Source organism: Actinospongiicola halichondriae, from assembly GCF_049103745.1.
In the GTDB taxonomy this organism is placed as follows: Bacteria; Actinomycetota; Acidimicrobiia; order Acidimicrobiales; family Salinilacustritrichaceae; genus Salinilacustrithrix; species Salinilacustrithrix halichondriae.
In genome coordinates, this window is record NZ_CP171622.1 from 1,584,970 (window position 1) to 1,642,640 (window position 57,671).

The following is a 57,671-nucleotide window of genomic DNA, read 5'->3' on the forward strand; positions in this document are numbered from 1 at the left end:
TCGCCGACCTCGCCGGCTGGTGGCCAGACCTGTCGATGGAGCGGAAGGTCGAACTGCTCGAGACCGTCGATGTCGAGGCCCGGGCCGAGTTGGTCCTCGAGTGGGTCAAGGACGCGCTGGCCGAGGCCGAGGTGGCCAACACGATCAGTCGAGAGGTGAACGAAGGAATCGAGGAGCGCCAACGCGAGTTCCTCCTGCGCGAGCAACTCGCCGCCATCCGCAAGGAGCTGGGTGAAGGCGACGCGGAAGAGGACCTCGCTGCGCAGTTCCGCGACGCGATCGCTGCACTCGAACTCACCGACGAAGCACGGAGCCACATCGAGCGGGAGATCGACCGTCTCGAGCGGATGAGCCCCCAGAACGCCGAGTACGGCTGGGTCCGGACCTGGCTCGAGACCGTGACCGAACTGCCGTGGGGAAAGCGGACCGACGACGACCTCGACCTGGACGGAGCGCGGGCACATCTCGATGCCGACCACACCGGCCTCGACGACGTGAAGGACCGCATCGTCGAGTTCCTCGCCGTACGCAAGCTCAAGGTGGAGCGCGGCTCGGACGAGACCCCGGCCTCCGGTCGCCGCGGCGACGGCGCCATCGTGAGCCTCGTCGGCCCCCCGGGTGTCGGGAAGACCTCGCTCGGTGAGTCGATCGCTTCGGCGTTGGGTCGGTCGTTCGTCCGTGTGGCCCTCGGTGGCGTGCGCGACGAGTCCGAGATCCGAGGGCATCGGCGCACCTACGTCGGTGCCCAGCCAGGTCGGCTGGTGCGAGCAATCGCCGAAGCCGGCTCGATGAACCCCGTCGTCCTCCTCGACGAGATCGACAAGGTCGGGAGCGACTGGCGAGGCGACCCGAGCTCCGCACTGCTCGAGGTGCTCGACCCCGCGCAGAACCACACGTTCCGTGACCACTACCTCGAGATCGACCTCGACCTCTCCGAGGTCCTGTTCATCGCGACCGCCAACGTGCTCGACACCATCCCCGGGCCGCTGCTCGACCGAATGGAGGTCATCCAGCTCGACGGCTACACCGAGGACGAGAAGGTCGACATCGCCCGCGACCATCTGGTCGATCGACAGCGCCGGCGCAATGCACTCCGAGACGACGAGGTCGTCATCGGCGAGGACACCCTGCGCGCCCTCGTCAACGGCTACACGCGGGAGGCCGGTGTCCGGGGACTCGAACGTCAGATCGGGACGCTCCTGCGCAAGGCCGCGACGCGGATCGCCGGTGACGACGACGCCACTCCCATCACGATCGAGCCGGAACAGCTGCGGGATCTCCTGGGTCGTGCTCGGTTCGAGGACGACCACCGCGACCGGACCGGCGTGCCCGGGGTGGCGACGGGTCTGGCGGTCACCGGGGCCGGTGGTGATGTCCTCTACGTCGAGTCGACCGCGATGGACGGCGAGCCCGGCCTGCAGCTGACCGGACAGCTCGGCGACGTCATGAAGGAGTCCGGCTCGATCGCGTTGTCGTACCTCCGGGCCAACGCCGAGTCGTACGGGCTCGACACCAACGCCCTCACCCGGCGGTTCCACGTCCACTTCCCGGCGGGAGCGATCCCGAAGGACGGTCCGAGCGCGGGGGTCACGATGACCACGGCGTTGGCCAGTCTCCTGACCGGCCGTCCCGTCCGGTCCGACGTGGCGATGACGGGCGAGGTGACGCTGTCGGGGCGGGTCCTCCCGATCGGTGGCGTGAAGCAGAAGGTCCTGGCGGCGCATCGCCTCGGCATCGCCCACGTCGTCCTCCCGGAACGCAACGGCCCGGACCTCGACGACGTACCCGCCGGCATCCTCGACGACCTCACGGTCCATCTGGTGAGCGACGTGCGCGAGGTCCTCGACATCGCACTCGAAGCAGCCTGACCCCGGTCGTCCGCCCCCGGATAGGTTCCCGACCCATGACGTCGATCGATGCGCCGGTCCGGGTCGGGTTCCTGGGGGCGGGGTTCATCGCCACCTTCCACTCGAAGATGCTGCGTGCCAGCGGCGTCGACCACGAGCGGGCCGGCGTCTTCGATCCCGACGGTTCGCGAGCGGGGACGTTCGTGGCCCGGGCTGGTGGTTTCGTCGCCGCCTCGGAGGACGAGGTCCTCGACTCGTGCGACGCCGTCTACGTCTGTACGTGGACGTCGGAGCACCCGCGTCTGGTCGAGAAGGCGTGCGCGGCCGGCCGTGCAGTGTTCGTCGAGAAGCCGTTGGGCGTCGACGAGTCGTCTTCGCAGCGTGTCGTCGACGCCATCGAGTCGAGCGGCGTGGTCCATCAGGTCGGTCTCATCCTCCGCTACTCGCCTGCGTTCGCACTGGTCGAGTCGTTTCTCGCCGAGCGAGATGCCTGCGGCCGGGTGATGTCGGTCGTCTTCCGCGACGACCAGTTCCTCCCGACCGGTGGGCACTACCAGTCGACCTGGCGTGGTGACCGGAACCGGGCCGGGAGCGGCGTGCTCCTCGAGCACTCGATCCACGACGTAGACCTCCTCGACCGCCTGGTGGGACCCGTGACCGCGGTGACCGGCCGCAGCCGGTCGTTCCACGACATCGACGGCATCGAGGACCTCGTCGTCGCCACGTTCGATCTCGCAGACGGCGGCATCGGCACCCTGACGACCGTGTGGCACGACCTCACGCAACGGCCGAGTCTCCGCTACCTCGAGATCCACTGCGAGCGCATGCACGTCGAGGTCGAGGGCGACTGGTTCGGGCCGGTGCGGATCACGCGCGGTGACGAGCGGATCGATGTCGCCGGCAACGAACTGCTGGCGCTCTGCGATCGACGAGGCATCGTCCTCGGCGATCCCGAGGGCTCCTTCATCGAGGCCGTCGCCGCCGGGCGACCGTCGGCACCGTCCGCGGCCACGGCCATGCGTGCGCATCGGATCGTGGACGGGATCTACGCGTCCGCAGCTTCGGGCGGGGTCTCGGTGCCCACCGCATGAGCCGACAAGACCGTGTCTCGATGCGCGGTTCCATCGTCTCGTCGGGATTCGCCTCCGGCGACCGCGTGGTCGTCGGGCACTGGCAGGTGACGCCGATCGGTCCGCTGACCGATGTGATGTGGGCCACGCCCGATGGACATCGCATCCTGTTCGCTCCCCACGCCGCCGCCGCGGAGTTCATCACCAGTGTCTATGCGTTCGACGACGTGGAGGTGTGCGAGATCGGCGTGCAGGAGGGGCGACGTCGTCTCGACATCACGATGGGGGACCGCGAGCTGTCCTTCATCGCAAGGCGCGGGGTCCCCATTCCGTTCCGGCGTCCCGCATGGTTCACGCGCCTGGTCGAGGGGCCGATCGCTCGCGTGCTGATGGGAGTGGTCACGTACGGCACCTCTCCGACCGGCGTCCGGGAGTGGTACCGCGCCGATCGTTGGGCACCCTTGCGCGACGCTCGGGCGACCGTGTCCGGCGCCTCGCTCGGGCCGATGGTGCCGGTCGACCCGCCGTGCGGATTCGGCTTCTCCGAGCCACCGGCTCGGCCGTCGTGGGTCGCCGTGCGGCCGCTGCTCGAGTACCCGGACTGACCGGAACCGCGGAACGAGAGCGAGGCTGCAGCGGTCGGCCTGTGCCGGATTCAGGCGCCGTCGAAGAGACCGTCGAGTCCGCTCGGCTCGTGCGCGCCGATGACCAACTGCTCCAGGACGCCGACGCCGGTGCGCTCGCCCCACGTCGCCCGGACGAGTTGCTGGACATGGGTGTGCTGTGGCGCCGCGGGGTCGAGGTCGTCGACGACCCACTCGTCGTAGCCCGTCGCCGCCTCGCCCTTCCAGTGACCATGTGCCCACTCGGGGTGGAAGTAGCCGATGCCGAGCATCTGGAACGTCATGATCGGCTCGAGTTCGATGACGCCGGCGTCGGCGTTCCACGGCGTGAACGTGAGCGCCGCCGCTCGTGACCGTCGCGTTCCCGGCTCCCAGTCGATGTGCCAGTCGACCGAGCGCATCGGCTCGGCCGACTCGGCGAGGCCTCCGGTGTCGAGCACGGGACCGTCGGCGGCGGTCAGCGGGATGTCGAAGCCGCTCTGGTGCCACCGCTGGCCGGACGAGGTCTCGTTCACGTCGAAGTGCGCCGCACCATCGGTGAAGTTGATGGGTGCCCAGAGCCAGAAGTACTGGGCTTCGTTCGCACTGGGTGCGCCGTTGTCAGCCTCACCCACTGTACGGATGCCCCACGACCGATCACGGGTGCCGACGAAGGTCTCCGGCGTCACCGTGACGTCGCGATCGCCGGCGTGCACGGTGCCCTCCCAGGTCCCGAACTGCGTCATCCGGGTGTAGTCCATGGTCAGACGGGGACCCGTGTGGCGGAGGAAGCGGTCTTCTTCGACGGCGACCGTCCGCGCCTGCCAGGTGAGGTCGCAGCCGATGCCGTGGACCTCGGGGTCGACGATCAGTCGGAGCGTGCGCAGCGGTTCGACCACCTCGATGCGGACGGGCCCGCACGACGTGTCGCCGCGATCGAAGGGCGCCCGCCCCGATGCGTGGACGTTGCGCTGCACGCCGCCCGAGACGACGCTGAACGCCGCGTCGATGACCGATCGGTTGGGGTAGAGGCCCATGGCCGCACCGAAGACCAGGTCGCCGGATCCGTCGGCGTCGTAGCCGTTGAAGAAGTAGCGGTCGTAGTGGTTCCGGTCTCCGGTCGCCGGCTGCGCGATGGGCAGCGCGGTCTGGTGGATCGGGTAGTCGTCCATGGGATTGAGCACCGCGGGAGTCTGGCATCCGTCGCGTGGTCGATACTGGCCTCCATGTCTGATCACGGCGCTTCCGTCGACCTGCTCCATGGCCTCGCCACCACCCGGGCGATCCGGCGCTATCGCGACGAGCCGATCCCCGACGCCGACCTCTCGACGATTGTCTGGCACGCCACCCGAGCCCCGTCAGGCAGCAACCGGCAGCCGTTCCGTTTCCTCGTGCTGCGCGACGGTCCGAAGGCCCTCGAAGCCAAGGCTCTGCTGGGGGAGAGCTTCCGCTCGATGTGGGCGGCCAAGCGGGCAGCCGACGGCTACGACTCCGGGAGCGGGGCCGACCCCGACACGCCGAAGGCGCGCATGGCGGCCACGATGCAGCACTTCGTCGACGAGTTCGAGCGGACGCCGGTCGTGGTGCTGGCCTGTATCCGTCGCCACAGAGCGCCGAACCCGACCGAGGGAGCATCGGTCTACCCGGCGTGTCAGAACCTGCTCCTGGCCGCCCGAGCGCTCGGCTACGGCGGGGTGATGACGACGTGGCACGCCTTCGTGGAGGACGAACTCCGAGCGCTGTTGGGCATCCCCGACGACGTGGGCCTGGCGGCGACGATCACGCTGGGGCGACCCGAGGGTCGCCACGGTCCGGTACGGCGGCGTCCGGTGCAGGAACTGGTCTACGACGACCGCTGGGAAGGTCCGGCGCGCTGGGCGGTCGACCCGCCCGGGACGTCGTTCACCCAGGCTGGTCCGCCCCGTCGCTGAGCGGCCCGTTCTCCCGACGACGCCGGAGTCGCTCCGGTCCGTCGTCGAGTCCGGGGAGCCGTTGATGGATCGCCGTCCCCGAGTCGACGAGGCGGGCGAGCACGATCGCCTCGACCTCGTCCCACGTGGTCGCCCGCATCCCGCCGACGTCCCGGTTGTAGGGCTGGGCGAACGCGATGACGTCGTTCCCCGCACTTCGGAGTGCCTCGATGTTGTGCGGCGCGTCGTCGATGTAGAGATCGGCCTGGACCTCGGGCTTCGCTCCGAGGAAGCACAGATCGCGGAACGGGATGCCGTGTTCGTCGAGCCATCCGACGGTGTCTGCGACCGCCTCCTGATGGCCCCAGTTGATGTAGAGGCGGTGGGTGATGATCCGGATCCACACGCCGGCATCGGACAGTCGCCACAGGGCATCGGCGCAGCCGTCGATCAGTGGCATCGTCCGGAAGACCCGATGCTCGAGGACTGCTGTTCGGTGCAGCCGCCGGAAGTGTTCCTCGTCGGTGATGCCCCACTCGGAGAAGTCCCAGTTCTGGCGTGGCGGCAGGGCATCAGCAGCGATGCCGAGGTCGTCGGCGACCACCTGTCGGAACGCGGACGAGAAGTCGCCACAGACACCGTCGAGGTCCACGCCCAGGATCATGCGTCGCCCCGGGTGCTCACCCTCGGAGGAAGTCGAGGGCGGCGTCGATGAATGCGAACGACTTCGGTGTCTTGGCGTGGTCGGTACGGGCGAGCGTCACGAGGGTGGCGTCGGGGAGCGCATCGACGAGCGGATCGGCGGGGCCCGCGAAGTCGGCATCGCCGATGACGACGAGGACGGGGCAGGTGATCGACGCCAGGTCGTCGACGGTGGGCGCGCCTCCGCCGTTGGCCATGCACGCGGCGAGAGCCGTACGGTCGTTGCCAGGCAGGTCGGCGAGACCCGCGAAATAGCGCAACGCGGGATTGCCGCCGTCGTTCCCGGTGCGGACGGCCTCGACCACCGCCGTGTGATCGGACGACCGGAACAGGTTCGCACCGACGCCGGCGACCACGAGCGAGCGGAAGCGGTCGGGATGAGCGGCTGCGACCTGGAGCAGCGTCTTGGCGCCGAGGGAGAAGCCGACGGCGTCGACCGGTTCGTCGGGGAGCGCATCGATCACGCGCTCGCCGAGGTCGTCGTAGGCGGCGGGGTCGGTCGGTTTGGGTGCGTTGCCGTGTCCGAGGAGGTCGACTCCGATGACGCCGCGGCCCTCGTCGGCCAACAGGTCGACCCACCCGTTCGCCACCCAGGTGAGGTCGAACGATGTGCCGAAGCCGTGGACGAGTACGACGGGGGGAGCCATGGCGCCAGTCTGACCGATGCCGCTCATCGGAAGTCGCTACGCCGCGACCACACCCGATCGATCGCCACGTCGACGGCGAGCAGCACCACGGCCGTGAGCGCGACGGTGTGCAGGCCGCCGGTCTGCACGGGCCAATCGGGCCCGGGTGCGGTGTCGTTCCGCAACTGGAATGCCAGGAGGTAGAGCCCGCAGAGTGCGAGCAACGCGGCGGGCAGCGCGGTGAACGCCCCGCGCCATCCCTCACGACGTGTCGCGAACCCGGCGAGGAGTCCGACGAACAGACCGATCAGGGGGTCGGTGGCCAGCGTGGCGCCGATCGCGGAACCGACACCCAGGGCCATGGCGTCGCGACGGGTCGGGAGGCCTCCCTCCCAGGTCAGGGCACGGATGCGACGCAGCGGTTCCTGCAGCGGAATCGGCACGGGCCCGCCGGGCGAGGGCGTGCCGATCGCGAGCCCGAGTGCGACCAGGATGCCGACCACCGAGAGCAGCAGGCCGATCTCCACCCGGTTCTGCGGCACGAATCGCATCGTGACGTCGAGCGTGTCGGAGTCGGGTGTGACGAGGAAGCCGTTGGCGAATCCGTCGACGAGCTGCGTCGAGCGGTGCTCGGGTGCGCCCTCGATGATCTCCCAGCCGGGTTCGAAGCTCTGGCCGAGCACCAACCAGAAGGGCGTCCCGGCCTCGGCGCCCGTGATGCGCACCTCGACGGTGGCGTCGTCGCCGCCGACCACCTCGACCGCCGGAGCCGACGAGCCGTCGTCGGTGAGGAGCGGACCGTCGTTCCCGCACGCGTCTCCGCCGGCATCGGAACACCAGACGAGCTGGTCGATGTCGAACCCGGTCGTACGCCCGTCGGTCGAGTCGAAGAGGCGGTCACCACCGAGAAGGACGATCGGGTCGTCGGCGCAGGAGCGGAGGTCGAGACCGCCGCCCCGGAGGGCCTCCGCTCGGTCGCCGGTGATCCGGACGGGAACGCCGATCCCGTCCAGCGTGACGAGGTCGTCTCGACAGCCCGAATCGATCGCCACCGCGCGCTCGCCGACCGACCAGCCGTCGATCGACACCGTCGGAACCGCGATCGGGAGCGTCCGACGCTCCCCACCGGCGGTGCCCGGGGTTCTCCGTTGTTCGCCCCCGGCGAACGTGAGCTGGATCTCCGCGCCTGCGGTGGCCTCGGGTCCTTCGACGACGGCAGTGCGGAGGCCGCCGGATCCCGGTCCGAACCGGGCCCGTGCCACCTCGACTCCGTCGACATCGACGACGACCACTCCCGGAACGGAGTGCTGGTCGTCGTCGACCACGACGACCTCGATGGTCCCCACCGGCCGGCTCGCCGGCGCGGTGACGGTGATCCTGTGCGGCGAGTCGACGTCGAAGGCGGACGTCCAGCGGGTGTCGGCATCGTCGTCGAGGACGTTGGAGGGGAGATGGTCGAGCCCACCGGCGATCGTCGAGGTGGCGGTGACGAGCGGCATCGTGTCGGTCGGTGTGCGTCCGGTGATGTCGTCGAGGAGGACCGGCGGGGCCATGGGCGAGAGCCGGGCCGTGCCCGTGAGCCGATAGGTCCGCGCGGTCGGGAGGTCGACGACACGGGAGAGTGCGGTCTCCTCGTCGCCGCGCGACAGGTCGGTCGCCGCCGAGCGCTCACGGGTCTGCACGAGCGCCAGCGGATAGCGCAGGGTGCGGAAGCCTCCAGCGTCGAGCAGGTCCTGAGGCATGCGGAGGTACTCCTGCGTGGGCGGCACACCCATCCCGACCTCTGCGAAGCCGACACCATCGGCGCCGGCGTCCGCCGACGGGCCTTCCGTGACCCCGAGGATCTCGATCGACAGGACCTCGAACGCACGCTGATCGATCTCGATCTCCTGGCCCGGCTCAGTGACCGATGACGGGCCGAGCTCGACACGGATGGGCGATCCGCCGTCGAAGCGCACTTCGACCTCCGTGATCCTGCGACCAGCGGCACCGGAGTCCGCTTGGAGCAGGGTGATCTGGTCGGTCTCGACCGCGGTGTCGGACGACAGTTCGATCCGCTCGCCGCGAGGGTCGCCGTCCGTCCCCACGACCCATGCCGTCGTCGGATCACCGTCGACGGCACGGACGGGGCGATGTTCCGGCACGAATCCGCCGGTCCCGCCGTACGACGTGGCGCGGGCAGCGACGCCGACGTGCTCGGCGACTGTGCGGATCCCCGGTCGGTCGCCGAACAGTGGAAGCCGGTGATCCGTCGGGTCGGCGCGGAGGAGGCCACCATCGGCTTGTTCGGTGTAGCCGACGTCGTGGCGCAGCGATGTCCATCGTTCGGCCCGGGCGCGGTTCGAGTCGGTCACGATCAGGGCGCGTCGGTCGACGAGTCCGTTGCGCACGAAGTCCTGGTCGGCCGTGACATCGGCGCTGTAGCGGATCAGTTCGTCACCGTCGATGAGGCCGGCAGCGGCGGCGTCGACGATGCCGGTGCCGTCGCCGCTGAGATGGACGAGCCGGTCGGCACGGTGGGTGTGGACGATGGGGATGGCATCCTCGACCGGGAACGCCGCCACCGCCGGAGGGTCGGCTCGGTCGAACTCCTGGATCAGGTGTTCCTCGTCGACGATCGGCGCCCCGTCGGCAGGAGCGTTGGTGGTCCGAGGCCCGAAGGAGGTCGGGGCGGCGAGGCCACCGGCGCTGGTGACGAACTCCCACACCGATCGGGGTCGCCGGATGTCGTAGCGCTCGTACTGCAGGTCGTTGCGGGTGACGATGTCGCCCACGTTCATCAGGCGAGCGACCACGGCCAGCGCGTCTGCGTCGAGCGTCTCGTCCTGGAGCCGGCGGTCGAGCGCAGCGACCAGGTCGGCGGCGGCCGCCGTGCCCTCCGGAGTCCGTGACCGGTCCACGGTCGGGCGGTCCATGAGCCCTGGTGTGATCGAGTCCGTCGCCACGCCCCACCGATACGCGGCCGTGTCGATCCCGGGGATCTCGAGCACGCGGGTGCCGTCGTCACGAGCATCCAGATACGCGGCGGCCGACTCCCAGTAGTCGGGCACATCCTCTGGTCGATCACGTTCTGTCGGCACGAATCCCCCGAGCCACAGGGGAGGCAGCGCCGAGACCGCGAGAACCATGGCCACCACCATGACGAATCGACCTCGCCGGTGGGACTCCTCCCTCGATGCGCCGACGAGGGCGCCGACGCCCACGGCGATCCCCAACAGGATCAGCGGCGTCGCGCTGGTCGGCGTACGGATGGCGAAGCCGAGGTCGGTCTTTGCGGCGCCCTTCACGATCCGGCCGAACGGCGACGGGTCGCCCCAGGGGTGCGCTCCGACGGAGACGACGACGCCGGTCGCGAGCATCACGATCGCGAACACCCGATGACGCCAACGGGCGACGCCGAGGCCGAGCAGACCGAGGACGACGAGTCCGTAGGTGAGCGCGATCAGCCAGAGGTGCTGGGTGTAGTCGACACTCGCAGCATCGAACGGGCCGAGGCGGTCGGCGGCATGGAAGTACCAGGCGCCCAGCCCCCGGAGGACCTCTGACGCCGTGGATGTCGAGGCGACGACCTCCGCAGACTCCCGGTACGGCTGGAGCGGCAGCCCGTTGGTGGCCTGGACCGACATGCCGAGGATCCACCAGAGGTTCACGGTCAGTGTCGCGAACCCGAGTTTGGCGGCGGTCCACGTGGCCGCCGACCGCGTCACGTCGGGCGACCGGCGCAGCGAGTAGAGGATCCAGCCGGCGGGAGCGATCCCGACGAGGAGAAGCGCGCCGGCATCGCTCGATCCGATCGTCGCGACCACGAGCGCGAACAGGGCAGCGTGGCGCCACCCGGGCGTCCGGAGCGCACGGATGGTCAGCGCGAGCAGCCAGGGCAGCCCGGCGAACGAGAGCAGCGCCACCGAGTTCCGCGTGGCGAGGGTGATCACGTAGGGCGACAGCGCGTAGACGAACGCGGCGGCGGCACCGGCTTCGGGACGCCATCGCCAGGTGCGGGCGAGGAATGCCATGCCGGCGCCGGCGGCGAAGAGGATGGTCGCGATCCAGAGACGCTGGGCGATCCAGTCGGGGATCCCGGACTGCTCGGCGAGCCAGAAGAAGGGGCCGGACGGCCAGAGGTCACCGATCTGGTTGCGGGGGACGGTCCCGAGTCCGACGTGCGGGTCCCACAGGCTGACGGCGCGCCGCAACAGACGGCCCGGGTCGATGAGCAGCGCCGTGTCGGCGTCGGCCACCACTCGGCCGGGCGCGGTCGCGAGGAGGGGGGCGAACACGACGACCGCCAGGGCGAGGAGTGACACGACCGTCACACGGTCGCTCTTCGGCCGCCGCGCGGCTCCGGCGCGGATGGTGCCCATCACGACGGTTCGTCCCGACCGTCGGCGGCGGCGAGCAGGGCGAGGAGCACGACGCCGGAGAGAGCGGCGAGGTGGGCGGCCCCGAAGTGCTGTGGCCAGTTGAAGCCGGCCTCATGACGGTCCCGCACCTCGAAGAACACGACCTGCATCCCCGCTGCGGCCACGAGTGCGACCGGAAGCCAACGTCCGGCCTGCGGCCAGCGTCCGGCAGCGAAGACGGCCGCAGCGATCGGCAGCGCGGCGAAGGGGTGGATGAGGAGCGCGGCGACGGTGGCCGACACGAGCAGGACGAGCGCGGTGGGTCGTCGCGCTGGCGGACGCCCCATCACCGGCTCGGCAAACGGCACGGCGGTGCGCCGCCTCCCTGGTGCGAGCACCACGAGGGCGAGGCAGGCGAGCACTCCCGCCAGACTCACCAGGAGCGCGAGGTCGGCGCCTCGTTGCGGCGTCCATCGGATGCTCGCCTCCAGAGGACCTGGTCCGTCCGGTTGCACGTACCAACCGGCGGCGAAGCCGTCGACCGGTCGCGGGCCGTCGACCGTCGCACCTTCGACGGTCAACTCCCACCCGTCGTTGTTGCTCTGGTCGAGGACGAGCCAGAACGGAGAACCGTCGGATTCCACCGTCGCCGATGCCGAGTCCACGTCGGCGGCGCGCATGGTGACGAGCGGTGTCTCGCCCGGTTCGGCCAACGTGAACCCAGGGCTGCGGAGCACGAGTCGGTCGAGGTCGAGTCCGGTCTGGGTCCCCGCTGCGGCCTTGATGGTGTGCCGCCCCTCGCCGAGATCCAGCGGACCGCCGCACGAGGTGACGGACATCCCGTCACGATCGAGTGCATCGCCGGCGTCGCCGGCGATCCGGACCGACACCGGTCGTCCGTCGATCTCCACGAGGTCGTCACGGCACCCGCTGTCGAACCTCTCGACAGGCGGTGCGCTGCCGATCCCGATCGCGTCGATCTCCGCGAGGCCGACCGGCAGGCCGACGGGGTCGCCGGTGTACCAGTCGGGGGTGGTCCGGACATCGGCGTCGGCGATGGTGATCCTGATGCGATCACCCTGCACCGGCGTGGGGAGCACGACGTCGATGGTCTCGACCGCTCCGGGCACGTCGCTGGACTCGACCGGGGGCAGGTCGACGGTGACCGGGCCGCCGTCGCCCGTGATCTCGAGACGCGTGGGGATGCTGTGTCGCCCGTCGGCGAGCACCGCGAGGCGCAGGTCGTTGATCGCCTTCGTGCCGTCGGCCGGCACGTCGATCCACTGACCCACGATGCCGACGAAGGGCGTCTGCCACGCTGTCTCCGGGTCACCGTCGACCGCAGCGCTGGCGCGTGACCGGAGGTCGCCGGGGAGGAACTCGCTCGACGTGGCCGGGTCCGGATCGCCCAGCAGGCGGTCGACCAGCGCATCGCCGGCGCGCGCGGAGAGACGTGCGGTTCCCTCGAGTCCGAACGTCACCGTGTCCGGGAGGTCGAACGCTCGGACCATCGTCGGCTCCGGGTCGCTTCGCACCGGCTCCGCTGGGTCGGAGCGGTGCCGGGTCACCACGATCGCGAGCGGTGCGGAAGCGACTCGGGATCCGAGTGCGTCGAGCACGCCGTGGGGAAGGACCACCGTCTCCTCGACCGAGACGGCGGGGATCTCGATCTCGGCGAAACCGGCAGGACCACCGTCGGGGGCCACCTCGCGGATCTCGACGGTGAGCCGCGTGAACGACTTCCCGTCGAGTTCCACCCGGACGCCCGCGGGGTCCCGCGCGGTGTCCTCGTCGACCTTCACGTCGAAGTGTCGGGACCCGTCCAGGGTGACCCGGGCCTCCAGGACGGCCCGTGTTCCCGGGCGACGTTGCGGTGGCACGAGCACGACATGGTCGGCCGAGCTCGCCTCGTCGAGATCGATCCCGATCCGATGGGGAGCGCGGTACTGGAACGTGTCCACGCGCCATGCCGTCGCGGGGTCGCCGTCGAAGGCGTTCGACGGTCGTTCCTCGGGGACGAGTGTCTGGGGCGAGCCGTACGCCGTGGCCCAGACGCGACGGGCGCCGGTCCAGTCGACGACCGTCTGTGCCTCGGTCGGTTGGTCGGCCACCACGGCGAGGCGCTCGTCGGAGGGATCGTCGAGCACCGCAACGTGATCCGCCGGTTCGGTGGCGCCGACGTTCTCGCGGAGGGCGTACCACCGCTCGCCGCGCTTGCGGTTGGTGTCGGTCACGACGAACGCGGTGCCGACGGGCGCGAGGCGGTCGAACTCCTCGTCGAAGGCGACGTCGGCTCCGAGGAGGAGCGGCCCGGCGAGGTCGTCGAGGAGACCGGCTGCCGCCGCGTGGACGATTCCCTCGCCGTCTCCGTCGAGGACCAGTGCCCCGCCGACCGGGGCAGACGAGATGGGGGAGCGCCCGCCGTCGGGGACGTCGAACACCGCGACCTGCGGAGGTTGTTCGGCCGGTTGCTCGAGTCCGAGTTCGATCTCGTCGATCATCGGGCGTCGCGGGTTGGCGTCGTTGGACTCGCGAGGTCCGAAGACCGCGTCGAGGTCGAGCCCGGAGGCCGGATCGGTGACCAGCGACCAGAGTCGCTCGGGTCGGATGGTCCGATAGCGCTCGTACTCGAGGTCGTTGCGGACGAGCACCTCCGACGCTCCGAAGAGCCGGGCCACGACCGCGAGCGTGCCGGGTTCTGCCCATCCCTCCTGGAACGAACGATCGAGTGCACCCAACAAGGTGACGCCGGCCGATCCGCCGGCCGGGACGAGCTCGCGTGCCAGCACCGAGCGATCGGTCAGCCCGACCGACACGGGGTCGAGGGTGTGACCCCAGCGGTAACTGGCGAAGTCGATGCCCGGGATCTCCAAGACCCGGCCGGACCCCTGGTCGAGATGCTCACCGACGTCGAGCCACGCCTGAGGGAGCTCCTCGTCTCGGTGGAACCGTTCGGCGATGAGTCCGCTGCGCCACTGCGCCGGGATGGCGAGGGCGACGAGTCCGACGAGGACCACGGCGGCTGCGGTTCCGGTCACGGATCGCCGACGGCCGAGCGCGTGGAGTCCGCCCACGGCGAGACCGGCGAGTCCGAGCGCAACCAACGGTCCGGCCCGCTGGGTGTTGCGCAGGCTGAGGACGAGGTCGGACTGCTGCGACAGGGACTCGAAGGTCGCGCCGACGGGGGAGCGCGTCGGTTCCGGGAACGCACCGACCGCCAGCACGGTGCCCAGTCCGACGAGGACGGCGAAGTACGCCCGTGGCGTCCATCGGACGAGCGCTCCGAGCGCCAGCGCCGCGATCGGCACAGCGAAGGAGAACGTGAGGAGAACACCGCTCTCCATGTACGACGGTGCGAGACCGCGCAGCCACGACCCCTCGGAGTCGGCGCCGTAGAAGAACCAGTAGCCGAGCCCACGGATCACCTCGGCCGCCGACGTGGTGTACGACGTGGTCTGGACCTGCTCGGTGACGCCGAGGATCGGCAGCCCGTAGGCGCCGCCGATCGCGTAGGCGACGAGCCACCACAACTGCGTCACGAGGGTGAGTCCGCCCGCCCGTGCGAGCGTCGCGACCCCCTCGCGCGGCGTCGCATGGCCGAACGACCAGACGGCGAACGGCACCCAGAGAGTGGCCGCCAGGACGACGAAGAACACCGAACTTCCGTTCAGCGATGCGCAGGTGGTCACCACCAGGGCGAAGACCGCAGGCCAACGCCACCCACCGCTCTCGACCGCGCGGGCCATGGCCCAGACGAGCCATCCCAACGCGGCGTACGGCAACAGCAGTCCGGACTGCCCCGTGATCTGCCCGAGCACGAAGGGGCTCAGGCCGTACAGCGCCGCGCCGGCGAGTTGTGCGGGGTGGCGCGTCGAGAGGTGACGGAAGAGGACGAGCGCCCCGAGCGCCGCGACCAGTTGGATACCGCCGACCCACAGTCGTTGGGCAGCCCACGACGGGATCCCGGCCTGGTCGGTGAGCCAGTAGAAGGGCCCCATCGGCCAGAGGTAGCCGATGGCCTGATGGGTGACGGCGCCGCCGCCGACACGGGCGTCCCACAGCGTCCGGGACCGGTCGAGGAGATCGCCGGGATCGAGGTACAGGTACTGCTTGGTGTCCGCGTTGAGCCGGCCGCGCCCCCCGAGGAGCTGCGGCACGACGGTGAGCACGGTCAGGATCGCGATGTCGAACACCCACCGGAGGCGGGAGGTCGACTGCCGGGTCATCGGCGACGTTCCGCTTCGTCGCACAGCGCTCCGAGAAGGGTCGCCGATGCTTCGTCCCAGTGGAAGTGCTCCGCGTGGGCGAGCGCTCCCGCTCCCAGCGACGCACGGAGTGCCTCGTCGGTGAGCACGTCGACGAGGCGGTCGGCCAGTTCGGCGGTGGACCCAGCGAGCAGGCCGCTGCGTCCCTCGTCGACCGCGTCGACGTGGCCGGGGATACGCGTCGCGACGGTGGGGGTGCCGCACGCGGCAGCCTCGGTCAGGGTCAGCCCGAATCCCTCGCGTCGGGACGCGCTGGCCACCACCCATGCGCTGCGATACCACTGCACGAGCTCGTCGTCGGTGACGCGACCAGCCCAGTGGATCCACTCGGCGCCGGCCTCTCGGGCGACGGTCTGGAGGCGGTCGCGGTGGGGTCCGTCGCCGACGATGGTCGCCTGTGTCTCCGGAACGGCCTCCTTGACGGCGACAAGGGCACCGATGAGTTCGTCCACGCCCTTCTGCGGCATCAGCCGTGCCACGGCGACGATCAGCGGCTTCGGGTGACGGGAGCCACCAGGCGTGAAGTGCTCGGCGATCCCGTGGGGAGCGATGGTGATGCGGTCGGGATCGGCGCGGTAGTGGGTCACGATCTCGTCGCGTGCCGATGCTGCCGCGGTGACGAGCGTGCGCTTCCGGTACACGGCCGGAACGGCGAACCGCTCGATCAGATGGCCGACGCGTCCGGGCCACCCGGGGAGCAAGGCGTCCCAGGTCCCGAGGTGCACGTGGTGCACGAGGCCGACCTGTGGAGTCCGCGACCAGAGGGGTGCGAAGAACGGCACACCGTGGAAGATCTCGACGATCCCGTCGGCGGGACCGAGGCGGCCGAATCGCTCGTCGAGCACCGACGTGATGAAGACGCCCACGCGTCCGCCCCGTCGGACGACGCGGAAGCCGTTGCGTTCGATGCGCGCTGCCGCTCCCGGGACCCGGCCGGTGTGGAGGGTCACGTCGCGTCCAGCGAGCGCCAGATGGGTGCACACCTGGGTCGCGTGCTCCTCGCTCCCACCGGATTCGGGGTCGTCGCGATCGCGGAAGGCGAAGACGTGGATCCGTCGCATCCCCACGCTGTCGGCCCGGGCCGCCATGCGCTCATGGACCGATCGTTCGGTCAGGTCAGGGTGATCGGAGTCCAATGGTTCGCGGGATCCCTCGGAGTCCGGGCCTCGCGCCCTTTGCGGGTCCCGTTGGGGCTCCGTACTCTATGCCGCGCGTGCCCGCCGGACCCACCATCCCCGCTCGGTCGCTCGTGATCCCGATGTTCGACGAGGGAAGCCGGATCGGCGCCACAGTGCGCACGCTCGAGGCTTCGGGCATCGTCGACGAGAACGTCGAGATCCTGCTCGTCGACGACGGCAGCAGCGACGGGACTCCCGAGGTCGCCGAGGCGGCGCTGGCCTCCGCCGGCTTCGTCCACTGGCAGGTCCTGCGGCAACCGGAGAACCGAGGGAAGGGCGCGGCGGTCCGGGCCGGGATGCTCGCGGCGCAAGGGCGGAGCAGGGTCTTCGTCGACGCCGACCTCTGCGTCGATCCCGCCGACATCTCGCGGTGCTTCGACCAACTCGAGGACCAGGGATCCGACGTCGTGTACGGGACCCGCGCCCACCCGGGCAGCGAACTGCATCGGAACCAGCCGGTCCATCGGGTGTTGTCAGGTCGGACGTTCAACCTGTTGTTGCGTTCGTTGGGACTGACGTCCGAGCGCGACACCCAGTGCGGGCTCAAGGGTTTCAGCGGGACGGCGGCGACCGAGATCTTCTCGCGGCTCACGACCGAGCGGTTCGCCTTCGACGTCGAGGTGCTGGCGCGGGCCGGGAGGAGCGGCCTCCAGGTCACGCCGCTTCCGGTGCAGTGGTCCCACGTCGAGGCGAGCAGGGTCCGGCCCGTGCGCGACGGCATCGACATGGCGCGGGCCGCTGTACGGATCCGTCGCCAGCTCGACCGGGAGGCGGGCGGGAGCGGTGTGGGCGGTGCGGGACCGATGGAAGCGGACGCGATCACGGCCATGGCCACGGTGGAACGAACGCACTGGTGGTTCCGTGCCAAGCGGAACCTCGTCCTCGCCGAGCTCGATCGTCACGATGCGGTGGGGACGGTCGTCGACGTCGGCGCCGGGACCGGGGGACTGCTGGACGCGTTGTGGGCAGCGGGCCGCCCGGCCGTCGGCGTGGAGCTCGATGAGGAGGCGCTCCGACTGAGCACCCGGTTCGAGCCGCGTCCGATCCTGGCGCAGGCCGTCGCCGAGGCCATCCCCATCGCCGGTGGCGCGACGGGTGCCGTCACCTCGCTCGACGTGATCGAACATCTCGATGACGACGTCGCCGGGTTCCGCGAGCTGGCACGTGTCGCGGGCCCCGGCGGCCTCGTGATCGTGGCCGTGCCCGCCTATCAGTGGGCGTGGAGCGATCACGACGTCCGCCTCGGCCATCGCCGCCGCTACACACGGCGGCCGCTCGCCGAGGCCGCACGCGCCGCTGGGATCGACGTCGAGCGGTGCACGCACTTCCACAGTTGGTTGGCGCCGGTCGCCTTCCTCGTGCGACGAACACCACTCCGCCGGCTGGTCGATGGCGACAAGGCCGAAGAGGCAAGCTTCGTCTCGCCCTTCGTCAACCGCGTGATCAGCGGGGTCGTCGCAGCAGAGCGTCGACTCCTAGGAATCGTCGACCTACCGGTCGGATTGTCGATCCTCTTGGTCGGACGGGTCAGCGACGACCGCGACGCAGCACTCGATCGCGGAGACCCCACCACGTGACGAGGATCAGTTCCTCGACCGCGACCGTGAGCGACATCTTCGAGTAGCCGCGGACACGGTCGGTGAAGCTGATCGGCACCTCGGTCAGCGTGAACCCGGTCCGCGAGACCCGGTAGGCCGTCTCGATCTGGAAGCCGTAGCCCTTGGCTCGGGTGGAGAAGACATCGATCTCGGCGAGGACGCCGGCGCGGTAGGCACGGAAGCCCGACGTGGTGTCGCTGACCGACATGCCGAGCACGGCGCAGGCGTACCAGTTGCCCCAACGCGACATCTGGCGGCGGTGCCAAGGCCAATGGGGGATCGATCCGCCGGGAACGTAGCGGGAGCCGATGACGGCATCGGCGCCGGCGTCGATCGCGGCCAGCAGGTCGGGCACGGCCGTCGGATCGTGCGACAGGTCGGCGTCCATCTGCATCAGGATCTCGTAGCCACGGTCGATGCCGATCCGGAATCCGTGGCGGTAGGCGTTCCCGAGTCCGTCCTTCTGTGCTCGGACCTCGACGTCGATCTGTCCGAGCTCGGCAGCGGCGGCCTTGGCGAGGTCGGCCGTGCCGTCGGGGCTGTTGTCGTCCACCACGAGGATGTCGACATCGGGGACGGCCGCACGGAGCTGGGTGAGTACGTCGGCGATGTTCACCGCCTCGTCGTAGGTGGGCAGGACCACCAGGGTTCGCACGGCGGGTGACCCTAGCGCCGGGATCGCTCGTTGCTCAGCACCGTTCGTAGAGTTCGTAGAGGCCCCGACCGAAGAGTCCTTCACCGTACGACGCCACGAGGCAGAAGTTCTCTGCCAGGACCTGGTTGGGCTCGTCGGACCCGAACTCGAGCGACTCGTTCGGTTCGTTCCAATCGTCCCGGATCGACGACAGGACCACGATGTCGGACGCCGCGAGTTCGTCGGCCATCTCGGAGTCGGGGGCGTTCGCAACGCCAGGATCCATCTCGATGTACCGGGTCGCCGGCACCAGATCGGGGAGGAGGTAGTAGAGGAACGCCTCGCTGTAGGGCGTCTGGCGGAGGTCGCCGGGTCCGACGAAGAGCCGGTCGCCCGGCTCGGCGATCTCGTCGACCCTTCGCACGAGGGCGTTCACCGAGTCGACGGCGTCGGGTCGGGCGTAGCGGAACTCCCGGCCGTCGTGCTCCATCACCCCGGCGGCTCGGCGGTGGCCGAACGTCTGGCCGACGGAGTCGGCGTACGAGCGCCAGGTGAAGTCGGGGAGGAAGACCAGGGTGACGAGGATCGGCACCGCGAGGGCGGCAAGAGATCGGACCACGGAGACCTGTGGCACCCGACCCGACCAGTGCCGACGGAGCTCGACGAGTGCGGCAGGAAGGACGGCGAAGGTCACGCAGCTGACCCACGCGAGGTGGGTGGAGTCGGCGCGCTGCAGCGCCTGCGGGAGCAGGCCGGCGCTGAAGGCAGCGATGGCGAGCAGCCGACGGTCGCCGCGGCGCAGGCAGACGACGCCCATCCAGACGAGGAGCACCGTGGCGGCGAGGATCCCGGCCAGCCAGAGGTTGAGCTGGACCGGACCGCGGGGAGACCAGAACGGCCACGGCGGCTCGTCCAGCAACCCGGCGCGCTGGAGGAAACCGTCGAAGTCGTCCCACGACGGGGGGAGCGGGAGTCGTCGTCCGCCGCGCAGGTCGAACACCGGCTCGATGACCATGCCGTGGACGACGTTGCCGACGCCTGCCGTGGCGAGGTGCACGAGGTACGGCGACACGCCGACGACGGCCCACGCCACGAGACGTTTGCGTCCCGGCACGTCGAGACCGGCGAGGATCACGAGTGCGGCGAGGCCGACGGCGAGCACGAGGTCGAGGCGATAGAGCAGTGCCGCACCTGCGAGCAGGCCAGCCGAGGCCGCCAGACGCCGCTGCCGGCGGGAACCGGGTTCGGCCTCGAGCATCTGCACCCCGGCGTTCACGAACCACAGTCCGAGCGCGACGCCGCCGATCCATGCGAGCGCGCTGAGTCCACTGGGCGTGATCACGATCAGTGCAGCGATCGCCCCGCCGCCGCCGGCGACCCATGGCCCCCAGGGACGGAGGAGCGCGTACACGCCGAAGGCGACCCCGAGGTGCTGGAGGAAGCCGACGACCCGCTGCACACCCAGCGAGACACCGAAGACCCAGTAGACGGCAGCGAGCACCCACAGGCTCCCGGGCCCGTAGAGGTGGAGGAAGTCGCGGTTGGGGAGCGAGCCGTCGAGGACCAGTTCGGGGAAGACGAGCATGAAGCCCTCTTCCATGGGCGGACCGGCGGCCAGCCACAGCCCCCACAGGGGGAGAAGGCACACGACGGAGATCACGAGAGGCGGCAGGATCCGGTTCGTCATGGCGGCCAGCACGATAACCCGAGCCGCTCGTTGCGCAGTCGTTAGCATCGCCCGGTGCGTGTCCCTCCCGCGGTGCGGCTGCTCCGTCCTCGCCAGTGGATCAAGAACCTCCTCGTGTTCGCGGCGCCGGCTGCCGCCGGCGTGCTCGACCAGGGCGAATACCTCGGCCCGACCGTGCTGTTGTTCGTGGCGTTCTGTCTCGCAGCGAGCGGGACGTACTGCATCAACGACGCCGCCGACGTCGAGGCCGACCGGACGCATCCGCGCAAGCGTGAACGGCCGGTCGCCGCCGGCGAGATGAGCCCACGAGCCGCGGTGCTACAGGGGCTGGGACTGCTCGTGGCGAGCCTGGGCGTGGCGGCGGTCGCGGGCGGCTGGGCAACGACCGGGATCGTCGGTCTGTACCTCGCCCTCACCACGAGCTACACGCTCTGGCTGAAACACCAGGCGGTCATCGACATCGTCGCGGTCGCGTCGGGATTCGTGGTCCGCGCCGTGGCGGGCATCGTCGGCACCGATCTTCCGCTCTCGGACTGGTACCTCATCGTCGCCTGGTTCGGGTCGCTGTTCCTCGTCGCCTCGAAACGCACCACCGAACTCAACCTCGGTGCGTCCGCAGGCGAGCACCGCAAGGCACTCGATGCGTATACGGAGTCGTTCCTGCTGCTGGTGCGCTCGGTGTCGGCCGGTATCACGCTCCTCGCCTACTGCCTGTGGGCGTTCGAGCGGGCCGATCTGGGCGACGGCGGATTCCCGTGGTTCCAGTTGTCGATCCTCCCGTTCACCACTGCGATCCTCCGCTATGCGCTCGTCCACTCGACCGAGGAACACGCTGGTCCGGAGGACATCGTCCTCGGCGATCGCACCCTCCTGGTCATCGGTGCGGCGTGGGCCGTGACCATGGCCTTCGGCGTCTACGTCGCGGGCACGCCACCGGTGTCTGGATAGAGTCGCCGCCGTGCTCCGAGTCGAACGAGACGTCATCCACGCGTTGCTCGGAGACGCCGACACCGGCCACGCCAAGCGGGTCGAGGCCTGGGTCGGGGGAAGTCTGGACGACATGCCCGAACTGCTCCGCCTGGGCGTCGTGGCCGAGTCGGTGCTGGTGGCGACCGTTCGTCGGATCCTTCCGTCGCGTCCGCTCGTCGACCTGCTCGGGATGATGGAGCGGAGTCCGATCGGGCTGTTGCAGCAGTACCCGCGGCTGTTCCGCTCGTTGGTGCTCTTCGGCGACCTCGAGTCGTCGCCGACGTCACGGTGACCGCGCTCGAGACCGAGGTCCTCGTCGTCGGATCCGGCGCCGGGGGAGCGACGACGGCCGTGACACTCGCCGAGGCGGGGCGCGACGTGATGGTCCTCGAGGAAGGGCCGTGGGTCGCTCCCGACGCCGTCGAGGCCTTCTCGCTGGACGAGATGGCGCAGAAGTACCGCCATCACGGATCGTCGGCCGCGCTCGGCAACCCTCCCGTCGCGTACGCCGAGGGCCGGTGCGTGGGCGGGAGCACCGAGGTGAACAGCGGGTTGTGGCACCGAGTCCCCGACGAACTCGCCGATCAGTGGCGGCAGACCTACGACATCGACGGCTTCGACGCCGTCACGCTCGACCGCTACGCCACGAAGGTCGAGGCGTGGCAGTCGGTGTCGCGACTCCCCGGACCTGCCCCCGAGTCCTCGGAGATCCTCGCCCGGGGCGCCGAGCGACTCGGCTGGCGGGCGACCGAGTTCCCGCGCGTCTACCGGTATCCCGAGGGGGGCCGGGCCGAGAAGCAGACGATGACCCGGACGCTCCTGCCTCGGATCGTCGAGGCGGGTGGCGAGGTCGTCGCCGACAGTCGTGTCCGGCGACTCCTCCGTGATGGTCGTCGTGTGACCGGCGCCCGGGTGGTGCGACGACGCCCCGACGGGACCTCCGAGACCGTCGACGTTCGCGCCGATCACGTGGTGGTCTGCGGCGGTGCGGTCCACAGTCCTGCGTTGCTCCAACGCAGCGGCTTCCGTCGCGGGATCGGCGGCGGCTTGAAGATGCACCCGACGTTGAAGGTGGTGGCCCGCTTCCCCGATGACGTCGACCACGACGACGTTCCCATGCATCGAATCACCGAGTTCTCACCCGACATCGCCATCGGCGGTTCGGCCAGCCGGCGTGGCCACATCGGCCTCTCGCTGTCCGACTCCGGTGCTGACGTCGGCCGGGCACTGGTCGGCTGGGAGAAGATGTTCGTCTACTACGCGGCCATCCGCAGCGATGCGGGCGGGCGCGTGATCGCCGTTCCCGGCGCCCCGACGCCGCTGGTGGCGTATCGGCTGACCGATGCCGACATCAGCCGGCTGGCACGGGGGCTGATCAGTCTCGGACGTGCCCTGTTCGAGGCCGGAGCGACCGAGCTGTACCCGTCGGTCCGAGGCGGATCCATCGCCCGTCATCCGCGCGATCTGATCCGCTGGTGGGACGAGATCGACCGATCGACTGCCAATCTGATGACCGTGCACCTCACGTCCTCGATCCGCATGGGCGAGTCACGCGAGCGAGCGGGAGCCGACAGCTACGGACGAGTGCACGGCGCGGAGAACCTCCGTGTCAACGATGCATCGCTCGTTCCGGACGCTCCCGGTGTGAACCCCCAGGCGGCCATCATGACCATCGCGGCGCGCAACGCCGACCACTTCCTCTCGGAGCTCGTATGAAGGCAGACGTCGAGGCCGCCTCGTCGGTCGTGGTCACGGGTGCAGGCGGGTGGCTGGGCCAGAATCTCGTTCGAGTGCTCGCCACCGATCGGTCGCAGATCCGTGCTCTCGTGCAGACGCCGGCCGAGGCCACGCTCCTCGAGTTGATCTCTCCGTCGATCGAGCCGGTGGTCGGCGACGTGCGCGATGCCGATGCGGTGGCGCAGCTCTTCGACGGCGTGGCATCGGCACCCGTCTTCCATGCCGCCGCCGTGATCCACCCCGATGGTCGGACGCGACAGCTCTTCGACGTCAACGTCGGGGGCACCGAGGTCGTGCTCGACGCCGCCCGACGTTCGGGTGCTCGCCGCTTCCTGCACGTCTCGTCGAACTCGCCGTTCGGAGCGAATCCGACGACCGATCACCGTTTCACCGAAGCCTCACCGACCAACCCGTACTTGGCGTACGGGGCGTCGAAGCTCGAGGCCGAACGACTGGTCGGCCGAGCGCAGGCACGCGGTGACCTCGAGACGGTGATCCTGCGCCCGCCGTGGTTCTACGGTCCCCGGCAACCGGAACGTCAGACCACCTGGCTCCGCACGGTGCGCCGTGGACGGTTCCCCCTGGTCGGCGACGGGAGCAACCGTCGCTCGATGGTGTTCACGGGCAACCTGGTCCACGGCTTGCTCCGAGCCGAGGTCGCGGCTGCCGCGCCCGGTAAGGCGTACTGGATCGCCGATCCCGAGCCCTACGCGATGACCGAGGTCCTCGCCGAGGTCCGTCGGGCCTTCGAGGCGGAAGGACTTCCGGTCTCGGGAGGCCAACCACGGCTTCCGCGCCTGGCCGGCGTCGTCGCCGAGCGAGTCGATCGCATGCTGCAGTCGACCGGCCGGTACATGCAGGCCGTGCACGTGCTCGGCGAACTCAAGGACACCATCGCCTGCGACGTGTCGCTCGCCCGCGACGAGATCGGCTACGAGCCGCCGACGACGCTGTTCGAGGGAATGCGCGCCAGCATCCGTTGGTGCCGGGCCCACGGGGCGACGCTGTGACCCGCACCGTCCTGGTCACCGGGGGCAGTGGCTACTTCGGCTCGATCCTCGTCGACAAGGTGCTCGCCGCCGGCGACCGGGCGCGGATCCTCGACGTCAACGAGCCGGAGCCCCGCGACGGCGTCGAGGTCGTGATCGGTGACGTCCGTGACCGCGACGTGGTCGCCGGCGCCTGCGACGACGTCGACGTGATCCTCCACAACGTCGCCCAGGTCCCGTTGGCGCGAGATCGCGAGCTGTTCTGGTCGGTGAACGTGTTGGGCACGGCCAACGTCCTCCTCGCGGCGCGCGATCGCCAGGTGGCCAAGGTCGTCCACACCTCGACCAGCGCGATCTACGGGATCCCCGAGGAGAATCCGGTCGACGAGGACAGCCCGCCTGCGCCGCTCGAGGCGTACGGGCGAGCGAAGCTCGAGGCCGAGTCGCTGTGCCGCGACGCCACGGCGTCCGGACTCGACGTGACCATCGTCCGTCCGCGAACGATCCTCGGGCACGGTCGTCTCGGCATCATGGCGATGCTCTTCGACCTCGTCGCCGAGGGTGCTCCGGTCTTCGTGCTCGACGGAGGACACAACCGCTACCAGTTCGTTCACGGTGACGACCTGGCCGATGCGTGCCTCCTCGCGTCCGGTCGCCCGGGACCGACCAGCTACAACATCGGAGCGCGGGAGTTCGGCACGATGCGCGAGACCCTGACAGCGCTCTGCACCCACGCCGCCACCGGCGCACGCGTTCGCTCTGTGCCGTCGGCGCCGGCTCGCCTCGGCATGCAGGCGGCATCGGCCGTCGGGCTCGCGCCGTTCGCCCCCTATCACTGGCTCCTCTACGGCGAGTCCCTGTGGTTCGACACCTCGAAAGCGGTCGACGAACTCGGATGGGAGCCGGAGCATTCCAACGCCTCGATGGTCATCGAGTCATATGAGTGGTACCTGCGACACCGTCACGATGCGGAGTCGTCGGGACGCTCACACCACCAGTCGCCCGCTCGATCCAAGGCCCTCCGGCTCGCCCGGCTGTTGCGATGACCCGATCGCCGGTCGTGCAGCGCGTCCTGGGGGCGTTCGTCCGCAACCCGTGGATGAGCGTCTGTGCCCTCACCGCGATGGTCGTGGCTCCGCTCGTCGCCGGGTTGATCGCCGTCCGGACGCCGCCGTGGATCCCGGTGCTGGACTTGGCGATGACCGAGTTCCGTGTCCGCGATGTCGGGTCGTCTCACACCCCTCTGATCGGACTTCCCGGCCGCATCGGACCCCTCGACGCGGAGGGAAGCCACCCCGGACCGCTCAGCTTCTGGGCACTCGCCCCCACCTACCGACTGCTGGGCTCGACGGCGTGGTCACTCCTCGTGGGCAGCGTCGTGCTGCACACGACCGCAGTCGTGTCGACGCTGGTGCTCGCCCGACGCCGTGGGGGCGATCGCATGATGGTCGTCGTGGCGGCGCTCCTCACGGTGCTCGTCGCGGGGTACGGCATCAGCGTGTTGTCCGAGCCGTGGAACCCCTATCTGCCCCTCACGTTCTGGGTGGCATTTCTCGTCGCGTGCTGGTCGCTCGTCGACGGAGACTCCGTCGGCCTCCCGGTGGCAGTCGCAGCCGGGTCGTTCGCGGCGCAGACGCACGTGCCCTACCTGGTCGCGTCCCTGGGGGTCGGCGCGCTCGCCCTGGCCGTCTGGGCCTGGAGGGCACGGAGGATCGGCGACGGGCGGGCGGCAGCCCGTTGGGCCTGTGCAGGTCTGGCGTTGGGTGCCGTGCTCTGGCTGCCACCGACGGTCGATCAGATCCGTCGGGATCCCGGCAACTACCGGACCCTGATCGATCACTTCGCGACGCCGCCGGAGGAGGAAGAGGTCGTGGGTCTCGGAGTCGCGGCAGGGCAGGTGGCGCGACGACTCGACCCCTGGCATCTCGTGGTCGACAGTGCGATCGAGCCCGGAGTTCTCGTGCCCGGCTCGGCCGACCGCCCTCCGTCCCCGGTCCGGGGCGCCGTGGCCGTCGGCGTGTGGACGCTGGCTGCGGGATGGTCGTTGGCCCGACGCGACCGAGGCCTGCTCGCCCTGCACGCAGTGGTCGCCGTGGGCCTGGTGGTCGCGGTGGCATCGGTCAGCCGGATCTTCGGATTCGTCTGGTACTACCTCATGTTGTGGATCTGGGGCCTGTCGGCGCTGATGATCCTGGCCTCGGTCGCCACGGCGTGGCGGGTGCTCGGGCCGCGGCTCGGCTCGGTCCGTCGGTCGACCATCGGGGGACTCGTCGCGCCGACCGCGCTCTTGGTGGCGCTGCTGCTGTCGGCAAGGGTCGTGACGACCGCTGGTGACGCGACGCCGTCCGACACGTATCTCTCCGACGTCCTGCGCCCGTTGGTCTCGGCGACCGCCGACGCGCTGACCGCCGGTCTGGGGCCCGCGACCGGTGCCGACGACCGCTACCTCGTGGCGTGGGACGATCCCGTCCACATCGGGTCGCAGGGCTACGGGCTGCTCAGCGAACTCGAACGACGTGGGTTCGACGTTCGGGCGGAACCACGACTGCGGGTGCCGGCGACGCCGCACCGATCCACGGGCAGTGACGGCGCTGCGGCCCGCGTCGTGCTCGCCACCGGGGTCGCGCTCGATCGGTGGGACGCCCGTGACGATGCCGTGCGGGTCGCCGTGGTCGACGACCGTACGCCTGACGAACTGCGAGAACTGGAGCAGCTGCGCAGCGAGGTCCGGGCCGAGCTCGAGGAGAAGGGCCTCGACGAGCTCGTTCCGTGGATGGACACGCAACTCTTCGCCCTGTCGGTCGACACTCGGCTGTCCGTCGACGCACAAGCCCGACTCGCGCGCATGCTCCGGATCGGTGTTCCGACAGCGGTGTATCTGACACCGGCGGAGGCTCCGTGACGCACAGCGCGCGTCTGCATCGGACCGGGCTGCGGCTCTCCGTTCACCTCCCGTGGATGATCGCCGCAGTACCGGTGGTCGTGGTGACGGTGCTGGCCGTGACCGGCGACTGGCTGCCGATGGGGGACAACGCCTACTTCCCGATACGGGCCGCCGACGTCGGGACCACACATCATCCGCTCATCGGCGCATGGAGCTCGGGCTCGATGTCGGTGGGCGTCGACGTGAACAACCTCGGTCCGATGCAGTTCGACCTGCTCGCCCTGCCCGTCAGGGTGGGTTGGATCAACGGGACCGCGATCGGCGTGGCGGCGATGAACATCGCTGCGATCGCCACAGCGTGCTTCGCAGCCCGCCGCGTCGCCGGCGCGCTGGGATCGCTGGTTGTCGCAACGGGTGCCGCCGCCTTGTGCTGGACCCTGGGCACCCAACTCCACGAGCCGCAGCAACACAGCGCAATGGTTCTCGCTGCCTTCGCGTTCACGGTCCTGGTCTGGGCGATGGTCGCCGGCGATCTGCGGTCGCTGCCGTGGGCGATCGGGGTGGCCAGTCTCCTGGTGCAGACGCACCTCACCTATCTGACCTCGATTCCGATCCTGGGCGTCGGTGCTGCGGTGGTCTGTTGGGTGGGATGGCGTCGTCGAACACGTTCGGAGGAGGCGCCGAGCACCGTCCGGGGCGTTGTGGTCGCCAGCGTGGTCGTGACGGTGCTCTGTTGGGCCCAACCACTGCTCGATCAGTTCGCCGGCCGCGGGAATCTCGGCAACGTGGCCAGCGCCGCGGGTGCGGGTCCGGAGTCTGCCGGGTTCACGCATGGGTTGCGGTCGGTCGCCGAGGTCGTCGCCTTGCCGCCCTGGTGGTTCCCGTCGTCGTACCGGGACTTCGATCCCAACGCCCTCGGCAGCCTGGGCGTCGCGGTGTTCGCGCTGGTGCTGGTCGGACTGCTGTTGGGCGGCTCCGGCGTGCTCGCCCACCGCTCGGACGATCGTGTGGGCGTGGCCGCGATCGCGACCTCGGGAGCAGTGCTTGCACTGGCCCTGGTGTCGGCGACGTCGCAGGTGCCCACCGGCGACTTCGGTCTGGTCGCGGGGAACTATCGATGGCTGTGGGCGGCGGCCGCATGGGTGTGGGTCAGCGTCGCCGTGGTGGTCGCGCGGGTCCTCGCCGTCAGACTCGCAGACGCGACCCGACGACGCCGGTCCGGGGACACTCGGGTCGAGGACGCCTCCCGAGCCCCCGTCCGGATCGGCTTCGCAGTCCTGGTGCTCGTTGCGGCGGTGGCGTCCCTGCCGGGCGCGCGAGCCGATCTGGTGGCCAGCCACGAACCGTTGGTCCCAGTCGCCCGGGACCTGATCGCCCAGCTCGGACCGCTGGAGGACCTCGACCTGATCGAGATCGACCGACGGGGGATGCTCTTCGGGGAGCCGTACTCCTACGTCGTCATGGCGCACCTCCAGGCCCGTGGTGTCGCGTTCGAGACCGTGCTGGACATCGACGTACTCCGCTTCGGCAGCGGTCGAGAGCCCACCGGCGACGCCGCGGGAACGATTCGCTTCGCCAACGGGAACGACGCGCTCGATGCGGCGCCGGGCGAGCAGCGCATCGCGTTCGCGACGGGGTTCGACGAGGACGACCTCGCTGAGCTGGAGCACCTCCGGGCGTTGCCGGATCCGTCGCAGGAGGAGGCGGCGCTTCTCGGCGGGATCGAGGCGCGGTGGAGGGTGTCGACGGTCGGCGTGTTCTTCCACCCAGGCGCAGACGCAGAGGCCGCAGGTTGACCGGCGGCGAGAGTCGAGCGGTTTCCATGACGGCGCCTCGCGAGCCGCTCGGCGGCCGTCGATGGTGGTTGGTGTTCGCATGCTTGGTCGTCATCTCCGGTGCGTGGTCGCTGGCGTCGCCGCCGCAGTCGGGTCACGACGAGCACTCGCACGCGGTGCGTGCGGCGGGCGCTGCTCGCGGGCAGTTGCTGGGGCCCGAGGCGATCGATCCGTTCCCGGTGATGTACACGCAGATGATCGCGGTGGACGTACCCGAGGCCTACATGCTCCCGTCCGACTGCTTCCGGGCTCGCCCTGACGTCCTGCCGTCCTGTGCGCCGGAGTTCGCTGGGGGCGACCAGCTCGTTCCCGGCTTCACCTATCAGTTCCGTAGTCCGCCGTGGTGGTACGTCGCGGTGGGTCTCCCGACCCTCGTCGACCCCGGACTCACGGGGTATCTCCTGATGCGCTTGCTCGGCGTCGCCCTCTGCATGGCGGTGCTCACCTCTGCGCTGGCGTCCGCATCCCGGTTCCGTCGTCCTCGGCTCGGGATCGCGGCCGTGATGCTGGCGACGACGCCCGAAGTCCTGTACCTGACCGCCCACATCAACACCAACGGCATCGAGATCATCGCGGCGACTGGGCTGTGGGCCAGCCTCCTGGTGATGGTGCGCGCCCCGGACGCGGTGTCGGCCCGCCTCGTCACCCGTGCCGGTGTCGCCCTGACGGTCCTGGTGGGTGCTCGTGGTCTGTCGGTGCCGTTCGCCGCGGGGATCGTGGCGGTGGCGTGCCTGATCGGCGGATGGAGGAACTCCCGACAGCTGTGGCGCCGTCGCGACGTCCGGGCATGGACGATCGTCGGGTTGCTCGTCGCGGGAGTCTCGCTGGTCTATGTCGACCACGTTCGCCGATGGCTCCCCATCCACCGGCCGGGTCAAGGCATCGGTGACGCGGTCGGGCGGCTTCCCTGGTACCTCGAGCAGGCGGTCGGCGTGTTCGGCTCGAACGAGGTCCGCCTGCCGGCGGCCGTCCTCCTCGTCTGGGTGGCCGGGCTCCTCGCGCTGATGGGCATCGCCGTGCGGCGAGGCGATCGTCGGGCGACAGCCCTCGCCCTGGCAGTGCTGGCCGCCGGCATCCTGGTCCAGGTGGGTGCTGAGGGGTTCGCCGTACCCCCGATCGGCTTCTTCTGGCAGGGCAGGTACGCGCTCCCGATCCTGGTCGGCGGGCCGATCCTCGCCGCTGCCGGCCTTCCGGCACGGGATGTGGGGCGCTCGACGGCGAGCGACGATCGTCGACTCGACCTCGGTGTGGTCGTGATGGTGGCGGTGGCGTCGGGGTGGATCGTCTCGTTCGCCGCCGCGATCCGTCGGTACGCCGTGGGCACGTCCGGATCGTCCTCGCCGGCGAAGTTCCTGGTCGATGCTCGCTGGTCTCCGGCGACCGGCCCTGTCGTCATCCACCTCGTCGTCGCCGTCGCAGCGGTGTCGGCGCTGCTGGCGGTGCTGGTCCGCTGGACGGGCCCCGACGCCGACGCCCGACCTCAGCGGTCGCTGTCGAGCGCGACGAGCTGAGGAACGAGCCACCGGCCCACTGCACGCGTTCCGTCGTCGGAGAGGTGCACCCCGTGCGGCCGGAGGTCGACGTCAGACCCGTCGGCGACCCGTTCCTCGAACCAGGCAGCCATGTCGATGACGGTGACGGCCGGGCGTTCGGCGCCCACCTCGCGCAGCAGTTCGTTGAAGCGGTCCATGCGTCGAGGATCACGGTCGACGGGATCGTCCCCTGTCGCCGGGACCTGCTGTGGGTCCGTTCCGATCCGCGGGCTGGTCAACAACACCACGTGCTCCGCTCCGGTGCCGAGGACGTCGACCGCTCTCCGGAGTTCATCGAGCGCCAGCAAGTCGTACGCCTCGTCCCCCGGGCCCTGCCATGTCTCGCCGCCGTCGATGCGTCGATCGATGACGTCGAACGGTCCGACGAGCACGACGGCGACGTCCGCCGGATGTGCCTCGAGCACCTCCGTCCATCGTTCGGGCCAGTTCAAGCACTCGTCGGGGAGCGGGCCGCTGCGGCCGCCCACTCGGCGCTGGTCCCCACGGACCACGCCGCACCCGAGCGTGGCGGAGCCGGGCACCACGGTGGCCTCTGCGTCGTCGCCGCGCTCGTCGAGTCGGTCACGGACGCCCAAGCCGAGGACGAGTGCCGTCGAGTCGCCGAAGAAGGACACACGGACCCGACCGGACGACACCGAGTCCGGTGTCGCCGAGCCCGCCACCAGGTCGTCGAGACGACGGGCGGCGTCGGCCAGGTCGGCTCCCTCGTCGGCCGGTGCGGGCAGCGCCAGGGTCAGCGCGACGATCGCGATCACGACGACACCGATGGCGACGAACGCACGCTCGATCCCCGCGGACCCTCGGCGGATGGGTTGCTCGAGGAGGTGTGACGAGAGCACTGCGAGCGCGATCGATCCACCGACCTGGAGCAACCCGGCAACGGGCTCGACGAGGTCCGGCATCCGCGCGTCGACCCAGAGGTACACCGGCCAGTGGTACAGGTAGGTGCCGTACGACACGGTGCCCAGTGCCACCAACCCTCGGCTGCGGAGAAGTGACCGCAGTGGCCCGGGCCGGAGTCCTGTGACGATCAGGACCGTCGACACGAGGCCGAATGCCAGGAGGCCGCCGTTGCGGATGATGGGATCGGTGAGTTCGACGGTCCACCACGCGGCGATCGTGGCGCCCAGCGCGACCACGCCCAGCGCGCTCGCCCAACGGCGCAGCGGCGCACGGTCGGGAGCGGGGTCGGCCCGGTTCGGCCAGGTGGAGCCCACCGTGGCCGCGAGCGCACCGAGGAGCACCTCACCGGCTCGGATGTGTGTTCCGTAGTACACGAGGTCGAGGTCGTCGGTGGCGACGGTCGCCACGATCGACATCGACAGCGCGGCGAGCAACACGAGGCGCAGTCGTCGCCGTCCCGTCGCCTGGTCGGTTCGGCGCAAGCAGAGCCACGCGACCACGGGCAGGATCAGGTACACCTGCTCCTCGATGGCGAGACTCCAGTGGTGGGCCACGGGCGAGGGGTCGGCGAAAAGATCGGCGTAGCCGTCCGGGCTCAGGAAGAACCACCAGTTGGACACCTGAACCGTGGCCGAGAGGAGGTCCTGGAGCGGGCGGGGGCCACCCGAGAGTTGTTCCGTGAGGACCAGTACGGCCACCCCGGCGAGGGTGACGGCAGCCGCGGGAAGGAGGCGTCGAACCCGTCTCACCCAGAACCGATGGAGGTCGGGGCCGGTCGTGTCGGTGGAGGAGAACGCGGAGGTGAGGAGCACACGCGTGATCAAGAAGCCCGACAGCGTGAAGAACGTCGAGACCCCGAGGAAGCCCCCGACAGCCCACGGGACGCCGAGGTGGAACGCCAGGACGGCGGCCACGGCGAGACCACGGACCCCGTCGAGTTCCGGTCGGTGGTCGGCGTCGGCGATCTCCGGCGCCGGATCACCTCGCGGCGCGACGCCGGTCTGGGTCACGGACCCTGGTCGGGACGCAGGGCGGCGACCCGGAGCAGCATGGGCGTGGCCACGAGCACGAGGACCGGCTCGTAGGGGATGCGATAGCGGAAGTTCCCGTACAGGAGTACCCCGTACAACACGAGGGAGACCGCCGGCAGCGCGAGACAGGCGCGCACCCACGGCTCGGCGAGCTGTCGGCGGCCGGAACGGACCATGCCCAACAGGAACACGCCGAAGAGCGCATACCACGAGAAGTCGGCCACCACCGCGAGGGACGGTCCGAGGGTCCCGAGCACCGGGTCCTCGGCCTCGATCCAGATCTCGACCACCTTGCCGTCGCCGCTCACGAGTTGGATGAGCTTCAAGGGGATCAGCGCGACCACCTTGTGGGGGTTCGACGTCGCCCACCGCCGAGCGTCCTCGCGCAACAGCCGAGCGTTGGCCAGCTCGCGCTGCGCTCCGAACGGGGTCTCCGCCGCTGGTTGGAGGACCTCGGACGGGGCGTAGGTGGCACCGCCGTCGGCGGTCGGGTTGTGCCCCGCCCAGATGGTCTCGCCGGAGTTGGCGGAGAGGCCGACCGCCTCGCCGGCGACCCGCTCGTTGCGGGCGGCCCACGGTGCGACGATGACGGCTGCGACCAACGCTGCGGCGAGGAGGGTGGGCGCGACCCGACGTAGGGGGACGACACGCCACCATCCGACCAGTGCGACCAGGCCCAGGAGCATGCCCTCGCCGCGGGTCAGCGCGGCAGTGCCGATGAGGAGACCGAACGCCAGTGCGGTGCCGACGCTGGGCCTCCACCGCACGACGAGCCACACGGCGAGCAGGAGCTGGACGGTGGCCAGAGGCTCGGTCAGGATGGTGGCGGCGAAGAGCCACTGGCCAGGAAGCAACGCCACGACGGCGGCGGCCACGACGGCGGGTCGGCGCCCGAGCGTTCGTGCGCCGACCAGGTAGGTCAACGGCACCGCCGTGAGCGAGAGGGCCGCGTTGAGCATGAATCCCCACGTCGGATCCGGCCCGGTGACGCGGTACACCAACGACAGCAGGAACGCGTAGAGCGGCGGCCAGCGGACCGTTGGTTCGCCGAAGATCTGGTAGCCGTCGCCCCGCGCCAGGCCCTCGGCCATGTGGTGATAGAGGAACTGGTCGTTGAACCCCAGTTGGTCACGGTCGGCGAAGAAGGCCACGCCGAAACGAAGGACTGCGCCCACGGCCACGATGGCGGCGAGCCATCGCAGTGCCCGCTCGCGGTCGAATTCGCCTTCTCCGTACGCAGTGGCGCGACGGCGGCTGGAAGGGGCGGCAGGCATCGCGACGTCACTCTACGATGCGCCGCGACCAGGCACGGTTCCGGTCGCGGCCCCGGATAGGGTGTTGCTCGTGGGTGCCGCCGAGACCAGGACGCCCGCACGCGGACCGGACCACGCCGACGGGGTCGACGAGCCTGACGTACACGCACTCGAGTTGGCCTTCGTGGTCCTCGCGGTCGTGGTCAGTCTGGTGTTCCGCTTCGTCACCCGTTCGCCGATGTGGCTCGACGAGGCGCTCAGCGTCAACATCGCGCGGCTCCCGGTCGGCGACATCTTCGACGCACTGCGGCACGACGGTCATCCGCCGCTCTACTACGTCGTCCTCCACTACTGGATGGAGATCTTCGGCGAGGGCGACCAAGCGGTCCGTGCGTTGTCCGGGGTGTTCTCGGTCGCGACGCTGCCGTTGGCCTGGCTCGCCGGTCGCCGGCGCGGCGGAGAGGTCGGGGGCGCACTCGTGCTGCTCGTCACCGCGGTCGCACCCTTCTCGCTGCGATACGCCACCGAGGCGCGCATGTACTCGCTCGTTGCGCTCCTGATGCTGGGCGCTTGGCTGGTCGCGGACGACCTCCGCTCGTCGCCCAGTCGGTCGCGGTGGCTGCTCCTCGCGCTGTTGACCGGAGCGTCGCTCCTGACCCACTACTGGGCGATCTATGCCGGGATCGCTGCAGTCGTCCTCCTCGCGTGGCGGTGGTGGCGCGCCGACGAACGTGCCGCTGCGCTCCGTGTCGGGTCGTCCCTGGCTGCGGGCGTCGTGTGCTTCCTCCCATGGCTCGGCGCGTTCCTGTATCAAGCGGCACACACCGGCACTCCCTGGGGTTCGGCCGCCCGTCCCACCCAGGCCGTGATGGAGCTGGCGGTGGGCATCGGCGGCGGGGCGTTCCCCGAAGGAACGCTCTTCGGGATGACCGTGTTGTTCGCCGTGGCGGTCGGCCTGCTGGCCGTGGAACGCGGTCGGTCGACGATGGTCCTCGACCTCCGAACCGCATCGACCGTCCGGCCCGAGGTCGCCCTCGCCCTGTTGACCCTGACCGTCGGCCTGACCGCAGGAGCGCTCTCGGGGGGTGCCTTCATCGCTCGCTACGCCGCGGGACTGATCGCGCTGTTGTTCGTCGCCGCCGGCATCGGCCTGTCGATGCTGCCGCGACCGTGGCCACTACGCGTCGTCGTCGTCGGCCTCGTCGGTCTCAGCGCGGTCGGCGCGGCGAAGAACGTGACCGACAGTCGCACGCAGGGCGAGTCCATCGCCGAAGCGCTCAACGCTGCTGCCGCTCCCGGTGATGTGGTCGCGTTCTGCCCCGACCAGATCGGGCCGTCGACACTTCGCAGTCTGGAGCCGGGTGTCGACGCGGTCGCGATCCCGACGCTCGATCGACCCGATCGCATCGACTGGGTCGACTACGGCGATCGCAACCGGTCAGCAGACCCGTCGGCGCTCGCCACATCGCTCCTCGAGCGGGCCGGCGATGGCGTGGTCTGGCTGGTCTTCGCCGACGGCTACCGCACGTACGAGGAGCTCTGCATCGGCGTGCTCACCGAGTTGACGACACAGCGGCCGGAGCGATCGGTCGCGCAGTCGGCGAAGCCAGTGGGCGAGCCGTCGACCCTCTACCGCTTCGACCCCTGACCCACGTCCGCTCCGTCCTCAGCCGACGGCGTGGAGCGCGACCGCAGCCGATCGGCGGATGACCATGATGTCGGCCGTCCGGATGCTGGCCACGCGAGTCGACCAGCAGTCCACGACCCCTCGCCCCTCTGCGACCTCGAAGAAGGTCGTCATCGGCCCCTCCTGCTCGTAGGCGTCGGCGTCCACGACCTCGACGGTCTGGTCCCGCATGGTGATGTCGTAGGTGCTCATGTGACGACCGTACGGTGATGCCCCTGTGTGGCGGAAGGGGGACAACCCTGTGACTTGCGGTCGTTCGCTGTCCACACCCTGTGGGTAGCCGTTCGACGGCGCTCAGCCGGTGGTCGATGCCAGGTCGTGTCGTGGAGGGCCGAGGCCGGCGGCCTTCAGCAGTCGGAGGACCCTTCCGCGGTTGCCTCGGAACGGTTCGAGGAGCTCGATCATCTGTGCGTCGGTGCCGCGTCGCTCGCCGGTGAAGACGAACGAGACCAGGTGCTTCAGTGCGGCGTCGCCGACGGGGACGGCGTCGGGGTCGCCGAGCGCGGCCTCGCGCACACGCGCCGATGTCCAGACGCCCAATCCCGCGATCGATCGCAGGCGGGCCTCGGCGACCTCGGCCGGATCGTCGACGACGGACTCGACCGTCGCTGCCCGGGCCGCAGCCCGGCGCACGACATCGGCCCGCGACCGTTCGAGCCCCAGCGGGTGGAGGTCGTGGTACCCCGTCGAGGCAAGGGTCCGAGCGTCCGGCGGCAGGAGGAGGTCGACTCCCGGCCCGCCCGGAGCGGGCTCGCTGAGCGCTTCCACGAGCTGGCGGTAGGCGCGCTTCGCCTCGAAGGGCGACACCCGTTGTGCACACACCGCTGGCACGATCGCCTCGAGGACCCGCCGGGTCGCGCCGACGCGGAGCCCCGGGATCCGGGCCTGCAGGTCGGTGATCAGCGGGTCGCTGGTCTGGAAGACCGGGTCGTCGCCCTGGCCCACCAACTCCGGGACCTGGTCGAGTGCCCAGTCCGCGCCGTCACCCCACGCAGCGGCGCGGAGTTCCTGTCCGTCGACGAGGAGATGGAGCGTGGCGGGGCCCTCCGGCGTCCGCGACGCGTGGAACGCCTCGTCGGACTTCAGCTTCGTGCACGGATCACCTCGTCCGATGCGGGTCGGGGCCAAGGTCAGACGCAGGTCGAGCGGGCGTGCCAGCGGGATCACGCGGGTGCGAGGAACGTCCATCATCGGTCTTCCGTCCGACGACGCCGACGCCGATCGCGCCAGTCCTCCTCCGAGACCGCCCACCGCTCGTGGTCGCGCCACTCGCCACCGATCTGGAGGAAGCGGGGCGAGAAGCCCTCGAGCCGGAAACCCGCCCGGATGGCGAGTCGACGCGACCGTTCGTTCGAGGGCTGGATGTTCGCCTCGAGACGGTGCAGTCGGAGTTGGGTGAAGGCGACCTCGAGCACCATCGCCACGCCTTCGGTGAGGTGCCCGCGGGGTTGCTCGGTCGTGAACGAGGCCCAGCCGAGTGCGCCGGACTGGAGGGCGCCGCCGGTCATGTTGTTGATGTTGACGAAGCCGACGATGACGTCGTCTTCGCGCCGGCACACCAGGAACTGCTCGACGTCGACCCGATTCCCCTTGGCGATCCACGTCCGGTAGGCCGACACCGTCTCGGAGGCGTAGACGAACGGCTCGAGACGGCTCTGCTCCCGCAGCACGCAGTCGACGAACTCACGGCCGTCCGCCTCGGTCGGCTTGCGCAGGTAGCTCGACCCGTGGGCGGCGACGGCACGACGCATGTCAGCGGACCTCGGTCCCGGCGGCGACCCGGCGGGCCCACGCATAGTCGGGTTTGCCGCTGGCGCTGCGCCGGATCTCGCCGACCTCGACGTAGTCCTTGGGGAGCTTGAAGCGAGCGAGGTGGCCGCCGGCATGCGCGGCGACGACGTCGAGGTCGAACCCGTCGCCCGGGGCGACCACGGCGACGATCTCCTGCCCCCACTGCTCGCTCGGGCGTCCGACCACGAGGACGTCGTAGACGCTCGGATGGTCCTTGAGAGCCTGCTCGACCTCCTCGGCGTGGACCTTCTCGCCACCGGTGTTGATGGTGACCGACTCCCGGCCCAGCAGTTCGATGTGACCGTCGAGGCGAAGGCGTGCCCGGTCGCCGGCGACGGCGTGCACGTCGCCGTCGATGACCGGGAACGTGGCCTCGGTCTTCGTGCGGTCGCCGAGGTACCCGAGCGGGACCCGCCCACGCTGCGCGAGCCATCCGATTGCGTCCTCGCCGGGCTGGAGCGGTCGGGTGCGGTCCTCGTCGAGCACGATCGTGGTGTCGGATGCAGCGAACACCCCGGGTTCCGCGGCGTCGTCCTCGCTGGAGGTGCTCACCCCGTGGCGACCCGTCTCCGACGACCCGAGGACGTCGAGGATGCGGAGACCGGGGAGGAGCTCGTGCAGTTGACGTTTCAGTGCCGGCGACAGGATCGCTCCGCCGGTCATCAACAGGCGGAGATGCGACAGGTCGCGGGCGGTCCGGCCCATCTCGTCGACGAGTGGGCGCGCGAAGGCGTCGCCGACGATCAGGAGTGATCCGACGCGCTCACGAGCACAGACGTCGAGGACGTCGGCCGGGTCGAGCCGATCGGTGTCGTCCTGGATCACGACCGTCCCACCGGCCAGCCAGCACGACAGTGCATTCCAGTGGGCAGCGCCATGCATGAACGGGGGAGCGGGCAGCGCACGTGGTCGATCGGGGCGGCGTGCCCGCTCCACGATGTCGTGTTCGGATCCCGCGATGCCGAGCGCGCTCGCGAGGAAGTCGTCCTGGCGCCACAGGACACCCTTGGGCTTGCCCGTGGTACCACCGGTGTAGACCACGTATCGATCGTCGCCGTTCCACTCCAGAGCGGGTCGGGCCGGCGCTGCTCCGGTGAGGAGGTCCTCGTAGGGGACCGATCCGGGCACCGGCGCGACCTCGGATCCGTCGTCGACGACCACCAGCAGACGGACGAGCTCGCATCGATCGAGCGCCTGCGAGAGCACCGGGGCGAAACGGGCGTGGTAGACGATCGCAACCGCGGCGCTGTCGTCGAGGACGTGCGCGAGTTCGTCGGCGGTGTAGCGGTAGTTGACGTTGACGGCAGCGGCTCGGGCCTTCCAACAGCCCACCATGGCCTCGAGGTACTCGTTCCCGTTGGTCAGATACAGCGCGACGTGATCGTGCGGGCTCTCCCAGCCGTGCTGGACCGAGCGGGGTTCACCACCGATGCCTTCCGCCAGTATCCCGTTCGCGAAGCGGCGGGTCCGGTCGGTCACCTCGGCCCACGACAGCCGCCGGTCGCGCCAGACGATGCACTCCCGATCCGGGGCGACGGCGGCGATCGCCTCGTGCAGCGCCGCGATGTTGTGACCGCTCACGCGCAGGTCATCCTCGATGGACGGATGCACGGCATCCGCCCTGGCCCGAGCGGTCGCCTAGGCGACCGACGGGTTGCCCTTCTCCGTGATGGTGACGGAGTTCATCTTGTCGCCGACCGCGATGGACTGCGCGATCTCGACGCCAGAGGTGACGTGACCGAACAGGTTGTAGAGCTTGTCGAGCTTGCGGGTGCAGTCGTCGATGCAGATGAAGAACTGGCTGCCGTTGGTGTTGGGACCGGCGTTGGCCATGGCCAGAGCGCCGAGCGTGTACTCGCCCTGCACCGGCTCGTCCTCGAACTTGTAGCCGGGGCCGCCGCGACCGGTTCCCTCGGGATCGCCGCCCTGGACGACGAAGTCGGGCACGACGCGGTGGAAGGTGAGACCGTCGTAGAACCCGTCGCGGGTCTTGCACACGAACTCGTTGACGGTCTTGGGGGCCGCCTTCGGATCCATCTCGGCGACGATGTCGCCCTTGTCGGTGGCGAATGTCACCTCGTAGACGGTGTCGAGGTCGATCTGCATGTCATAGGGCTTGGCCATGGCCGAACCCTAGGGGGCGGGGGCCTCGAGAACCACGCCCCGGGGCGCCGATGCCGCTGCCGGAGTGGCGTCGAGGGTCCCTAGGCTCGTGCCCATGTCGATGCCCCACGATGCGCGTGAGCGCGCCGACCTCTGTGCACGGTTCGCAGCGCTCGGCCCCGATGCGCCGACGCTCTGCGGCGACTGGACCACCGGCGATCTCGCCGCCCACCTGGTGGCGCGGGAGCGGAATCCCCTGTCCGGTCCGGGCATCGTGGTCGGCGGGCCGTTCGAACGGCTGACCGACTGGGCGATGCGTCGCGAACAACATCGTGGCTACGACGACGTCGTCGATCGGATCCGCACCGGTCCGCCGCTCGTGCCCTGGGGCCTCCCGGTGCTGCGATCGCTGCTCAACCTGAACGAGTACTTCGTGCACCACGAGGACGTCCGTCGGGCCAACGGCGAGGGCCCACGGACCGACCGTCCCGAACTCGAGGATGCGCTCCGTCCCGTGGTCTCTCGCATGGCGGCACTCCAACTGTGGCGTGGCCACGTCGAGGTCGACTTGATCGACGAGACCGGACGCTCGCTCGCTCGGCGTGGCGCGGAACCGCCCCGCATCGTCGGCCGGCCCGGCGAACTGTTGCTGTGGCTGAACGGCCGCGGCTCGGTGGCCGATCTCGCGTTCGAGGGCAGCGAGGCGCAGGTCTCGGCGTTGTGGGAGGCCGACCTCGGGCTCTGACTCAGGCGTCCTCGGCGACGAACGACGACACGCCGGCCCAGATCACCTGGGTGAGGAGTTCGGTCAACTCGTCAGGGTCGGCGCCTTCTTCGAGGACGTGCACTGCGGCGGCCTCCAGCATGCCGATCACGCCGCTCACCAAGAGTCGGGCCTCGGCGCTCCCACCGAGCGACGACGCGATGCGGTCGGTGCGGGCCGCGATCGCCTCCCGGACAGCCGGGTGACGTGACGATCCGGCGGACGCGATGAGATTCCAACGCTCCCGGTGGCGCGACGCGAAGTGGAGGTAGGCGCGGACGGCGGACTCGAGACGTGCCCGGTTGTCGCCGAGCTTCTCGAGCGCGCCGTCGATCTCCTCGTCGAGCCGCGACATCTCGCAGGTGTAGGCCGCGGCGAAGAGACTTCCCCGGTCGCCGAAGTAGGAGTACACGAGGCTGCGGGACACGCCGGCGGCCTCGGCCACCGACTCGAAGGAGACCTCGGCGGGGTCGTGTTCCGCGAAGACGCGCGCTGCGGCTTCGGCGATCTGACGCCGTCGGACCGCGGGATCGAGCCGGGTCCGGGCTCTGGGTCGAGATGTCATCGCGGCCTCCCTCCCCGGCCGTACCGCTGGATCGCCCGTTCAGGCGGAGCCGTCGAGGCTCACGGGATTCGCCACCGGCGTCGCTCCGGTCGGTGGTGCCGTCTCCCCGACGAGGGGGAAGTGGCATGCGACGTAGTGATTGGGGCCGACCTCGCGCACGATGGGCTCCTCGGCGGCACACCGGTCGGTGGCTCGTGAGCAGCGAGTGCGGAAGCGGCAACCCGAGGGGGGATCGAGGGGCGACGGGAGATCGCCGGCGAGGTCACCGGTGTCGGGGACCACGTCGGGGTCGGGGAGCGGGATGGCCGACAGGAGCGCGGCCGTGTAGGGGTGCGCCGGGCGGTAGTAGAGATCGTCGGGCGCAGCGACCTCACAGATCTTGCCGAGGTACATGACCGCGACGCGGTCGGAGACATTCTTCACGACGGCGAGGTCGTGCGCGATGAACATGAGGGTGAGGCCGTAGCGCTCCTTCATGTCCTCGAGCAGGTTGAGGATCTGGGCCTGCACCGAGACGTCGAGCGCCGAGACCGGCTCGTCGCAGATGATGACCTCGGGGTCGAGCACGAGTGCTCGCGCGATGCAGATGCGCTGGCACTGACCGCCGGAGAACTCGTGGCGCCGCTTCGGTCGCGCGATCTCCGGGTCGAGGCCGACGTCGGACAGGACACGGTCGACAAGTTCGCTCCCGCCCTCGGTCTTGTCCCAGATCTCGAGCGGCTCGGACACGACGTCGCCGATGGCGCGCCGCGGGTTGATCGACGAGACCGGGTCCTGGAAGATCATCTGGAGGTCCTGGCGCAGCTTGCGCAACGTCGATCCACGCAGATGGGTGATGTCGGTGCCCTTGAAGGTGACCGAGCCGCCGGCGATGGGCACGAGGCGCATGATCGCCTTGCCGGTCGTCGACTTGCCGCAACCCGACTCGCCGACGATGCCGAGGGTCTCGCCCTTGGCGACGTCGAAGCTCACGTCGGTCACGGCGTGGACGGTGCGTCCACGCCCGGCGGGGAACTCGACCGTCAGGTTCTCGACCCGCAGGACGATGTCGTCGCTGTCGCGCAGGTGCGCGGTTCCGGATCCGGCCATCAGTTGGCTCCGCCGCTGATCGCGACCTCGACGTCGTCGCCGCGGACGACACGGCCTTCGGCCTTGTTGCGGGCCAACGCTTCGTCGCCGGCCGGCGTCCCGACGGGGAAGTGGCAGCGGTACGAATGATCGGGGGTGTCACCCTCCACGAGGGGCGGCTCCTCTTCGAGGCACTGGGGTTGGGCGTAGCGGCACCGGGGGGCGAAGTGACAGCCCGACGGCGGGTTGGCGAGGTCTGGCGGGCGTCCGGGGATCGACGACAGTCGAGTGTGGCTCGGGTACTCGAGCTTCGGGATCGACTCGAGCAGGGCCTCGGTGTAGGGCATCCGCATCGACGAGAAGAGCGTCTTGGCCGAGGCCTTCTCGACGACCTTGCCGGCGTACATCACGGCGATGTCATGCGCGCGTCCGGCGACGACGCCGAGATCGTGCGTGACCAGGATCGTCGCCATGAAGCGCTCGCGCTGCTGGGCGTCGAGCAGGTTGAGGATCTGGGCCTGCACGGTCACGTCGAGGGCCGTGGTCGGCTCGTCGGCGAAGAGGAGCTTCGGACCGCAGGCCAGTGCGATGGCGATGACGACACGCTGACGCATGCCGCCGGAGAGCTGGTGCGGGTATTCGCGCACCCGCTTGGCGGGTTCGGGGATCCCGACCGACTTCAGGAGCGCGACGGCGAGTTCGTTGGCCTCGTTCTTGTCCATGTCGAGGTGGAAGCGGAGCGACTCGGTGATCTGCTTGCCGATCCGCATGACCGGGTTCAGCGAGGTCATCGGATCCTGGAAGATCATCGCCATCTCGGGACCCCAGACCGACTGCATCTCGCTCTGCGAGTAGCCGATGATCTCGGTGCCCTCGTACTTGATCGACCCGGTGCGCTCGACGTTGCTGCGGGGGAGGAGGCCCATGATCGAGCGGGACAACACGGTCTTGCCCGAGCCGGACTCTCCGACGATGCCGAGCGTCTTGCCACGCTCGAGCGTGAGCGACACGCCGTCGACGGCACGGACGCGGCCTCGTGGTGTGAGGAAGTGGGTCTTGAGGTCGGTGACCTCGAGGAGCGGCGCACCGGACGTGGAGTCGTCGGTGGCGGTGATGCGACGAGCCACTAGAGCGCTCCTTCTCGGACCGTGAAGCGGCCTTGGAGCACGTCGCCGACGTAGTTGAGCGACAGGATCGTGAGGAACATCACGCCGGCGGGGAAGAAGGTGACGTGCGGGTAGGAGTCGAGATCGTCGCGGCCGGCGAGGATCAGCTTTCCCCAGGTCGGTGCCGGTGCGCTGACCGACAGCCCGAGGTAGGCGAGGGCGCCTTCGGCGACGATCACCACAGCGATGACCGTGAGGCTGAAGACGGCCATCGGCGGGATCACGTTGGGGAGGATCTCGCGTCGGATAATACGGCCGTTCTTCGCTCCGAGCGTGCGGGCTGCGGTGACGAACTCGCGCTCGGCGAACGCCAGGGTGATGCCGCGTGTGATGCGGGCGAGCGGAGCGATCGACAGGATCGACAACGACCCGATCACCACGGTCAGGTTCGGGCGGATGACGCTGCCGTCGGATGCGAAGATCGAGATCATGGCCAGCGCGAGGACCAGAGCGGGGAACGCGAGCATCACGTCGACCACCGCGGAGATGAAGCGATCGGTGCGGCCCCGGAAGAAGCCGGCGATCATGCCGATGACACCGCCCGTGAGTAGCCCGATGATCACGACGCTGACGCCGATGATCAGCGACGTCCGCCCGCCGTTGGCGACCTGGCTGAAGATGTCGTCACCGTTCTCGTTGGTGCCGAACCAGTGGTCGGCGGAGGGGGTGGAGAACGACGGGTTCGTGATCGCGAACGCGCCGGGCTCGTCAACGAAGGGCAAGTAGGGCGCGCCGGCGCACAGAACGACGATGAAGATCGTCCAGGCGACCGCGAGCCAGAATCCGATGCCCCACCCCTTCTTCTTCGGGAGGTCAGCGGTCTCGGCCGGGGCCGGTGCGGGCTCGGCCGCTTCTCGAAGAGCGACGTCAGACACTGCGGATCCTGGGGTCGAGGGCGGCGTACAGGAGATCGATGACGAAGTTGATGAGGACGAAGCCGATGGCGACGACGGCGACGACCCCCTGGACGACCATGATGTCGCCGCGTCCGATGGCATCGACGAGCATCTGGCCCATGCCGGGCATGCCGAAGATGGCCTCGATGATGACGGTGCCGCCGATGGCGGCACCCGCGTTGATGCCGACGCTGGTCACCAACGACAGGCTCGAGGGTCTGAGTGCGTGGCGGAACAGGATCGACCGAGTCGGCATACCCTTCGCCTTGGCCATGCCGATGTAGTCCTCCTGCAGGGTGGCGATCATGTCGGTCCGCAGGAGGCGCATGTAGACCGCCACCTGCCCGAGGCTGAGCGCTAGGGCAGGGAGGAAGAAGCTCTTCAGGTCCCAGCCCCACGGCTGGAGTAGCTCGCCGACGCTGCTGGGATTCACGTTGCCGCTGACGATCGAGGGGAACCAGCCGAGCTGGAGCGCGAACAGGAAGACGAAGAAGATCCCGGCCACGTAGTTCGGAATGGCCAAAAGCCCAATCGATGTCGAGCTGAGTCCCCGGTCGACCCACGTGTTGGCTCGCCATGCAGCGACGATTCCGGCCGGGATTGCCAGGAGGAGTGCGAGCACCTGGGACAGGATGACCAGCGCGAAAGTGCGCGGCACCCTCGTCGCCAGACGGTCGGACACGGGCTCTTGGGCGCTGTAGGAGAACCCGAAGTCGCCGGTCACCGCGTCGCCGAGCCACTTGCCGTACCGGACGAGGAGCGGGTCGTCCAGGTTCAGGTCGGCTCGGATCTCGGCTCGCCTGGTTTCGTTGCCGCTCTCGGTTTGTAGTACTCGGTCGACGACTTCCTCGGGCGAGTTGGCCACGAAGGTGAGCGAGTACGTGAAGAACGTTGCGACCAGGAGCACGACGACGAGCTGTGCGAACCTCACGAGGACGAACTTCACGGGTGTGGCTGCTTTCTGGATGGAAGACGAAGAGGGTCCGGGGTCCCTCCGGCGGTCGAGCCGTCGGAGGGACCCCGAGTCGCGGTCAGAGCCGAATCACTCGCCGATCCACAGCTGCGACACCTGGTGGGAGCCACCGATGCCGTTGCCGTAGATCTCCGGCGTGCCGTCGGGCAGGACGAAGGTGTCGAGACCGTTCACCTTCGGGTCCTTGGCGATGCCCCACACGGTCCACGAGCTCCACAGGTTGTAGACCTGCTCGCCGAACTGGGTGTTGATCGCCTCGGCCGCAGCCGTGATCTCGGCCTCGTCGGTCGTCTGACGGAGCTTGTCGAGGTTCTCGTCGATGACGTCGTCCGTGATCCGGCCGAAGTTCAGGGCCAGCGCTCCGATGTCGTCGGCGGTCTCGCTGTGCCACCAGATGCGCTGGCTGTCGGGATCGACGCCACCGTGGTTGCGCCAACCGAACATCTCGAAGTCGCCGCTGAGAGCGGTGACGATGAATGCGCCCTGTTCGATCTGGGCGAGCTCGACGTTGAGGCCGACCTGGTCCCAGAACTGCTTGACCAGTTCGCCGGTCTCGAGGTTCGCCGGATCGGTCGTCGTCGTGTAGGCGATGTCGACCGAGCTGACGCCCTTCTCCGCCTTGTACTCGTCGACGAGCGCCTTGGCGCCCTCCGGGTCGTACTCGGGGTAGGGGGTCTCTTCGAGGTAGCCCTTCTGATCGGGGCTGAACGGGCCGTTGGCGACCATGCCGATGCCGGCACCGCGGCGCTCGATTAGCACCTCGTTGTCGATCGCCATGGCGAGCGCCTTGCGGATCCGCACGTCGCTGATCGGGGAGTCGGGGTTCCCGACGTTCATCAGCGTGTAGTTGGTCTCGCCGTACGAGCTGTTCTCGGTGAGCTCGATGCCGTCCTCCTTGCGGAGGTCGCTGATCACGAGACCGGCCGAGGTGTGCATGATGTCGATGTCGCCGGACAGCAGGGCGTTCTTTCGTGCCTGCCCATCGGCGAGCACGCGGTACTCGATCTCGTCGAGGTAGGGCAGACCTTCATCGGCCCGCCAGTACTCGGCGTTCTTGGTGGCGATGAAGCTGCCACCGACCTCGTACGACTTGAAGACGAACGGCCCGGTGCCGACCGGCGATGCGGCGAGCGTGGGGTCTTCTGCGACGGCGGCGAGCCACGTGGGCGACGCCTGGTAGCCGATCTGGCCGGAGAGGAAGCTCGGGAAGCGGTTCCACGGGCTCTTCATGGTCACGACCGCAGCGCTTCCGTCCTCGGACAGGTCGACCGACTCGACGTTGAGGAGCGCCTTCGCGGTCAGGAAGCTGACCAGGTGGGCGTCGAGGTTGGCCTTGATGGCGGCAGCGTCGAACGGCGTGCCGTCGTGGAAGGTGATGCCCGACTTCGGGGTCAGCGTCCAGGCGGTGAAGTCGTCGTTGGGCTCGAACGACTCGAGGAGGTTCGGCTGCACCGAGCCGTCCTCGGCGAAGAGCGTCAAGGTGTCGAACACCGAGCGCATGATCATGTGGCACGAGATGGCACAGACCGAGTTGGCCGGGGTCCATGGCGTGGAGGTGTCGGCCTCGACGCCGTAGACGAGCTTGCCGCCCGGAACTGGGTCGCCGGCGTCGGACTCGTCCGGTTCGGAGTCGGTCGGACCCTCGTCGTTGTTTCCACCGTCTGCGGTGTCGTCATCGCCGCCGCATGCAGCGGCGACCATGGCCAGACCGAGCAGCAGTGCGAGCAACCGCGTCCAGCGGCGCGTGGACTGACTTCTCACGAAGGTTCCCCCTTGGGTTCACGTCACCGAGCGCTTCTCGATGGCGACGGGCAACGAGTTGCCCTGGTGTGGTGGCGACGCAGGTTCCGTGACGGAGGTCACGCCGCTGCGCCGACCGTAAGTCGCTTGTTGGCAGAGTGTCAATAGTAAGGCGTGACGAAGTGATGTCGATCGACCACCGGCCGCGCTGCCCCCTACGACGGGAGATTCTGCGGCACCCGCCGATGTGGATGTTGGCACAACCCCGAAGGTCTTTTGCGTCGTGAGAGAACTCTCTGAACTCCGATTCGGACCTACCGGACAATGGCGACACGGCCGGTGCACAACGTCGCCGACCGCACACGCAGCGTCGTGATCTACGGTGCGTGTGGGGGAGTGGGTCGTTCGGATCGTTCCCGTCATCGTCGGAGCATTCGGTGACGATGGTGGACTCGTGGACGTCGACGGCTTCGAAGCGTGGCTACGGGACAGGGACCGTGCCGAGCTGGTGTGGCTGATCGGCGCCATCGCTGCCACCACCGACACCCCGGACGGGGAGGTGGAGCGGTTGCGGGCGACGAGGGAGGTCGTCCGACTGCTGCAACGGCGCGGCCGGCGTCGCCAGGCGCGCGAGGCGCAGCACGAGGTGCGCCTCTGCGCCCTGGCGGTGTGCACGGACCGGGGAATACGAGAGGGCGACCGGGCAGGGACCACCCACATGGCGAGGGCCGCGGGCGACGCCGCCCGGGCGCTGGTCGCTGATCCGGACGCCCCGTGCAGCGAGATCCTCATCCGTCCGTTCCTCGGCGCACCGCTGCACCGGGCGGGCTGACGACACCGCGGATCGGCGCGCGCCAGACTGGGCGCATGAGCGACCGCGTCCAGATCGAGATCGACGACGGCGTGGCGGATGTCCGCCTCGACCGGCCAGACAAGATGAATGCGTTGGACACCGCGATGTTCGTCGCCATCGCCGAGGCCGGCGAGCGCGTCGCCAACGATCCGTCGGTCCGTGCCGTCGTGCTGTCGGGCGAAGGTCGGGCGTTCTGCTCCGGTCTCGACTTCTCGAGCTTCCAGGCCATGGCCGGTGCCAGCAACGACGACGCAGACAGTGATGCCGCCGGCGGGTCGGGCGCCGTCTTCGACACCAGCGACCGCATCACCCACCTCGGCCAGCAGGTGGCCCACGTGTGGCAGGAGGTGCCGGTTCCGGTGATCGCCGCGGTCCACGGCGTGGCCCTCGGCGGCGGCTGTCAGATCGCGCTCGGCGCCGACCTGCGCATCTGCACGCCCGATGCACGCTTCAGCGTGCTCGAGATCAAGTGGGGCCTGATCCCCGACATGACCGGCACCTGGATGCTCCCGCGGCTCGTGGGCCTCGACGTCGCCAAGGAACTGACCTTCACCGGCCGCATGGTCGAGGGGACCGAGGCCGTGCAGCTGGGTCTGGCCACGAGGGTGTCCGACGATCCCAAGGCCGCGGCGTTGGCCCTCGCTCGCGAGATCGCCGGCAAGAGCCCCGAGGCCGTCCGAGCAGCGAAGCGTCTGCTGAACGACTCGGGCTCGGTGCCCATCGCCGAGCAGTTCGCCGCCGAGCGCGCCGAGATCGCGGCACTCATCGGCAGCCCGAACCAGGTCGAGGCGGTCATGGCCGGATTCGAGAAGCGCGAGCCGCGGTTCCGCTGACCCGGTGCTGGTCGACGAACTCCGGGAGATCGTCGGGTCGGGTCACGTCCTGACCGATGCCGACCTGCGGGCTCGATTCGAGACCGACTGGACGGGCCGCTTCGTGGGCACCACGCCCGCGGTGGTCCGGCCGGCGTCCACCGAAGAGGTGGCGGCGATCATCGAGGCATGCCGTCGTCACCGCGCGCCCTCGTTCCCCAAGGCGGGAACACCGGCCTCGTGGGTGGTTCCGTCCCGCGCGACGGCGAGGTCGTCGTCTCGACGTCTCGTATGGACGCGATCACCGACGTCGATGTCGATGCCGGGCAGCTCACCGCCGGTGCGGGCGTCACGCTCGCTGCGGTCCAGAACGCCGCGGCGGCCTCCGGATGGCGCTACGGCGTGGACTTCGCTGCGCGCGACAGCGCCACCGTCGGCGGCATGATCGCCACCAATGCCGGTGGCGTGCGGGTGGTGCGCCACGGATCGACGCGACGGCAGGTGCTGGGCATCGAGGCGGTGACCGGCGCAGGTCGGGTCATCAGCCGGCTCGGTGGACTGGTCAAGGACAACACCGGCTACGACCTGGGCGGGCTCTTCTGCGGAAGTGAAGGCACCCTTGGGATCGTGTGTCGGGCTCGGCTCGCCCTCGTCGCACCGACATCCAACTCGGTGACCGCTCTCGTCGGGTTCGACGACGTCGCCGCGGCGATCGGCGCCACCAGTCGACTCCGACGTGGCGTTCCCGGGCTCGAGGCGGTCGAGATGGTCCTGCGCGACGGAGCCGAGATGGTTGCGGCTGTGAGCGGTGTCGACCCGGTGCTCGACCCTGTCCCCGCGGTCCAGTTGGTCGTCGAGGCCGTCGGTCCACCAGATCCGGTCGAGGCGTTGTCGGCAGCGATCGAGTCGCTCCCCGATGTGCGCGGTGTGGCGGTCGCGACCGATGCCGGTCGGTCGGCGGCGCTGTGGCAGGTGCGCGAGGCACACACCGAATCGATCGCTCGGCTCGGGACCCCGCTCAAGTACGACGTCACGCTTCCCGCACCACGGCTCGCCGACTTCTGCGTGTCGATCGGCCACGACGTCGCCGCAGCGTCATCCGGATCGAGGACGTGGATCTTCGGTCACGTCGCCGACGGCAACGTCCACGTCAACGTGACCGGCCACGCACCCGGCGTCGCCGACGCCATCGGCGACGCGGTCTTGTCTGCGGTCCACGCGGCCGGCGGCTCGGTCAGCGCAGAGCACGGCATCGGCACGGCGAAACGGCAATGGCTCGTCGCCAACCGGGGAAGCGACGACGTGGCGACCATGTCGGCGATCGCTGGAGCGCTCGACCCGGATTCGATCTGCAACCCCAACGTGCTTCTGCCGTCGCGCTGACGGTCACATGGCGCGCAGCGTGGTCTTGTCGATCTTGCCGGTCCCGCCCTTGGGCAGTTCGTCGACGATGGTCACGGCCTTCGGGGCCTTGAACGCCGCGAGACGACCGCGGACGTGCGCGATCAGCTCGGCCTCGTCGGTCGACATGCCGGCGTGCAGCGACACCCAGCCGACCGGGACCTCGCCCCACTGCTCGTCCGGGCGGCCGACGACAGCGGCTTCACGCACCGCCGGGTGCGTGGTCAACGCATGTTCGACCTCGGGGCTGGCGATGTTCTCGCCGCCACTGATGATGAGGTCCTTCTTGCGGTCGACGAGGACCAGGTAGCCGTCGGGTCGCACGACCGCGAGGTCGCCGGTGCGCAGCCAGCCGTCGCGCAGGACCTCGGCGGTGGCCTCCGGCGCGTCGAGGTAGCGGTCCATGACGTGGTTGGAGCGGGCACAGACCTCGCCGATCGACGCGCCGTCCCACGGCACCTCGACGTCGCCCGGGCCGAGGACCCGGGCATCGACGCCCACGATCGGCAAGCCCGTGGTGGCCCGTCGCTCGGTCGACGGTGGCTCACCGGGTTTGTCGAGCGATCGGGTGAGCGTGGGGGAGGCCTCGGTCATGCCGTAGCCACAGATGGCGGTGCAGTCGAACGCCGCCTCGACCTCGGCGAGCATCTCCGGCGTCACCGGTGCTCCACCGATCGAGGTCGCCACGACCGGACCACAGTCGGTCGAGCCCATGTCGGGATGGTCGAGCAGCATGCGGATCATCGCCGGCACGCCGAAGATGCGGGTCACGCCGTGGGTCTCGATGAGGCGCAGGACCGTTCCGGCGTCGAACCGGGGGAGCATCACATGGGTGCCACCGAGGCCGGTCAGGTAGTGCGGGGTTCCCCACCCGTTCACGTGGAAGAGCGGCACCAGGTGGATGATGACGTCGTCGCCGGTGATCGAGTTGGTCAACGCGTTGTGGACCGCATGCAGGTAGAGCGAGCGGTGCGTCAGGACGGCGCCCTTGGGCATCCCGGTCGACCCACTGGTGAAGAAGATCTCTGCCGCAGCGTGCTCGTCGACGGTCGGCGGCTCGAGCGGATCGGTGCCCTGCCGGGCGAGTGCCGCCTCGAAGTGGTCGTCGAGGACGACCTGGGCGACCGATCCCCCGGGATCGGGCTGGTCGGGGTGACGGAACAGGACGCGGGCATCGGCCTGTTCGAGGATCGACCGGAGCTCGGCGCCGGACAAGCGGATGTTCAGCGGCAACAGGACCGCGCCGGCCAGGAGCACGCCGTAGTACGCCTCGAGGAGTTCGTGGGTGTTGCCACACAGCCAGGCGACGACGTCGCCGGGCTGTACTCCCAGATCACGAAGCAGGCGGGCCTGCTGATCGCAACGCGTGGCGAACTCGCGGTAGGTCCAGCTGGCGTCTCCGTCGATGACGCCGACTCGATCGGGGAACAGGCGTCGTGCCCGCGTGAGGAAGTCGAGGGGCGTGAGCGGCAGCTCCATCTAGTGCCACATCCCGCGCTCCTCGAGCACCTCCCGCAGGACTGCTGGTCGATCGGTCATGATCCCGTCGACGCCAACGTCGAGCAGCGCTCGCATCTCGTCCGGGTCGTCGATGGTCCACACGTGCACGGCGATGCCGTGGTCGTGGGCGGTGGTGACGAGTTCGGGAGTCGCGAGCGGCCGACCCTTCGGATCGACCGGTGGGATCTGTGCGGCTGCCGAACGGAACGTCACGTTCTCGCCCTGGAAGGCGCGGATCAGGTCGACCATCGCGTCGGGGCCCATCCCGGTGCACAGGCGGGGACCCAGAGCCGAGCGCACGCGTTCGATGCGCTCGTCCGAGAAGGCGCCGATGCACACCCGGTCGATGGCACCCGTCCGGCGGATGGTGTCGACGAGGGGGTCGACCGAGTTGTCGGCCTTCGGGTCGATGTTCACCCGCAGGTCCGGCCACGTGCCGAGGACGTCCTCGAGCAGCGGGATCGGCTCGGTGCCGTCGACGCGGGCCTTCGACACCTCGCTCCAGGGCAGTTCGGCGATCACGCCACTCCGGTCGGTGACCCGATCGAGTCGGTCGTCGTGGAAGGCCACCAGGACGCCATCGCTCGTGGCGTGGACGTCGGTCTCGATGTAGCGGTACCCGAGGCGGACCGCGTGTTCGAAGGCCGGGAGCGTGTTCTCGGGCGCCTCGGACGCCCCGCCCCGATGGGCGAAGGGGATGGGCCCGGGGTGGTCGAGGAATGCGAACGAGGTCATCGCGCGCCGACGGTAGCGTCGGGCGGTGCCCGACGCCTCAGGATCCAGCGGAGCAACCCCGAGCAGTCCGTTCCGACGGGTGTGCGTGTTCTGCGGGTCGTCGTCGGGACGCGATCCTGCGTACGAGGCGGCGGCAGCAGCGACGGGGACGGCACTGGCCTCTCGGGGCATCGTCACCGTCTACGGCGGGGGATCCGCCGGGCTCATGGGTGCGCTGGCGACGGCAGCGCTGGCGGCCGGCGGCCAGGTGATCGGCGTGCTCCCCACCGGGTTGTTCCCCGACGGCGTCACGGCGACACCGCTGCGCGACGGCCACCCCGGCAGCATCGAGATCCTCGAGGTGCCCGACATGCACGCTCGCAAGGCGCAGTTCCACGCGCTCGCCGATGCCTACGTGGTCCTGCCCGGAGGGCTGGGCACCCTGGAGGAGATGGCCGAGGTCGCCACCTGGGCCCAGATCGGTCTGCACGAGAGCCCGATCGGCTTCTTCGACGTCAACGGCTACTTCGGCTCGCTGCTCGACTGGGTCGACCGGGCCGTCGACGACGGCTTCCTCAAGCCGTCGAACCGGGACGCCCTCGTGCGGGCCTCCGACATCGACGATCTCCTCGATCGTCTCGCCGAACGGGAACCAGACCGGTCGTCCAAGTGGATCGATCGGTGACCATCCCGGGCACACCTGGAACACCGGGCACACCGGTCACCGAGCGGCGGATCCAGGTCAGCGCGGTCTCGACGGCGCTGGTCGGGGTCCTCCCGGTGTTCCTGACCGGGGCGTTGGCCGTCCAGATCGGTCGTGACATCGAGCTCGGGCCGTCGCGCCTCGGGATCGCGTCCGGCTCGTTCTTCGCTGCGGCAGCGCTCGGGTCTGCGCTGATGGGACGACTCGCCGAACGCATCGGGCCGGGCACGTCGATGCGCATGTCCGGGATCGTCGCTGCGGTCCTGCTCGCCTTCGTCGCCGCCGTCGAGAGCTATCCGGTCCTCCTCGTGCTCCTGTTCGCGGCCGGGCTGTCGAACGCGCTGGCGCAGGTCGCCGCCAACCTGCTGGTCGCGAAAGGCGTCGCGCCGGAGCGCCAGGGTTGGTCGCTGGCGATGAAACAGGCGGGCGTGCCGGCCGGGACGCTCCTCGGAGGGCTGGCGGTACCGCTGTTGGGCGTCACGGTGGGTTGGCGCTGGGCCTTCGTCGCCGCGGCGTGCGGAGCGATCGCGGCTGCGGTGTCGGTCCCGGTCCATGCCGTGCCCGGCGGAGGGCGAGCAGAGCACCGTCGGCCGGAGGGTGATGTGCCCCTGCGGCCGCTGCTGCTCCTGGCGTTCGCGGTCGGATTCGCGTCGGCTGCCAACGGGTCGCTCGCGACGTTCATGGTGAGCGCCGGGGTCGACGCAGGACTGGGGGAATCGGCAGCGGGGTTCGTCCTGATGGGCGGGTCTGCTGTCGGGATCGCCATGCGACTCCTCGCCGGGCAGCGCGCCGACAAACGTGGAGGTCGGCACCTGCCGGTGGTCTCGGCGCTCTTGGTCGGCGGCGCGATCGGCTACCTGTTCCTCGCTCCCGGCGAGGTGCTCACGCATCTCCTCGGCGCCGCCGTCGCCTTCGGTTCGGGCTGGGCCTGGCCCGGGCTGTTCAACCTCGCGGTGGTGCGTCTCAACCCCTCCGCTCCCGGCGCGGCCACCGGCATCACCCAGACCGGGGTCTACGTCGGGGCGCTCGCCGGCCCGATCCTCTTCGGTCTCGTGGTCGACGCCTGGGGCTACGAGCTCGCCTGGTCGTTGGCGGCCGCATCCTCGGTCGGTTCTGCCATCGGCATGGGATTCGGTCGTCGCCAGATCCTGCAATGGCGCGACGGCTACCGTCCCGCGCCCGCCGTCAGATCGGAGCACTCGTGAATCGTTCCCGCCATCTCCTGCTCGCCCTCGTCGCGACCGTCGCACTGGTCGCTGCTGCATGCGGCGACGACGACGTCGTCGACGGCGCGGCCACGACCACGACGAGCGAGGTCGCCGACGCCAGCACGACCACCGCGGCGCCCGAGCCCCTCACGATCCTGGTGACGAACGACGACGGCATCGGCTCGGCGGGCATCGACGCGGTGGTCACCGCCCTCTCGGCGATGGACGACGTCGAACTCGTGATCGTGGCGCCGGCCGAGAACCAGAGCGGATCGTCCGACACGACCACACCGGAAGGCGTGCCGTCGGCCCCCGGGGCGACCGCGAGCGGTGTCGAGGGCACGGCGGTGTCCGGGTTCCCGGCCGACAGCGTCCTCGTTGCGCTCGACGAACTGGGCGTGGACCCGGACCTGGTCGTGTCCGGCGTGAACCAGGGGCAGAACGTCGGGCCCCTCGCCGCGATCTCGGGCACCGTCGGCGCAGCCCGGACGGCGATCCGGCGCGGTGTCCCGGCGGTGGCCGCGAGCGCCGGGCTGTCCGAGGACACGGACTTCGAGGCCGGCGCAGCGCTCGTGGTGGCGTGGATCACCGAACACCGCGCGGCGATCGCCGACGGTTCGATCGGCGCCGACGCCGTCGTGAGCTTCAACGTCCCCGAGTGCACCGCCGGCGAGATCGGCGACCTCGTCGCCGTCCCGCTCGCGTCCGAGATCCCCGAGGGCGTGAACCCGTTCGAGACCGACTGTTCGGTCGATCCCGCCGACGTCGGACCCGTTGACGACGTCGACGCGATCAGCCAGGGCTATGCGACCGAGACCCTGGTCCCGGCCGAACTCTGAGTCTCAGATGATCCCGGACTCGTGGCCCTGCCAGTACTCGTCCTTGAGCAGGCGCTTGTAGAGCTTCCCCGTCGGGTGACGGGGGAGCTCGTCCCGGAAGTCGATCGAGCGAGGGCACTTCACGTCGGCCAACTTCTCGCGGCAGAAGGCGATGAGCTCGCGCTCCAACTCGGGCGTCCCCTCGACGCCGTCGGCCGGCTGGACGACGGCCTTGACCTCTTCACCGAAGTCCTCGTTCGGGACGCCGAACACCGCGACGTCGAGCACCTTCGGGTGGAGCGCGAGGGCGTTCTCAGCCTCCTGGGGGTAGATGTTCACTCCGCCGGAGATGATCATGTACGCCTTGCGGTCGGTGAGGTAGAGGAAGCCGTCCTCGTCGAGCCGTCCGACGTCGCCGAGCGTCGACCATCCGCGCCCCTTCGGATCGCGTGAGTCCTGCGTCTTGTCCGGATCGTTGTGGTACTCGAACGTCGACGCCGACTCGCCCTCGAAGTAGACCGTGCCGGGCTCGCCGACGGGTACCTCTTCGCCGTCGTCACCGACGATGTGCAACGTGCCGATCAAGGCCTTGCCGACGCTGCCGGGATGCTCCAGCCAGTCGTGCGAGTTCGTGTACACGAACCCGTTGCCCTCGGTGCCGGCGTAGTACTCGTGCAGCACCGGACCCCACCAGTCGATCATCTTCTTCTTGACCTCGACCGGACACGGGGCGGCGGCATGTACGGCGACCTCGAGCGACGACACGTCGTACTTCGCACGCACCTCCTCCGGGAGCTTGAGCATGCGGATGAACATCGTCGGGACCCACTGGCTGAGGGTGACCCCGTACTTCTCGATGAGGGCCAGTGCCTCCTCGGGATCGAAGTGTTCCATCACGACGACCGTCGCTCCGCCCATCTGCGCACCCATGCAGAAGCGCAGCGGGGCAGCGTGGTAGAGCGGCGCCGGTGACAGGTACACCGAGTCCTCGGTGAGGCCGAAGAGCAGGGCCAGCAGGCCGTTGACCGACGTGCCGGCCTCCTCGAGCGGCTGGCTCGGCAGCGGCGGCTTGACGCCCTTGGGGCGCCCGGTCGTGCCGGAGCTGTAGAGCATGTCGGCGCCGGCGATGCGTCCCTCGAGCGGCTCGGGGCTCTGGTCGGCGATGGCGTCCTCGTAGCTGGCGTAGCCGTCGGCGACGCCGTCCATCATCAACCAGGTCTCGACGCCGGCGGCCGCACCGACGACCTTCGTGGCGGCATCCTTCTTGTAGGCCGAGGTGATGAACGCCTTCGCGCCACAGTCGTCGAGGATGTACTGCATCTCGTCGTCGTTGAGACGTGACGACATCGCCGTGTAGTAGAGGCCGGCGTAGTGGCAACCCCAGGCGACCGACAGGAAGCGGGGGTGGTTCTCCATGCAGAACGCGACGTGGTCGCCGGGCTGGAGGCCGACGGAGCGGAACAGACGGCTGAGGCGGTTGGCCTCCTCGTCGAGTTCGGCGAACGTGATGGTCCGCCCGTCGGACGCCATGATCACGGCGGGTCGGTCGGGCGTGGTTGCGGCGATGGCACCGGGGTACATCGAGGTCTCCTGGAGAGGGGTGGGACGGCCTACGAGGGCGAGACCGTACTCCGTCGCCCGAGCGCCATCCCTCAAGCAGCCTTCCCTCGAGCAGTCTGGACGGGAGAGGGCTACGGTGCCCTGACGTGGAGGTGACGGGTGGAAGCCACTGAGCGATTCGCCGACGTCGTCGCCCGCGACCCCGTCCCGCTCGACGAGGCTGCGTTCCTCATCGGGGCCCATGCCGATCCGGACTGCGATGTCGCGGCCGGCCTGGCCCGGCTCGACGCACTGGCCGAATCGGTCGCCGAGCCGTCGTTGGAGGCGCTCCTCGCAGCGTTGTTCGGGACCGGCGCGTTCGTCGGTGACCGGGCGACCTACTACGACGCCCGGAACTCGTATCTCCACGCCGTGCTGGATCGCGGTCGTGGCATCCCGATCACGCTCGCGGTCCTCGCGATGGAGGTCGGTCGACGGGTGGGGGTCGGTCTCGACGGCGTCGGGACACCCGCGCATTTCGTCGTTCGGACCCGGGACCCGGAGGTCCGTTTCGTCGACGTGTTCGGCGGCGGGCGTGTGCTCGACAGAGGGGACTTGGACGAGATGTTCCGGACGCTCGCACCCGGTATCGACATCGGACCGTTCCTGGCACCCTTGGCGCCGCTCGACATCGTGCGCCGCATCCTCGCCAACCTGACCAACATCCACCGCCGCAGCGGCGACCGGGACGCGTTGCTGTGGACCACACAACTGCGCACCGTGGTGCCCGGATCGACGGCCGACGACGAGCGGATCTTCGGCGGAGCGCTGGCCGCGACCGGCGACTTCGCCCGTGCGGCCAAGGTGTTGGAGTCGATCGTCGACGGCGGTCGGGCTTCGGACCCGGAGCGCGAGCTCGCGGAGGCGAGACGACTCCGAGCCCGTCTGAACTGACCCCGGGCGTCAGTCCCGTGGAGCGAGCGCGGCCTCGTCCTCGGTTGCCGGGTCCATCGGGACCGGTCCGTCGTCGAGCAGGTACTTGTGCAGCGCAGCGCCGGCGACCGCCCCGGCGATCGGTGCGACCCAGAACATCCAGAGTTGTTCCATGGCCCAGTCACCCACGAACACCGCCGGCCCGAACGAGCGTGCGGGGTTCACCGACGTGTTGGTCACCGGGATGCTGATGAGGTGGATGAGGGTGAGTCCGAGGCCGATGGCGATGGGTGCCGAGACCCCTCCGGCCAGCGGCGCCTTCTCCCGCGTCGCGCCCAGGATGATCATGAGGAACACGGCGGTCAGGACGAACTCGGTGACGAACCCGGCCAGCGCGCTGTAGCCGTTGGGGGAGTGGTCGGCGAAGCCGTTGGCCGCGAAGCCGCTCTCGGCCAGGTCGAACCCGTCGACGCCGTTGGCCACGACCGCGAGCACCGCGCAGGCGATGACGGCGCCGACGACCTGGGCGATGACATAGGGACCGACGTCCTTCCGGTCCGCCTTGCCCGCGGCGAAGAGACCGATCGTGACCGCCGGGTTGAAGTGACCGCCGGAGATGTGGCCGAGGAAGTAGGCGCCGGTGAGGACGGTGAGTCCGAAGGCGAACGCCACCCCGAGGAAGCCGACGAACTCTCCGGCCAGGACCGCGGTGCCACACCCCCCGAGCACCAACCAGAACGTCCCGACGAGTTCGGCCGTGAGCTTGCGTCCCATGAGGATCCCCCGATGTATCGCCGGACCCGAAGGCACGACGCCCCGATATGT

The 57,671-nt window shown here is 69.7% G+C and carries 47 protein-coding genes (1 of these 47 running past the window's edge); 22 read left to right on the forward strand and 25 right to left on the reverse strand.

All coding sequences use genetic code 11. From position 1 onward, the window contains the following. The 3 genes in view from lon to AB8619_RS07810 are tightly spaced (at most 35 nt apart) and all read left to right on the forward strand, a layout consistent with a single transcriptional unit that may run on beyond the window. Positions 1 to 1,868 carry the 3' portion of an endopeptidase La gene (gene lon, locus AB8619_RS07800; protein ID WP_436795897.1) on the forward strand. It extends 502 nt beyond the left edge of the window, so only the last 1,868 of its 2,370 coding nucleotides appear in the window; its start codon lies beyond the left edge, outside the window; its stop codon occupies positions 1,866 to 1,868. A gap of 35 nt (positions 1,869 to 1,903) precedes the next feature. Continuing rightward, entirely contained in the window at positions 1,904 to 2,938 is a 1,035-nt protein-coding gene (locus tag AB8619_RS07805) for a Gfo/Idh/MocA family protein (protein WP_436795898.1), read from the forward strand. A gap of 20 nt (positions 2,939 to 2,958) precedes the next feature. Then, positions 2,959 to 3,522: a hypothetical protein gene (locus AB8619_RS07810; protein ID WP_436795899.1), complete on the forward strand. Its 564-nt coding sequence runs from the start codon at positions 2,959 to 2,961 to the stop codon at positions 3,520 to 3,522. 50 nt (positions 3,523 to 3,572) lie between these two features. Here AB8619_RS07810 and AB8619_RS07815 read toward each other — a convergent pair whose 3' ends face one another. Then, complete coding sequence (locus tag AB8619_RS07815; RefSeq protein WP_436795900.1) at positions 3,573 to 4,703, reverse strand: hypothetical protein; 1,131 nt, start codon at positions 4,701 to 4,703, stop codon at positions 3,573 to 3,575. 42 nt (positions 4,704 to 4,745) lie between these two features. On the opposite strand from AB8619_RS07815, the gene AB8619_RS07820 reads away from it, so the two are divergent. Beyond that, positions 4,746 to 5,450 (forward strand): nitroreductase family protein, encoded by a 705-nt coding sequence (locus AB8619_RS07820; protein WP_436795901.1) that lies wholly within the window; start codon positions 4,746 to 4,748, stop codon positions 5,448 to 5,450. Here the strand turns inward: AB8619_RS07820 and AB8619_RS07825 are convergent. Genes AB8619_RS07825 through AB8619_RS07845 form a run of 5 tightly spaced genes read right to left on the reverse strand, consistent with a single transcriptional unit; the run spans position 5,422 to position 16,450 of the window. Next, on the reverse strand, positions 5,422 to 6,093 hold the full coding sequence (locus AB8619_RS07825; RefSeq protein WP_436795902.1) for a 5' nucleotidase, NT5C type: 672 nt from the start codon (positions 6,091 to 6,093) through the stop codon (positions 5,422 to 5,424). The two genes, AB8619_RS07820 and AB8619_RS07825, sit on opposite strands and share 29 nt — an antisense overlap. A 16-nt stretch (positions 6,094 to 6,109) precedes the next feature. Beyond that, the gene (locus AB8619_RS07830) at positions 6,110 to 6,778 is read right to left on the reverse strand and encodes an alpha/beta fold hydrolase (RefSeq protein ID WP_436795903.1); all 669 of its coding nucleotides are present in this window, start codon (positions 6,776 to 6,778) and stop codon (positions 6,110 to 6,112) included. A 23-nt stretch (positions 6,779 to 6,801) separates the two neighbouring features. Then, positions 6,802 to 11,118, reverse strand: coding sequence for an alpha-(1->3)-arabinofuranosyltransferase domain-containing protein (locus tag AB8619_RS07835; protein ID WP_436795904.1), 4,317 nt, complete (start codon positions 11,116 to 11,118; stop codon positions 6,802 to 6,804). Beyond that, a complete protein-coding gene (locus AB8619_RS07840) occupies positions 11,118 to 15,323 on the reverse strand; it encodes an alpha-(1->3)-arabinofuranosyltransferase domain-containing protein (RefSeq protein WP_436795905.1) in 4,206 nt (1,401 codons plus the stop codon). The genes AB8619_RS07835 and AB8619_RS07840 overlap by 1 nt, the downstream gene beginning before the upstream one ends. Further along, entirely contained in the window at positions 15,320 to 16,450 is a 1,131-nt protein-coding gene (locus AB8619_RS07845) for a glycosyltransferase family 4 protein (protein ID WP_436795906.1), read from the reverse strand. The genes AB8619_RS07840 and AB8619_RS07845 overlap by 4 nt, the downstream gene beginning before the upstream one ends. Before the next feature lie 125 nt (positions 16,451 to 16,575). Between AB8619_RS07845 and AB8619_RS07850 the strand changes: the two genes are divergently transcribed. Then, positions 16,576 to 18,117, forward strand: a complete 1,542-nt coding sequence (locus AB8619_RS07850; protein ID WP_436795907.1) for a glycosyltransferase — start codon at positions 16,576 to 16,578, stop codon at positions 18,115 to 18,117. Here AB8619_RS07850 and AB8619_RS07855 read toward each other — a convergent pair. Both AB8619_RS07855 and AB8619_RS07860 read right to left on the reverse strand, forming a co-directional pair. Then, complete coding sequence (locus AB8619_RS07855) at positions 18,068 to 18,793, reverse strand: polyprenol monophosphomannose synthase (protein WP_436795908.1); 726 nt, start codon at positions 18,791 to 18,793, stop codon at positions 18,068 to 18,070. The genes AB8619_RS07850 and AB8619_RS07855 overlap by 50 nt on opposite strands. Positions 18,794 to 18,827: 34 nt before the next feature. After that, on the reverse strand, positions 18,828 to 20,459 hold the full coding sequence (locus AB8619_RS07860; protein WP_436795909.1) for a hypothetical protein: 1,632 nt from the start codon (positions 20,457 to 20,459) through the stop codon (positions 18,828 to 18,830). A gap of 54 nt (positions 20,460 to 20,513) precedes the next feature. On the opposite strand from AB8619_RS07860, the gene AB8619_RS07865 reads away from it, so the two are divergent. Genes AB8619_RS07865 through AB8619_RS07900 form a run of 8 tightly spaced genes read left to right on the forward strand, consistent with a single transcriptional unit; the run spans position 20,514 to position 30,384 of the window. Continuing rightward, positions 20,514 to 21,407: a decaprenyl-phosphate phosphoribosyltransferase gene (locus AB8619_RS07865; RefSeq protein WP_436795910.1), complete on the forward strand. Its 894-nt coding sequence runs from the start codon at positions 20,514 to 20,516 to the stop codon at positions 21,405 to 21,407. Positions 21,408 to 21,417: 10 nt separating this feature from the next. Beyond that, a complete protein-coding gene (locus AB8619_RS07870; protein ID WP_436795911.1) occupies positions 21,418 to 21,720 on the forward strand; it encodes a hypothetical protein in 303 nt (100 codons plus the stop codon). Next, positions 21,717 to 23,144: an FAD-dependent oxidoreductase gene (locus AB8619_RS07875; protein ID WP_436795912.1), complete on the forward strand. Its 1,428-nt coding sequence runs from the start codon at positions 21,717 to 21,719 to the stop codon at positions 23,142 to 23,144. Before AB8619_RS07870 ends, AB8619_RS07875 begins: the two co-directional genes overlap by 4 nt. Then, a complete protein-coding gene (locus tag AB8619_RS07880; protein ID WP_436795913.1) occupies positions 23,141 to 24,175 on the forward strand; it encodes an NAD-dependent epimerase/dehydratase family protein in 1,035 nt (344 codons plus the stop codon). The genes AB8619_RS07875 and AB8619_RS07880 overlap by 4 nt, the downstream gene beginning before the upstream one ends. Then, positions 24,172 to 25,200 carry an NAD-dependent epimerase/dehydratase family protein gene (locus AB8619_RS07885; RefSeq protein ID WP_436795914.1) on the forward strand — a complete coding sequence of 343 codons (1,029 nt, stop codon included), beginning with the start codon at positions 24,172 to 24,174 and terminating at the stop codon, positions 25,198 to 25,200. Before AB8619_RS07880 ends, AB8619_RS07885 begins: the two co-directional genes overlap by 4 nt. After that, positions 25,197 to 27,056 carry an ArnT family glycosyltransferase gene (locus AB8619_RS07890; protein WP_436795915.1) on the forward strand — a complete coding sequence of 620 codons (1,860 nt, stop codon included), beginning with the start codon at positions 25,197 to 25,199 and terminating at the stop codon, positions 27,054 to 27,056. Before AB8619_RS07885 ends, AB8619_RS07890 begins: the two co-directional genes overlap by 4 nt. Before the next feature lie 56 nt (positions 27,057 to 27,112). Further along, entirely contained in the window at positions 27,113 to 28,834 is a 1,722-nt protein-coding gene (locus AB8619_RS07895) for a hypothetical protein (protein WP_436795916.1), read from the forward strand. 26 nt (positions 28,835 to 28,860) lie between these two features. Beyond that, positions 28,861 to 30,384 (forward strand): DUF2142 domain-containing protein, encoded by a 1,524-nt coding sequence (locus tag AB8619_RS07900; RefSeq protein WP_436795917.1) that lies wholly within the window; start codon positions 28,861 to 28,863, stop codon positions 30,382 to 30,384. Here AB8619_RS07900 and AB8619_RS07905 read toward each other — a convergent pair. Both AB8619_RS07905 and AB8619_RS07910 read right to left on the reverse strand, forming a co-directional pair. After that, positions 30,354 to 32,339: an acyltransferase family protein gene (locus AB8619_RS07905; protein WP_436795918.1), complete on the reverse strand. Its 1,986-nt coding sequence runs from the start codon at positions 32,337 to 32,339 to the stop codon at positions 30,354 to 30,356. The genes AB8619_RS07900 and AB8619_RS07905 overlap by 31 nt on opposite strands. Then, a complete protein-coding gene (locus AB8619_RS07910) occupies positions 32,336 to 33,634 on the reverse strand; it encodes an ArnT family glycosyltransferase (protein WP_436795919.1) in 1,299 nt (432 codons plus the stop codon). The genes AB8619_RS07905 and AB8619_RS07910 overlap by 4 nt, the downstream gene beginning before the upstream one ends. Before the next feature lie 70 nt (positions 33,635 to 33,704). Here AB8619_RS07910 and AB8619_RS07915 point away from each other — a divergent pair, with 70 nt between their 5' ends. Next, positions 33,705 to 35,261, forward strand: coding sequence for a glycosyltransferase family 39 protein (locus tag AB8619_RS07915; RefSeq protein ID WP_436795920.1), 1,557 nt, complete (start codon positions 33,705 to 33,707; stop codon positions 35,259 to 35,261). 18 nt (positions 35,262 to 35,279) lie between these two features. Here AB8619_RS07915 and AB8619_RS07920 read toward each other — a convergent pair whose 3' ends face one another. The 5 genes from AB8619_RS07920 to AB8619_RS07940 form a co-directional block, all read right to left on the reverse strand. Next, positions 35,280 to 35,492: a hypothetical protein gene (locus AB8619_RS07920; protein ID WP_436795921.1), complete on the reverse strand. Its 213-nt coding sequence runs from the start codon at positions 35,490 to 35,492 to the stop codon at positions 35,280 to 35,282. Positions 35,493 to 35,594: 102 nt separating this feature from the next. Continuing rightward, entirely contained in the window at positions 35,595 to 36,491 is an 897-nt protein-coding gene (locus AB8619_RS07925) for a DNA-3-methyladenine glycosylase family protein (protein ID WP_436795922.1), read from the reverse strand. Further along, the gene (locus tag AB8619_RS07930; RefSeq protein WP_436795923.1) at positions 36,488 to 37,051 is read right to left on the reverse strand and encodes a GNAT family N-acetyltransferase; all 564 of its coding nucleotides are present in this window, start codon (positions 37,049 to 37,051) and stop codon (positions 36,488 to 36,490) included. Before AB8619_RS07930 ends, AB8619_RS07925 begins: the two co-directional genes overlap by 4 nt. 1 nt (position 37,052) lies before the next feature. After that, on the reverse strand, positions 37,053 to 38,672 hold the full coding sequence (locus tag AB8619_RS07935; RefSeq protein ID WP_436795924.1) for an AMP-binding protein: 1,620 nt from the start codon (positions 38,670 to 38,672) through the stop codon (positions 37,053 to 37,055). A gap of 57 nt (positions 38,673 to 38,729) precedes the next feature. Continuing rightward, entirely contained in the window at positions 38,730 to 39,215 is a 486-nt protein-coding gene (locus AB8619_RS07940; protein WP_436795925.1) for a peptidylprolyl isomerase, read from the reverse strand. A 94-nt stretch (positions 39,216 to 39,309) separates the two neighbouring features. Between AB8619_RS07940 and AB8619_RS07945 the strand changes: the two genes are divergently transcribed. Next, entirely contained in the window at positions 39,310 to 39,939 is a 630-nt protein-coding gene (locus AB8619_RS07945) for a TIGR03085 family metal-binding protein (RefSeq protein ID WP_436795926.1), read from the forward strand. A 1-nt stretch (position 39,940) separates the two neighbouring features. Here the strand turns inward: AB8619_RS07945 and AB8619_RS07950 are convergent, their stop codons facing one another. The 6 genes from AB8619_RS07950 to AB8619_RS07975 all read right to left on the reverse strand — a co-directional run bounded on the left by AB8619_RS07950 (position 39,941) and on the right by AB8619_RS07975 (position 46,386). Beyond that, positions 39,941 to 40,522, reverse strand: coding sequence for a TetR/AcrR family transcriptional regulator (locus AB8619_RS07950; protein WP_436795927.1), 582 nt, complete (start codon positions 40,520 to 40,522; stop codon positions 39,941 to 39,943). Positions 40,523 to 40,561: 39 nt separating this feature from the next. Next, positions 40,562 to 41,611: an ABC transporter ATP-binding protein gene (locus AB8619_RS07955; protein WP_436795928.1), complete on the reverse strand. Its 1,050-nt coding sequence runs from the start codon at positions 41,609 to 41,611 to the stop codon at positions 40,562 to 40,564. Beyond that, positions 41,611 to 42,717: an ABC transporter ATP-binding protein gene (locus AB8619_RS07960; RefSeq protein WP_436795929.1), complete on the reverse strand. Its 1,107-nt coding sequence runs from the start codon at positions 42,715 to 42,717 to the stop codon at positions 41,611 to 41,613. Before AB8619_RS07960 ends, AB8619_RS07955 begins: the two co-directional genes overlap by 1 nt. Further along, on the reverse strand, positions 42,717 to 43,631 hold the full coding sequence (locus AB8619_RS07965) for an ABC transporter permease (RefSeq protein ID WP_436795930.1): 915 nt from the start codon (positions 43,629 to 43,631) through the stop codon (positions 42,717 to 42,719). The genes AB8619_RS07960 and AB8619_RS07965 overlap by 1 nt, the downstream gene beginning before the upstream one ends. Beyond that, a complete protein-coding gene (locus tag AB8619_RS07970) occupies positions 43,624 to 44,598 on the reverse strand; it encodes an ABC transporter permease (protein WP_436795931.1) in 975 nt (324 codons plus the stop codon). The genes AB8619_RS07965 and AB8619_RS07970 overlap by 8 nt, the downstream gene beginning before the upstream one ends. A gap of 96 nt (positions 44,599 to 44,694) precedes the next feature. After that, a complete protein-coding gene (locus AB8619_RS07975) occupies positions 44,695 to 46,386 on the reverse strand; it encodes an ABC transporter substrate-binding protein (RefSeq protein ID WP_436795932.1) in 1,692 nt (563 codons plus the stop codon). A gap of 367 nt (positions 46,387 to 46,753) precedes the next feature. On the opposite strand from AB8619_RS07975, the gene AB8619_RS07980 reads away from it, so the two are divergent. The 3 genes from AB8619_RS07980 (at position 46,754) to AB8619_RS07990 (ending at position 49,413) form a co-directional block, all read left to right on the forward strand. Beyond that, a complete protein-coding gene (locus AB8619_RS07980; protein WP_436795933.1) occupies positions 46,754 to 47,197 on the forward strand; it encodes a hypothetical protein in 444 nt (147 codons plus the stop codon). Between the two features lie 35 nt (positions 47,198 to 47,232). Beyond that, complete coding sequence (locus AB8619_RS07985; protein WP_436795934.1) at positions 47,233 to 48,051, forward strand: crotonase/enoyl-CoA hydratase family protein; 819 nt, start codon at positions 47,233 to 47,235, stop codon at positions 48,049 to 48,051. 168 nt (positions 48,052 to 48,219) lie between these two features. Further along, on the forward strand, positions 48,220 to 49,413 hold the full coding sequence (locus tag AB8619_RS07990; protein ID WP_436795935.1) for an FAD-binding oxidoreductase: 1,194 nt from the start codon (positions 48,220 to 48,222) through the stop codon (positions 49,411 to 49,413). Between the two features lie 3 nt (positions 49,414 to 49,416). On the opposite strand, the gene AB8619_RS07995 is transcribed toward AB8619_RS07990, so the two are convergent. Both AB8619_RS07995 and AB8619_RS08000 read right to left on the reverse strand, forming a co-directional pair. After that, positions 49,417 to 50,910, reverse strand: coding sequence for an AMP-binding protein (locus tag AB8619_RS07995; protein WP_436795936.1), 1,494 nt, complete (start codon positions 50,908 to 50,910; stop codon positions 49,417 to 49,419). After that, complete coding sequence (locus AB8619_RS08000) at positions 50,911 to 51,666, reverse strand: glycerophosphodiester phosphodiesterase (protein ID WP_436795937.1); 756 nt, start codon at positions 51,664 to 51,666, stop codon at positions 50,911 to 50,913. A gap of 25 nt (positions 51,667 to 51,691) precedes the next feature. On the opposite strand from AB8619_RS08000, the gene AB8619_RS08005 reads away from it, so the two are divergent. From AB8619_RS08005 to AB8619_RS08015, 3 genes are read left to right on the forward strand one after another with little or no spacing between them, the layout of a single operon-like run. Then, positions 51,692 to 52,330: a TIGR00730 family Rossman fold protein gene (locus AB8619_RS08005; RefSeq protein ID WP_436795938.1), complete on the forward strand. Its 639-nt coding sequence runs from the start codon at positions 51,692 to 51,694 to the stop codon at positions 52,328 to 52,330. Then, complete coding sequence (locus AB8619_RS08010; RefSeq protein ID WP_436795939.1) at positions 52,327 to 53,553, forward strand: MFS transporter; 1,227 nt, start codon at positions 52,327 to 52,329, stop codon at positions 53,551 to 53,553. The genes AB8619_RS08005 and AB8619_RS08010 overlap by 4 nt, the downstream gene beginning before the upstream one ends. Beyond that, positions 53,550 to 54,395 (forward strand): 5'/3'-nucleotidase SurE, encoded by an 846-nt coding sequence (locus AB8619_RS08015; RefSeq protein ID WP_436795940.1) that lies wholly within the window; start codon positions 53,550 to 53,552, stop codon positions 54,393 to 54,395. Before AB8619_RS08010 ends, AB8619_RS08015 begins: the two co-directional genes overlap by 4 nt. 3 nt (positions 54,396 to 54,398) lie before the next feature. Here AB8619_RS08015 and AB8619_RS08020 read toward each other — a convergent pair whose 3' ends face one another. Further along, positions 54,399 to 55,955 carry an AMP-binding protein gene (locus AB8619_RS08020; protein ID WP_436795941.1) on the reverse strand — a complete coding sequence of 519 codons (1,557 nt, stop codon included), beginning with the start codon at positions 55,953 to 55,955 and terminating at the stop codon, positions 54,399 to 54,401. 138 nt (positions 55,956 to 56,093) lie between these two features. On the opposite strand from AB8619_RS08020, the gene AB8619_RS08025 reads away from it, so the two are divergent. Then, complete coding sequence (locus AB8619_RS08025) at positions 56,094 to 56,867, forward strand: transglutaminase family protein (protein ID WP_436795942.1); 774 nt, start codon at positions 56,094 to 56,096, stop codon at positions 56,865 to 56,867. Between the two features lie 9 nt (positions 56,868 to 56,876). On the opposite strand, the gene aqpZ is transcribed toward AB8619_RS08025, so the two are convergent. Then, positions 56,877 to 57,620, reverse strand: coding sequence for an aquaporin Z (gene aqpZ, locus AB8619_RS08030; RefSeq protein ID WP_436795943.1), 744 nt, complete (start codon positions 57,618 to 57,620; stop codon positions 56,877 to 56,879). Between the last annotated feature and the right edge of the window lie 51 nt (positions 57,621 to 57,671).

Bases quoted from the DNA above. Each gene is read 5' to 3' on its own strand.
- AB8619_RS07805 (WP_436795898.1), top strand. From the start codon at position 1,904: ATGACGTCGATCGATGCGCCGGTCCGGGTCGGGTTCCTGGGGGCGGGG.
- AB8619_RS07810 (WP_436795899.1), top strand. From the start codon at position 2,959: ATGCGCGGTTCCATCGTCTCGTCGGGATTCGCCTCCGGCGACCGCGTG.
- AB8619_RS07820 (WP_436795901.1), top strand. From the start codon at position 4,746: ATGTCTGATCACGGCGCTTCCGTCGACCTGCTCCATGGCCTCGCCACC.
- AB8619_RS07825 (WP_436795902.1), bottom strand. From the start codon at position 6,093: ATGATCCTGGGCGTGGACCTCGACGGTGTCTGTGGCGACTTCTCGTCC.
- AB8619_RS07830 (WP_436795903.1), bottom strand. From the start codon at position 6,778: ATGGCTCCCCCCGTCGTACTCGTCCACGGCTTCGGCACATCGTTCGAC.
- AB8619_RS07835 (WP_436795904.1), bottom strand. From the start codon at position 11,118: ATGGGCACCATCCGCGCCGGAGCCGCGCGGCGGCCGAAGAGCGACCGT.
- AB8619_RS07840 (WP_436795905.1), bottom strand. From the start codon at position 15,323: ATGACCCGGCAGTCGACCTCCCGCCTCCGGTGGGTGTTCGACATCGCG.
- AB8619_RS07845 (WP_436795906.1), bottom strand. From the start codon at position 16,450: ATGGCGGCCCGGGCCGACAGCGTGGGGATGCGACGGATCCACGTCTTC.
- AB8619_RS07860 (WP_436795909.1), bottom strand. From the start codon at position 20,459: ATGACGAACCGGATCCTGCCGCCTCTCGTGATCTCCGTCGTGTGCCTT.
- AB8619_RS07880 (WP_436795913.1), top strand. From the start codon at position 23,141: ATGAAGGCAGACGTCGAGGCCGCCTCGTCGGTCGTGGTCACGGGTGCA.
- AB8619_RS07890 (WP_436795915.1), top strand. From the start codon at position 25,197: ATGACCCGATCGCCGGTCGTGCAGCGCGTCCTGGGGGCGTTCGTCCGC.
- AB8619_RS07895 (WP_436795916.1), top strand. From the start codon at position 27,113: ATGATCGCCGCAGTACCGGTGGTCGTGGTGACGGTGCTGGCCGTGACC.
- AB8619_RS07900 (WP_436795917.1), top strand. From the start codon at position 28,861: ATGACGGCGCCTCGCGAGCCGCTCGGCGGCCGTCGATGGTGGTTGGTG.
- AB8619_RS07910 (WP_436795919.1), bottom strand. From the start codon at position 33,634: ATGCCTGCCGCCCCTTCCAGCCGCCGTCGCGCCACTGCGTACGGAGAA.
- AB8619_RS07920 (WP_436795921.1), bottom strand. From the start codon at position 35,492: ATGAGCACCTACGACATCACCATGCGGGACCAGACCGTCGAGGTCGTG.
- AB8619_RS07925 (WP_436795922.1), bottom strand. From the start codon at position 36,491: ATGATGGACGTTCCTCGCACCCGCGTGATCCCGCTGGCACGCCCGCTC.
- AB8619_RS07930 (WP_436795923.1), bottom strand. From the start codon at position 37,051: ATGCGTCGTGCCGTCGCCGCCCACGGGTCGAGCTACCTGCGCAAGCCG.
- AB8619_RS07940 (WP_436795925.1), bottom strand. From the start codon at position 39,215: ATGGCCAAGCCCTATGACATGCAGATCGACCTCGACACCGTCTACGAG.
- AB8619_RS07945 (WP_436795926.1), top strand. From the start codon at position 39,310: ATGTCGATGCCCCACGATGCGCGTGAGCGCGCCGACCTCTGTGCACGG.
- AB8619_RS07950 (WP_436795927.1), bottom strand. From the start codon at position 40,522: ATGACATCTCGACCCAGAGCCCGGACCCGGCTCGATCCCGCGGTCCGA.
- AB8619_RS07955 (WP_436795928.1), bottom strand. From the start codon at position 41,611: ATGGCCGGATCCGGAACCGCGCACCTGCGCGACAGCGACGACATCGTC.
- AB8619_RS07985 (WP_436795934.1), top strand. From the start codon at position 47,233: ATGAGCGACCGCGTCCAGATCGAGATCGACGACGGCGTGGCGGATGTC.
- AB8619_RS07990 (WP_436795935.1), top strand. From the start codon at position 48,220: ATGCCGTCGTCACCGCGCGCCCTCGTTCCCCAAGGCGGGAACACCGGC.
- AB8619_RS07995 (WP_436795936.1), bottom strand. From the start codon at position 50,910: ATGGAGCTGCCGCTCACGCCCCTCGACTTCCTCACGCGGGCACGACGC.
- AB8619_RS08000 (WP_436795937.1), bottom strand. From the start codon at position 51,666: ATGACCTCGTTCGCATTCCTCGACCACCCCGGGCCCATCCCCTTCGCC.
- AB8619_RS08020 (WP_436795941.1), bottom strand. From the start codon at position 55,955: ATGTACCCCGGTGCCATCGCCGCAACCACGCCCGACCGACCCGCCGTG.
- aqpZ (WP_436795943.1), bottom strand. From the start codon at position 57,620: ATGGGACGCAAGCTCACGGCCGAACTCGTCGGGACGTTCTGGTTGGTG.